Here is a 57,671-nt window from a genome sequence, read left to right on the forward strand (position 1 = left end):
CGTCACGCATCACGGCCGCCTGGTCACCCGGACAAAAAGAGCGGGCGCCAGGCTGAACCCAGGCTCACAAAACGACGCTGAACCCAGGCTCACAAAACGGCTGTCGGCCGCATTGCGATCGGTCACGATGAGGCCGCTACGCAGTATGAAGTATGGACACCGCGACGCCAGCGTGTATTTGAAAGAAGGCGGGTGCCGGCGATTGACAACTCTCATTGGATCTCGGGAACACAGCCCGGACTCCTGCTCTTGTGTGCGGATACACCAAACCAGCTGTCGCCTCGCCCTGCATCGGTCCCCTTCCCTACCTTCCGGGCCGATTCCAGCACATCACGTCCGAAACCTGCTCGGGCAGCGGCTTCAGGTCGCATTCGGGACAGAGAGCGCTCAGAATGAAGCCGGGGTGCGTCCGCCGCTGTCTCGATCCGGAGAGCGGGCGGGCGACCGCCCTGTTACTGTCGCCTCGACGACAACCGGCGCAGCCGGAAGGGGATCCGGTGACACCTGGGCCTCGGCAACCAGGCGCAGCACCGACCTGAGTACCCCCTCCTTCGTCAAAGCCCGGGGCAACGCGCACCCCCCAGCCCCGCCCCACGGCGACCTCGACCGGCCTGCTGCCGGTCACCGGCCTGCTGCCGGTCGCTGCCCCCGCCGGCAAGGCGAGCGCTGTGCGCTGCACACGCGCCGGGCGGACCGCCTGCCCTGGCCCCGGGCACGTAATCGTCCTGGTGTGCAGGTCAATCTCGAAGTCGCGCTTGCTGAACAAGTCGGGGCTGCGAGCCCGTTGGCCTCAAGGCTTCGAGAACACCTCGCCCTTCGCGCGGATCACGTCGTCAACGACGGGACTGTTCACGCAGGCGCGATCAATGTGGAGTTCGGCGATGCGTGCCGCTGACGCTCGGCGAGAACGCGGGGGTTACCGCACCCGAGGCCGCCGGGCGCCTTTGCCACCTCCGCGTGGCGCTGCGTGGCCTTCGCCGTCGACCTCGAGCCGGGAGGCGTGGCGCGCAAGATGTATGATGAGGTGGCTGTCGTCGGTGGACATCGACCGGGCCTCGGCGGACATCGGCGAAGGGCTTGCTGGCCGTCTGACCGAGCAGAGCGTCCTTGCCGCCGGTCAACCCAGGAGCCCCCGCTCGGCCAGCCACAGCGTCGCGCCGGCGCGGCTGTAGACGCCGAGCTTGTCGTAGGCGTGGGCGACGTGATGCTGCACGGTCTTCGCCGAGATGCGAAGGACGGTGGCGATCTCGCGGTTGGTCTTGCCGGTCCCGACGAGCCGCAGCACCTCCAGCTCGCGCGCCGTGAGCGCCTTTCGCGGCCGAAGAAGCCGATCGTGCCGGGCACCGGAGCGATCGCTGCTCGGCGGGGCGCGTGGGACAGGATCGGTGGTGAGCAGATAGCCGTACGTCGTCCCACGTGCCCCCGTAAGCCGATGCGCCCAGACCGGGTTGGCGCAATAGATCTCCAGCATCTCCTTTGTGTACCCGACCACAAAATGCTCGAAATACGGGTGCCAGACGGGGAGGTCACGCACTCGAAATTCGATGCCGGAATCCTTCAGGGTCGCCTCGGAGCGGCTGTCCGTCTCGGCGAAGTACCGGTGCCAGATGTTCTGAGTGGTCGCGACCAGCGAGGAGATCTCGGGATCCTGGACGAAGCGCTGCAGCGGACCGTCGACGAGCGCCCAGCGGGCCGATTCGGCCCCGAGCTCGAAGAGCGCGTCCGTGCCATCGGAATAAAACCGCCGAACGAGCTCGTCGTGGAACGCGAGGAACTCGGGCAGCGGAACCAGGCTGCTGGCGGTGATCGGCTGCCTGAACCATGGGTTGGCCAGCGCCACGTCACGAAAGAAGCCGCGCCACGCATCCGAGCCGAATCTCCGGCTCACCAACGTCTTCCGCGTCAAGATTGTGGTTCCGCTGACCTTCATGGACCAGCCAATCGGCTCCTGCCACCGAACGACGAGGTCGCGCAGGCAGCAGCAAGGCAAAGGAGCACTTGCCAGTATGGCCGATCGGGGTGTCAGCGGTCAACGCGCGAGCTCGCTCATCATGTGGCGGCGCGCTCAAGATGCGACCTTGTATCAGGAGTAGATTATTTCAACAGCGCTAAAATCAGACGCTTCGCGCGTCGGGCGACGCGCCGTCATGCGAGTCGAAGCTCTTCTGCTGGATGTCCCAGCCGGTGCCGCAGAGGGGCACAGAGATGAGTGAAGCTCGTGGGCGCCCTTCCCGGAGAACGACAGACGTGAGCTATGGCATTGTGTATCGTTTCAGCACGGGCCAGCCGACCGCGGCGTTACCGGGGTCGTGGCCACCTCCCTGCTTCGTGCAGAGGGCCACTTCGACGCCGTCCCGGCAATTCGAATAAGTGGAGCAGCCCTGGCCATCTTCGGCCGAGGGCGAGCCGGTGCAGCCATTGATGTCGGCCCATTTCTGGAGGGTCGACTTCGCGCCGAGGAACGTGATGGGCATACCCCGCACCACCGCGGAGTGTCCACCGGCGTAGGGCACGACGGGATCCGACGTGCCTCGGAACGAGATCACGCTGATGGGACGCGCTGGCTCGCAACCGCCGATGTTCTCCTCCAGGAGATCGAAGGCGGCGGGCGCGACGGCCGCGAACACATCGGCCGCGTGGCAAGCGAGGTAGTGGGACATCCCGCCCCCCATGGAGAAGCCAACGGCGTAGATGCGCTTGGGGTCGATGCAGGCGGTCTCCTGGATCTGCGCCACCAGCGCCTTGGCGAACGCCACGTCGTCGGTGTTGGCCACGCAGCAGGGCCCCACGTTCCAGGCGCCGCCCGAGGGTCCGGACATCCCGCTCGGGAAGGCCATGATCACGCCTTCCGGGTCGGTCTGCGCCGGATAGGGCGAGCCCGATCGCTCCGACGGGCCAGAGCCGCCCAGTGGGTGGAAGTCCACCACGAGAGGCACCGGCTTGCTGCCGTCGTACGTGGCCGGCACGTGCAAGACGTAGCTCCGATTCTGGGAACCTACCGTCACCGTCTGGTTCGTGTCGCCAGCCCTCAACGCGGAGGACGGGCAGGTGATGCTCCCGGCTTCGCCGCCCGCGCCGCTGCCCCCCGTGCCAGCGCCACCGGTGCCAGCGCCACCGGTGCCAGCGCTGCCGGCGCCGCTCCCACCGGTGCCGTTGCCGCCGGTCGAGCTCGTCGTGCCACCGGCCCCGGTCGTCGTATCCGCAGACGCGGTGCTGCCACCGCTGCCCGAGGGACCCGCGCTTGTATTGCCGCTGGAGCCACCGCCGTCACCGCCGGCGGTGGTGCTCCCCTCGCCGTCGCTGCCGCAGCCCAAGAGGGCGATGCCTAGCGCGCCTGACAGCAGGATCTGCTTTGGCAAATTCGTTCGTCGGTTCATCATGAGTCAGCACCTTTGTTTGCCGGAGGCCGCGGACGCGATGACCTCTGGAGGGGTCGTGTCGAGGTTGCGAAACGTTGCCAAGCGGCCGCGCCTCCCTGCTCCCAGATCGCCATCTGTCCTCGCGTCACCCGATGCAGGTGACAGCAACGAGCTCATAGCCGAGACCGCTGGAGCGAGGCATAGGCTTACTGGCCTATACCTCGTGGTGCAGGCCCTGCTGCGCCCGCTCGAAGAAGCCGGGGGTCGCGCACCCTTGACGCCCTCGATCACTCTAGCATGCCCGGCGGCCGAGGCGTCGAGCGTCACTCGCCTCCGCGTCGTCTTGGCTGGCTCAGCGGACGCGGCGCCCGCTGCAGGATCTTGCGACAGATCTCCTCGGTTGCACGGGGAAACACGGCCAGCGCGGCGCAGGGCGGGGCAACGCCTGCCGGCGCTCGGCGGTCCCGGAGGTTGAAAGGACCCCTCGCTTGCACTACGCCAAGGCGAAACCACGGGGCGGTCTCCTCCGTGGACCTCCCTCGAGCCCGGCAGAATGGACGCATGATCGACGTACGCAAGCTCGGCGGGATCCTCGCAGCCGCCCTCCTCGTCGGCGCGTGCCGCGCCGCGCCCGACGCGCCGCCGCCGCCCCCGCCCGAGGTCAGCGTCATCGAGGTGAAGATGGAGCCCGTCACCCTCCGCGACGAGCTCCCCGGCCGCGTCGCTCCCCTCCGCCTGGCGCAGGTCCGCGCGCGCGTCGCGGGCATCGTCCTGAAGCGCAGCTTCACCGAAGGGAGCGAGGTCAAGGAGGGACAGACCCTCTTCGTGATCGACCCAGCGCCCTTCAAGGCCGCCGTCGACAGCGCCCTCGCCGCCCTCGTCAAAGGGCAGGCCAACCTCGGCCAGGCCGAGGCGCGAGCGAAGCGCTCGAGCGCGCTCGTGCGAGAGGGGCTGGTCAGCGGCGAGGCGCATGACGACGCGATGGCGGCGCAGGCCGTGGCCCACGCCGAGATCGCCCAGGCGCGCTCGGCGCTCGCGCTGGCCCGCCTGAACCTCGGTTACGCGACCGTAACCGCCCCGATCAGCGGCAGGATCGGCGGGGCGCTCGTCACCGAAGGCGCGCTCGTCGGCCAGGCCGAGGCGACGCCGCTCGCCGTCATCCAGCAGATCGACGCGGTGCATGTCGACATCAAGCAGCCCGCCGCGCAGCTCACGCGCCTGCGCCGCGCCGCGCTGGACGGCGCGCCCCAGGGCGAGGCGGGCAAGCATGCCGCGATCCTCGTGCTCGATGACGGGGGCGAGTACCCCGAGGAGGGCGAGCTGCTCTTCTCTGACATCAGCGTCGATCCCGGCACCGGCGAGGTGACGCTGCGCGCGCGCTTCCCGAACCCGAGCCGCCTGCTCTTGCCCGGCATGTTCGTGCGCGTGAAGCTCGCCAAGCACGTCGATCAGGCGGCCCTCGCGGTGCCGCAGCAAGCGGTCGGGCGCGACGGCGGTGGCAACGCGACGGTCCTCGTCGTCCAGCCCGACGGCAAGACGTCCGTGCGCCACATCCAGACGGGCGGCGTCGATCGCGATCGCTACATCGTCACCTCCGGCCTCGACGCCGGCGACAAGGTCGTGGTCGAAGGCCACCAGAAGGTCGCCCCGGGCGCCGCGGTCCGCGCCGTCCCCTTCACGCCCGCGCCCGCGGCCTCGGCGAACGCGCCCCCGCCCGCGGCCTCGGCGGCGCGCTGACGCCGACGGAGCAGATCGAGGCCAGCATGTCGCGCTTCTTCATCGACAGGCCCATCTTCGCGGTGGTCATCGCGATGTTCATCGCGCTCCTCGGGGCGATCGCGCTGCCGCGGCTCCCCGTGACGCAGTATCCATCGGTCGCGCCGCCGACCGTCTCCATCTATGCGAGCTACCCTGGCGCGACGCCGCAGACGCTCGACCAGAGCGTCGTCAGCCTGATCGAGCGCGAGCTGAGCAGCGCCAAGCGCCTGCTCTACTTCCAGTCGTCGAGCGACACCTCCGGGACGGCCCAGATCACCGCGACCTTCCTGCCCGGCACCGACCCCGATCTCGCGCAGATCGACGTCCAGAACCGGCTCAAGGCGGTCGAGCCCCGCCTGCCGGCAGCCGTGAGGCAATACGGCCTCTTCGTCGAGGCCTCGACGTCGAGCTTCCTGATGATCGTCAGCCTGTCGTCGCGCGACGGCAGCCTGAGCCCCACCGCGCTCGGCGACCTCCTCGCCCGCTCCATCATCGACGAGATCAAGCGGGTCCCGGGCGTCGGGCGCGTGCAGCTCTGGACCAGCGAGCGCGCGATGCGGATCTGGATCGATCCGACCAAGCTCGCGGCGCTCGCGCTCTCGCCCGCCGACGTGTCGGCCGCCATCGCCGCGCAGAACGTCCAGTTCGCGTCGGGCCGCATCGGCGACCTGCCGAGCCCGCCGGCGCAGCAGATCAGCGCCACGCTGATCGCCGAGGGGCAGCTCGCGACGCCCGAGGATTTCGGGGCGATCGTCCTCCGCGCGAAGCCCGACGGGTCGCGCGTGCTCCTCCGCGACGTCGCGACGATCGAGATCGGCGCGCAGAACATGGCGTCGTCGTCGCGGAGCAACGGCAAGCCCGACGCCGCGATCGGCATCCAGCTCGCGAACGGCGCGAACGCGATGAAGACCTCCGACCTCGTGCGCGCCCGCATGGCGGAGCTCGCGCGGGGCCTGCCGCCCAACGTGACCTACAGCGTGCCGTACGACACGGCGCCCTTCGTCAGGATCTCGGTCCACAAGGTGATCGAGACCCTGGTCGAGGCCATGGTGCTCGTGTTCGTGGTGATGTTCCTGTTCCTGCAGAACATCCGCTACACGCTCATCCCGGCGATCGTGGTGCCGCTCGCGCTGCTCGGCACGTGCGCGGTGATGCTCCTCGCCGGCGCGTCGATCAACATGCTGAGCCTGTTCGGGATGGTGCTCGCGATCGGCATCATCGTCGACGACGCGATCGTCGTGGTCGAGAACGTCGAGCGGCTGATGACCGAGGAGGGGCTGTCCCCGCGCGAGGCGACGCGGAAGGCGATGGCGGAGATCTCGGGCGCCGTCGTCGGCATCACGCTCGTGCTCTCGGCGGTGTTCGTGCCGATGGCGTTCGCGTCGGGCTCGGTGGGCGCGATCTACCGGCAGTTCTCGATGTCGATGGCGGTCTCGATCCTGTTCTCGGCGTTCCTGGCGCTGACGCTGACGCCGGCGCTCTGCGTGGTCCTGCTCAAGCCCGTCCCCGCCGGCCACGCGAGGCGCCGCGGCGCGCTCGGCTGGTTCAACGCCGGCTTCGAGCGGCTCACCTCCGGATACCGGCGGTGGGTCGCGGGCGCGCTCGACAGGCGCGCTCGGATGCTCCTCGGGTTCGCGATCCTCGTCGCGACGCTCGGCCTGCTCTACGCCCGGCTGCCGACCGCCTTCTTGCCGGAGGAGGATCAGGGGCTCGTGATCGTCGACGTGCAGCTCCCGCCCGAGGCCACGCAGCACCGCACGCTGAAGGCGGTCGAGCAGGTGGAGGCGCACTACCTCGGCCGCCCCGCGATCGGCGGCGTGGCGTCCTTCCCGGGTTTCGGCTTCTCGGGGTCGGGACAGAACGTGGCGATGATCTTCCTGACGATGAAGGACTGGGGCGAGCGCCCGGACGGCGCGACGGCCCAGTCGGAGGTCGCGCTGGCGAACGAGAAGCTCAGCCAGATCCGCGACGGCATGGTGTTCAGCCTGGTGCCGCCGCCGATCATGGAGCTCAGCAGCACCTCGGGCTTCAGCCTGAAGCTGCAGGACCGGGGCGGGCGCGGGAACGCGGCGCTCGTGGCGGCGCAGCAGCGGCTCATCGAGCTCGCCGCGGGGAGCCCGGTCGTCGCGCAGGTGCGCGCCGAGGCGCAGGCCGACGCCGCGCAGATCCGGCTGCGGATCGACCGCCAGAAGGCGAGCGCGCTCGGCGTGAGCTTCGAGCGCGCGGCCGCGGTGCTGTCGACGGCGCTGAGCCCGACCTACGTGAACGATTTCCCCAACCAGGGGCGGCTCCAGCAGGTGATCGTGCAGGCCCACGCGCCGAGCCGGATGCAGATCGAGGACGTGCTGAGGCTGTCCGTGCCCAACGACGCCGGTCAGATGGTGCCGCTCTCCGCGTTCACGACGGCGGCGTGGGAGCGCGGCCCGCTCCAGCTCGCGCGCTTCAACGGGTTTCCGGCCACCGGGATCAGCGGCGCGCCGGCGCCCGGCCGGAGCAGCGGCGAGGCGATGGCCGAGATCGAGCGCCTGGCCGCGCAGCTGCCGCCCGGGTTCGGGGTGGAGTGGACAGGGCAGTCGTACCAGGAGCGGCTGTCGGGGGCCGAGGCGCCGGCGCTGCTCGCGCTGTCGCTGGTCGTGGTGTTCCTGGTGCTGGCGGCGCTCTACGAGAGCTTTGCGATCCCGCTCTCGGTGATGCTCGTGGTGCCGCTCGGGGTGGTGGGCGCGGTGCTCGCCATGACGGTGCGCGGGCTGCCGAACGACGTGTTCTTCAAGGTCGGGCTGATCACCATCCTGGGGCTGTCGGCGAAGAACGCGATCCTGATCATCGAGTTCGCGAAGAGCCTGCGCGAGCAGGGCAAGAGCGTGCGGGAGGCGGCGATCGAGGCGGCGCGGCTGCGCTTCCGGCCGATCCTGATGACCTCGCTGGCGTTCATCCTGGGCGTGATGCCCCTTGTGTTCGCGAGGAACGCGGGCTCGGCCACGCAGCACGCCATCGGGACGGGGGTGTTCGGCGGCATGCTCACCGCGACGATCTTCAGCGTCTTCTTCGCGCCGCTGTTCTTCGCGCTGGTCAGCCGCCCGCGGCGCGGGAGGGCAGCGCTCAGCGGCTCCGCAACGCCTCCTTCAGGTGGTCCGCCATCGTGAGCACGAACGATCGCCGTGGCAGGCTGGCGTGGTGAGGAGCGGCGAATCCTCGTCGAGGAGCTGCCCCAGCACGGAGTTCCGCTTGGCGAAGGCCAGCATGCGCCGCTCCATCCAGCCGGCGATCCCCGAGATCTCCTGGCCCAGCCTCGCCCGCTCCGCACGCTGGGAGGCCAGACGCACGAACATCTCGTCCATCGCGTGGGGGGCGAAGCCACCCCAGATCTCGATGAAGCTCCGCACCTTCCGGTACAACAGGCGGAGAGCGCCGTGGCCATAGGCCACGCCGCCCGCGCCGTGCACGCAGAAGAACGGCGGGTCGCTGCCCGCCTTCTGCACCGGCACGAGCGCCGCGCTCGCCTCCCCCGAGGGCACAAGCGGAGCCTTCTCTCGCACGAACCGGGCGAGCGCGGCCACCGTCGGCGTGGTGAAGAAGACGATCAGCGGGAAGGAGCGGCCGAACGCGTCCTGGACCTCACGGGTCAGGGCAGAGAGGGAGTTGCCGCCCAGATCGAAGCAATTGTCCTCCGTGCCCACCGGGCGGACGCTGAGCTGGGCCTCCATCATCTGGCAGATCTTCCGCTCCATCTCGTCGCGCGGGGCCTTGTACGGCACCGAGAGCTCTGGCCGCTCCGCCTCGGGCGGGGGCAGCGATGACAAGCCGGATACCGGCATCTTTCTGGATATACCGCAGGTGCTCCACCGGGTAGTCCGGATCCATCGGCACGTAGGAGCCACCCGAGAGCATGACGCCGAGCGTGGCCGCGACCATCTCGTTGGAGCGGCTGAGCAGGATGCCCACGGGCATCTCCCGGGTGACGCCGCGCGCCCGGAAACTGCACCCGTCTCCAGAATACCACACCTGACTGTCGTATCACGCCAAAGACTTGTCAGGTCGGGATCAGCGCGCGCGTCAGCTGCTCGGTGACTTCGTCCAGCAGCTCGGTGCGCGCGCCGTGGAGGAAGAAATGGTCGCCCGGGAACATCCGGAGCGAGAAGTCGCCGCGGGTCTGCCGGCACCATGCGGCGATCTCGGCTTCGGTCGCCGTCTCGTCGTCTCGCCCGCCGAAGGCGGAAACTCGGCAATCGAGCGGCTCCTCCGGCTCGTAGGTCGCTGTCTCCAGCACCGAAAAATCGGCCCGCAAGGTGGGCAGATAGAGCTTCAGCAGCTCAGGCTCCCGGCGAATGGTCTCCGGGACGCCCTGGTAGCGGCGCGCGAGAAGATCCAGGAATTCGTCGTCGGACAATGCGTGAAGAGGCTCATGGCGAGGCGGCAGCTGGGGCGCCGGGCGCGCCGAGACGAACAGATGCGCCGGCCCCGCCCGGCGCTCCCTGCGCAGCTGGCGCGCCAGCTCAAAGGCGATGAGCGCGCCCATGCTGTGCCCGAAGAACGCGAACGGCTCCGTCAAGCGCGGCGACAGCGCGGGCGAGAGCGCTCGCACCAGCGAGCGCAGCGTCGTGAGCGGAGGCTCCCGCAGGCGCGTCTCCCTGCCCGGCAGGCGAACGATGCTGCCCTCCACCCAGGGCGGCAGCGCCTCCGCCCAACCGTGATAGACCGAAGTACCAGCCCCGGCATAGGGGAAAAACAGGAGCTGTACCAGCGCCTCGGGCGCCGGCCTCGGCGAGACGAGCCACCGGTCCGCGGATTCGAGGGGCCTCACCGGTCAAGCCCGCGCCGAGGCCCTGCCCAAGGAGCGGCACCCCTCCGGGCCTGGTACGAAGAGAGCCACAGGAAGGCGAGAAGAGAGGAAGAGCAGACGAATGAACATCTGAAATTTTCCACCTTCCTGTTCAACCTCTCGCGTCAAATGAGGATGAGCCCCGCGTCAGCTAGGGCGCAGGGTCGCCCTTGCACTCCAGCTCGCTGCTGAGGATCCTTATCGGATTGCACTGGCTCGTGGCCATATCACAGACGAACGACTGGCACTCGATATGGCTCCCGCAGGCTTCTCCGCCCGCCTTCGGGGCCGTGCAGAGCCCGGCCGTCGGATCGCAATAGCTATCGAGCCCGCACACGAGGGGGTTGCTGCTGCAATCTTCCCCCACGGCCGCCGCCTTCTCGCAGGTGCCCTCCGTCGTCTCCGCGTCGGCGTCGCAGTAGAGGCCGCCGGTGCAGTAGCTGTCCAGCGAGGTGGTCGAGCACGCCGCGCCTTCCGCCAGGAAGCGCACGACGGAACATATGCCCTCATTGCAGCCGATCGCCTCGTCCTCCACCGCCGAAGTGGCGCACTGCGATCGCCTCTCGCAGGTCTCCCCCAGCGCGCGCTGGTCGGTGAAGATGCGGCAGATCTTGAACTCCTCCAGGAACGTGTACAGGTCGCTCAGCGTGAGGAAGCACTGCTCGCCGTACGGCTTGAGCATGGCGAAGCACGGGGCGATGTTCTCCGGGTGGAACGTCATCGTACCCGCCTTGACCTCGGCCACGTTCGCCTCGCACTCCGTCCGCTCGCGCGCCTCGCAGCCTGCCTGATCGAAGCCGCTCCCCTTCTCGCAGCACTCCTTCCTCTCTTCGCACGTCGCGACAGGCAGCTTGGCACATACGTTATCGAGCGTATAGCCGTCCTCGCCCACCGTGGAGCCGCCGCTGCCGCCGCTGCCACCGCCATCATCATCTCCACAGCCAACTCCGAAGACAGAGGCCGCCGAGACGGCCAGGATCGAGACCAACCAGAAGGAGCGTGCACGATTGAGCATGAATTCACCTTGCGTAAACATGATTGAAATACAGCGATATCCTTGCGGTCGCCGGCCTCCGAGGGGCGGCGCCTTCCCGGCGCGCCCCCTCCTCAGTCAGCGAGCATAGTACCAGCTCATGGGGCCAGCCGTGGACGGCGCGGGCTCCGCGGAGAACGCCGCGCGCAGCGCGTCGAGCCTCGGCAGGGCGCCGAGCACGACGTCGAAGCTCAGGCCGAAATCGACGAGGCATGCAACCTCGTCGACGCCGATCCCCTTCAGGCTGCGTACGACCTCGATGCATTTGGGGAGCGTCCCCAGCAGCGACCGGCGCTCGTACATATCCTCGAACGCGAGCCGCGACAAGAGCTCTCTCTCCGATTCGCTGACTTCCTTGGAGGCACCTTGGAGGTTCGCATCCGTCTTCCTCTGTGTCAAGAACGTGCTCAAGTATTGCTTGACCGGCTCGGCGACGAGGCGGCGCACCTGCACGTCGTCGTCACCGACATAGGTATGCATCGCGACGGTGACAGTCCCCGAGGCGGGATCGAACCCGTGGGCCGCGAGCGATTCGCGATAGCTGGCGATGTTCGCCTTGAGCCGGTCGAAATTGTCGAGGAGCGAGAGGACGTTGGCGCCGAGCTCCCCCGCCTTGATCCAGATCTCCGGGTTGGTGCTGTGCACCAGCCAGATGGGCAGCTCGGGCTGGCAGGGCCTCGGATAGGTCTTGATCTTCAGCGGCTGGCCGTCGACGCCCGGGAGCTCGACCGCCTCCCCGCGCCACAGGGCGCGGATCGTCTCGACGCTCGCGAACGTGAGCTCCCTGCGGTTGCCGTAGTTCCCGGGGTAGAAGACGAAATCGCCGCGGTGCCACCCGGTCGCGACGCACAGCCCGACCCGGCCCTGCGAGAGCTGATCGACGAGCGCCCACTCCTCCACGATCCGCACCGGATGATGGTGCGGCACCACGACGCTGCCCGCGCGCAGCTCGAGGTTCGAGGTGACCGCGGCGAGCGCGGCGCTCAGGACCGAGGGGTTCGGGAAGCTGCCGCCGAACTCCTGGAAGTGCCGCTCCGGCGTCCAGATGGCGCGAAAGCCGTGCTCATCGATGTACCTGGCCACCTCGAGGATGAAGCGATACCGCTCCCCGAAGCTGGCGTTGTCGTTCGCGGCGAAGAAATAGACGCTGAAATCCATGTTGATCCACCTCAGCCGTGAGCGGGTCTCGGCAGGATCCGCGGGACGGCGGAGCCGAACCGCGTCCGCCCGGGCCGCGCCGGGCCGCCGCGCCTGCCTTCGCTCACGAGCACCTTCGCCCGCTGCGCCACCCCCAGGATGAACTCCTCGCGGCAGATGGTGTAATGGTCTGCCGGCACATCAATGCTCTGCAGCCCGTCGGGGATGAACTGATCGAAGCCGTTGCTGCGGTCGTGGATCAAGATCTTGACCTCCGGCAGATTGTTCGGGTTGTTGGGCCCGATGAACCCCAGCGTGGCGTGGAAGAGCAGCGTGGTCACGGGCCCAGGGAGGCGAGACGGCACATAGCTGTTCAACGCCTTGTTGTTCGCGGTGATGGTCTCGTGGTTCCGACGCACGAGGAGCTCGATCTCGTCGAGCGGCCTCCCGGCCCTGGCGTGCGTGTGGAGGTGCCGGGCGACGTGGTCGATCTGCCAGTCCCGGCTCCTGCCGGAGATGTCCTCGATCTGGACGTACCGCTCGGCATGCCACCGGGTGCAGAACGTATTGCCGATGAGGAGCAGCGCCATGATCTCGAAGTCGTCCGTCACGATGGCCGACGTGTCGATGGCGTTGAACACCTTCGTCCCCGGCATGAGCGAGTCGATCAGGACGAGGCTCGAGACCTGCTCGCCGGCCTCCATGAGCTGCCGAGCCATTTCGAAGGCGACCACCCCGCCGAACGAGTATCCTCCGAGGTGGTAGGGCCCCTTCGGCTGCGCCTCGTGCATCGCGTCGATATAGAGCGCGGCCATCTTCTCGATGGTGGGGAGCAGCCGGATATCGCCGTTCACATCGAACTGCTCGAGCCCGTAGACAGGGCAGCTCACGCCGAGGTGGTGCGACAGGCTCAACCCATAGCTCACGTCGCCGAGCAGGGTATGGACCCAGAACGACGGCGACATGGATCCGTTCTTGTTGATGGGCACGAGGAACGGGCTACCTCCATGCGACCCGAGCGGCGCGCCGGCCGTCTCGCCGGTCACCCCGGGCGTCTGCGCGGCCGAGCCCGGCCGCGAGGATCCGCGCTCGCCGCGCCACGGATCCAGGACCCTGCCGGAGGCGTCCTCCGGGCGGCGGGCGAGCCGCTCCGCCAGGCGCACCATCGACCCGGCCGACGTGATCGACAAGCCATCTCCCTCGAGCTCGATCACCTCCGGAGGCGGCGCGAGCATCGAGCGCCAGCCGGCCGCGCGCTCCGCGCTCCGCGGCGCGAGCTCCGGTAGACCATAGGCGTTGCCCGGCGCGAGCGGGTCGGTGGACGGCTGCACCAGGAGGGCGGGGACCTCGCCGGGGATCGGGCTGGGGCGGTAACGGACCAGCGCTCGCGCGTGCGCCCCGAGGTGCAGCGCGGACCGGTCGAGCCAGCGCACCAGCCTGTCGTGGGCCATGGGGGCGGCGGCGCAGCCCGAGAGCCAGCGCGCGGCGAGCGCGAGGCAAGCCTCACGGTCCTTCGGCAGGGTGTCATGGCGGAGCAGGCCCTCCGCGCCCCAGACGCGGCCAAGCACGTTGCTGATGAGGCTCAGCGCGAACACCGGCTCTTCCGCGCGCGCTGCCGCGCGCTCCGCCCAGGCGTCGCCGTGCTCGGGGGGGTCGACGAGGACGAGCTGCTCGACCCGCTGTCCGAGGCCGACGAGCTCGCGCGCCACCTCGAACGCGATGGCGGCGCCGATCCCGCAGCCGGCCAGCCGGTAGGGCCCTGCAGCGGAGGCGCGGACCAAGGCCCGCGTGCAGGCGGCGGCCATCTCCTCGACCGTGGTTGCGGCAGGAGAGCCGCTCTCGAACCTGGGGGCCTCCAGGCCGAATACGGGGTTTTCGTGGCCGAGATGCTCGGCCAGGTGGATAGCCCAGCTCAGATCGCCCGTATCGCCGTGGATACAGAACATCGGCGCGAGCTTCCCCTCGGCGCGGAAGGGGATGATCCGCGCCTCGACGGGGGCTGCGGGTGCGGGCGCGGCTGCGGGCGTGACCGCGGCTGCGGGCGTGACCGCGGCTGCGGGCGCGACCTCGATCGGCGGGGGGGACGGATCGCCCCGACCGTTCTGCGCCGGCTCCAGGAGCTGGCCTTCACGGACGTGGTTCTCAACGAGATACCCGACCAGCTGACGGAGCGACGGATGCTCGATGATCGCCAGCATCGGCACGTCGTCGCCCAGGAGCTGCTGGACCCGCTGCATGATGCGCAGCCCTGCGATCGAGTCGACTCCATAGGTCGTGAAGGCGCGATCTTCATCCATGGAATCTGCATCGAGCTCGAGGAAGTCCGCGAAGATGCGCCGGAGGCTCGCGGTCACCGCCTGCGCGTCGGGGGCGGGTCGACGCGCCAGCTCGTGCTCCGCGTGGGGCGAGGCCCCGTTGGCCCCTCGGGCGGCCACGTCGTTCCCCTGCAGCGGGGCGGCCGACGCCGCCGGCGACAACGGAGGCCGGGGCGCCGGCACGGCCGTGGAGGCGCTCGGAGCGGGTGCCGGGTGGCTGACCGCGCGCGGCGGCGTGACGGGCGCCGGGGCCCTGAGGTCCGCGGGCGCTCGATCCGCCGGCTCCGCTTCGCCCCGTCGCACCGGCAACCAGCAGCGCTCCCTGGCAAAGGGATAGGAGGGCGCGCTCGTCCGCCTCCTCCCCGTGTGCTCCAGGACGGCGTCCCAGTCGATGTCGAACCCCTTCGCCCACAGCGCCGCCAGCTTGCGCAGGTTGCCTTTGCGCGCGATCTCGCGGAGGGTTGTTTGAACGTCCGCCTCCTCGCGAAGGAGCCCGACGAGCTCACGGTGCGGCTCGGCGCTCCCCTGGAAGACCTCCGCCGAGCCGGGCTGGCCCGCCGCGAACCCGCGAAGCTTCTGCAGCAGATCGTGCAGGCCGCTCGCGACCACCGAAAGGCGGGTATCCATCGGCTCCCGGCCGACCTGCAGGGTATATGCGATGTCCGCGAGGCGGGCGGTCCTCCGCCGGGCTGCCCGTTCCCCGGCCTGGTCAAGGCGCTCGAGGAACGCGACGAACGCCTGCACATAAGCGTTCAGCCGCTCCGCATTCCTGGCGCTGAAGACGAAGATCTCCGGGTGCTCGTCCGACCCCGCCGACGTCGATGATGGGTCTTCCGGGAGCTCCTCCAGCACGACGTGGACATTGACGCCTCCGAAGCCGAACGAGCTGACGCCGGCTCGCCTCGGAAGCTCGCGCCCTTCCCTGTCTCGCGGCGCCTGCCATGCCGTCGCCTTGTCCACGATGTAGAACGGCGTTTCGTCGAGATCGATATAGCCGTTGAGCTTCTCGAAATGGACGAGCGGCGGCAGCGTCCTGTGCTGCATCGCCAGCACGATCTTGACGAGCCCGGCGACCCCGGCGGCCGTCTCGAGGTGGCCGATGTTCGCCTTGACGCTGCCCAGACCGCACGTGGGCGCTCGGGGGGTCGTGGTCGCCTCCGGGCTACCGAGCACCTGGAACGCCTTCTTCAGGCCGTTCACCTCGATCGGGTCCCCGAGCGAGGTGCCCGTCCCGTGCGCCTCGATGTACCCGACCGTCGCCGGATCGACCCCCGCTCTGCGGTAGGCGCGGACCAAGAGATCCGCATGGGCGTTGGGGTTCGGCGCGGTGAGAGAGGTCGCGCGCCCTCCGTGGTTGATCGCCGTGCCACGGATCACGGCGACCACGCGATCCCCATCGGCCAGCGCCCTGCTGAGCGGCTTCAGGAAGACGGCTCCGGCGCCCTCGCCGCGCACGTAGCCGTCCGCGCGCTCATCGAACACCTTGCACTTGCCGTCGCTCGCCAGCATCCCCGACCTGCCGAATGCGAGGAACCCGGCAGGCGTCAGCAGGACGTTCACGCCGCCGACGATGGCCATATCGCAGTCGCCGTCGCGGATCGACTGGATGGCGCGGTGCACGGCGACCAGCGAGCTCGAGCACGCGGTGTCGACCGGCTCGCTGGGGCCGTGGAGGTCGAGCAGGAACGAGATGCGGTTCACGAGGATGCTGTGCGCGGTGCCCGTCGCGGCCTGGCCGTCGATCTCCAGACCGCTCTGCGCGAGCAGCTGCGCATACTCGGTCCCCGCGACCCCCACGAACAGCCCGGTGCGGGTGCCCGCCAGCTGGGAGGGCCTGTAGCCGGCGTCCTCGATGGTCTTCCAGGCGATCTCCAGGAAGAGCCGCTGCTGGGGATCCATCAGGCGGGCCTCCCTCGGCGAGATGTTGAAGAAGGCCGGGTCGAACTTGTCGATATCGTCGATGATGCCCGCCCATCGGGAGCTTATCCTGCTCGGATCGACGCGCGGGTCCCCGTAGAACGCTGTCCAGTCGAAGCGGTCCTTCGGGATCTCGGAGACGAGATCCCTGCCCTGGATGAGGTTGTCCCAGAACGCGTCCGCGTCGGGGGAGCCGGGGAGCCTGACGCTCATGCCGATGATCGCGATCGGCTCGTCCACGGCGCGCTCGGTCGACGTCACGACCGCGGGTCGGCTCTGCTCCCTCGGGGCCGGCGGCGGGCTCGCAGCGGGAACACCGCCGCTCCCCCTGGCGTCCTTCACCTCGATCGGCCGAAGGACCCGGGCGAACGCGTCGCGGTGCTCGGCGGCGAGGGACGCGGCGAAGGCGCCGATGCTCGGGTGCCCATACAGCGCTGCCGGGCTCTGCGCGATGCCGTACTCCCGGTTGAGCCGCGTCGTGAACTCGATGAGCGACAGGGAATCGAACCCGAAGTCGCTCATGGGATCGCTCGGCCCGATCTCGGCCGGATCGACCTTCAGGATCTCTGCCGCGATCGCGATGACGGCGGCCTCCACGGCATCGTTGAGAGCCCCGCGGGACACCTCACCCGAGGCGCGCGCGGCCTCCGGCGCGCTCGCTTTCCCATCCATCATGTGCATCGCTCGACCTTCCGGGGCAGCGCCCCCTCCATTCACGCTCGCCGGAGCCCGGAGCGGTTCGCCTGGCGGCACCGTCGTCACGTCCACGCCGCTCGGCGAGGGCGACGGAGGCTGCGCCGTCTCCCTCGGAAGCAGATCGAACCAGCATTTCTCCCGCGCGAACGGGTACGTCGGCAGGGGGACGCGCCGCCTCGCGCGGCCGGCATGCAGGAGCTCCCAGTCGATCTCGGCGCCGTCGACCCAGGCCGCCGCTGCGCGGCGGAGCCCACCTTCGTCGAGCGCGACCGCGATGGACGCCCTCGCAGGGCCGCCCTCCTCGCCTCTCGGAGCCTTGCCGGTGTACACGTCGGGGCGCGCCCTCCGCTCGAGAAAGTCGCCCAGCGCCTCGACGACCGCGCCAACGTCAGACGCCACCACGGCGAGACGCAAGGCCAAGGGCCGCCGCCCCACCTGGAGCGTATAGGCCATGTCCGAGAGCGCCCCGCCACGGAGCGGGCCCCCGGCGCGCGACCTCACAAGGAAATCCCGGAGCCGCCGGGCGTACGTTTCAAGCTGTGCCGCCTTCCTCGCGGAGAGGACCACGATCTGGGGAGCGCCGTCTCCGGCCGCGCGAGCGCCCTCGGCCGCGCCCTCGACGTGCTCGCCGACGACGAGGTGCGCGTTCGCCCCTCCGGCCCCGAACGAACTGATCGCCGCCCGCCGAAGCGCCTCGGGCCCCGCGGCCTGCCACGCGCCGAGGCGCCGCTGAACGTAGAACGGCGAGGCGCCGAAATCGATCTTCGGGCTCACCGCCTCGCAGTCGAGCGACGGGGCGAGCTGTCGATGCTTGAGCTGCAGCAGCACCTTCGTGAGCTGCGCCATCCCGGAGGCCGACTCGAGATGGCCGATGTTCGGCTTGAGCGAGCCTATCGCGCAGAACCCGAGATCGGTCGTGAACCGCGCGAACGCCGTCGTGAGCCCCTCGACCTCGATCGAGTCGGCCAGCTCCGAGCCGACCGCCTGCGCCTCCAGGTAGGTGATCGACCGCGGATCGATCTGCGCGGAGCGCAGCGCGGCCTCGATGACGTCCGCCTGGGCAGCGGCGCTCGGGACCATGTACCCGGAGGTCTTCCCGCTCGCGTTCACCGAGGAACCGAGGATCACGGCGTAGACGTGATCGCCGTCCTGGACCGCGTCCGCGAGCGGCTTGAGCACCACCGCGCCGACCCCCTCGCCGGGGACGAACCCGTCGGCTCCTTGCCCGAACGCACGGCAGCGGCCCTCTCTCGAGAGCATCTGAGCCCGGCTGAGCCCGACGTGGTGGCCGGGGTGAAGGATGAGGTTGACGCCGCCCGCGACGGCCGCGCGGCATGCGCCGCTCCGGATGCTCTCGCACGCCAGGTGGACGGCGGTCAGCGCAGAAGAGCACGCGGTGTCCACAGCCATGCTCGGGCCGTGGAAATCGAAGACGTACGAGGCCCGGTTCGCGATCGACCAGTAGGCCGAGTGGGCCTCGACCCGGTTGCCCCTCGCCCAGGCGTCCGCCGCCAGCAGCTGATACGGACCGTACATGACGCCCACGAACACGCCGACGCCGGAGCCGCCGCCCCGTCGCGCAGCGGCGTTCAGCGTCGAGCCCGTGTGGCCGGCGTCCTCCAGGGCGGTCCATACAGCCTCGAGGAATAGCCTCTCTTGAGGGTCCATCCGCTCCGCTTCTCGCGGAGAAATCCCGAAGAGGAGCGGATCGAACCTGTCGACATCGTCGAGGAACGCGCCCCATCGATGGTAGTACGTCCCGGGGCGGGCGCCGCTCGGATCGTAGTAGTCGCGGTCGTCCCAGCGCTCCGGCGGGATCTCGGAGAACGCCCGCGCGCCGGCCTTGAGGTTCTCCCAGAAGGCGTCGGGATCCGGGGCCCCTGGATACCGGCCGCTGAGGCCGACGATCGCGATGGGCCCATGGCCCGGGGCAGGCGTGCCTCCTCGCGGGCGACGCTCTTCGAGCCGCTCCGGGCCCGGCGGCGGGCTGGGCAGCTCGCGGGCGCCCGCGCTCGCCGCCAGGCCCTCCGCGGACACCGCGTGGACGGCGACGCCCAGCCTGGCCGCCAGCGGCTCTCCGTAGCTGTCCAGCAGGTGCTCGGCGAGCCGCTCGACCGTCGGTTGCTCGAAGAGCAGCGTCCTCGGCAAGGCGCCGAGGTCCCCCTCGAGCTTGGCAATGACATCCATCGCCACGAGGGAATCCACGCCGTACTTGTCGAGCGCCGCCCTCGGCTCCAGATCCGCGGGATCCATCTTCAAGGTCCCCGCGATGACGCCGCGGAGATAGTCCACCGCGCGTCCGCGCGCGCCGCCGTCGATGGGAGGCGCCGGCTGCCGGGGGAGCGATCCGGCGGCGTGGGCGCCTGCCGCCTCCTCGGGCCGGGTCGCGTGGGCGACGGGGATGACGCGGGGGACAGCCGGCGCAAAGCGCGCCGGGCCCCGCGCCAGCTCGGCCGCGTCGAGCCAGCCGTCGCTCTCGGAGATCATCACGTGTTGCCCTCCCCCTGCCTCGTCCGCGCCGTGGAGACCAAAGCTCCGCATCTCGCGGAGGCCGACGTCCTCCATCGCGGCACGCCATTGCGCCACGCTCAGCAACGGCGCGTGCGGGAGCCGGTGCGCGCCGTCGTCGAAGAGCCACCAGCCGCTCGTCAGGCCGAAGGTGAGCGTCACGAAGTCCCTGACCTCGGTGACCTCGTTGACGACGAGGAGCCCGTTCGCCTTGAGCAGCCTCTTCGCGCGACGCAACGTGGCGCGGATATCCTTCGTCGCGTGGAGCACGTTCGTCGCCAGGACCAGGTCGTGAGCTCCCACCGCGAACCCCTGTGGCTCGATGTCCAACCCGATATCGAGCGTCTTGAACGACGCGAACGGATACCGGGCGCCGTAGACCCGCTCCCCGTGTCGAATGAACCCGACCGAGATATCGGTGTAGTCATACGTCACGCGGCCTGATCCCCGCTGGAGCGCCTCGAGGACGGAGGCGCTCGTCCCGCCGGTCCCGGCGCCGATCTCCAGGATGGCGATCGTCCCGTCGTCGCCCGCGTCGCGCCTCGCGGAGGCCATGGCGCTCACGGCCGCGGCGACGAGCGCGTTGAAGTGATCCGAGCGCCGGTTTCCCTTGTAGATGCGCTCGACTTGCGCCATCGAGCCGCCGGGGAACAGGACGTCGACCCCGGACCTCTTCCCCGTGAGGACGGCCGGAAGCGCGGCGGTGCACGCCTCGAGGAGCGCGACGTAGGCCTCGCTGTCCGGGTAGCGCGCGATCACGTCCTGCCGATGCGCCTCGAGCGCCGCCGGGGCCGCCTGCGCCCCCGCGACCCGGATGGCGTCGGTCACGAGGAACGCGTCCCCCTCGAGGCGAATGAGCCCGCTCTTCCTGTGGATGTCCAGCAGCGCGTCGTAGAGCCGCGCCTGCTCCGGAACGACGCCGAGTCGGTCTCTCGATCCGGCCAGCGTCTCGCGCTCTCCGGGGCGACTCAGCGCGCCCATGCGCTGGAAAGCGTCGAGGAGCGCGAGGCGCCCGAACCGCTCCATCGCGTCCAGCGCGTCGACGCCTGGCCCAGAGGAGGAGGCGTCGGGCTGCGCGCCGCGCACCCGGGCGCTCACCGGCTCGATGAGCGAGGGAGACAGCGCCCGCTGGCATGCGTACGTGGCCGTCATGTCGATGCCGAGCGCCGCGGCCGCATCGGGCCTCATCTTCATGGGCATGATCTGGGTGGCGCGCGCGCCCATGACCTGCCGGAACGCCTCGATCCCCTCGCCCTCCCGGAGCTCCGCGACACCCTGCCTGGCGAGCCGCTTCCTGTATTCCTCCGTGGCGACCACGCCCGTGTCGCCCCAGAAACCCCAGTTGAACAGCTTCACGGGCCGCTTCATCCGATGGGCCAGGAAGAGCGCGAAGCAGTCCTCGAAGGTGGACGCCGCGGCATAGTTGCCCTGCCCGGGAGCGCCGGTGACGGAGATGGCGGACGAGAAGAACGCCATGAAGTCGAGCGGCTCGGGCTCGAGCGCGCTGTGCAGCACCACCGCGCCCTTGACCTTGGGGGCCAGGACGGCGCGGAACGTCTCTTCATCCATGCGGCTGACGGTGCCGTCCCGGAGGACGATCGCCGAGTGGATGACGCCGTCGATCGCGCCGAACGTCTGCCGGGCCAGGGCGACGACCCCGCGCATGTCGGCGAGGTCGCTGATGTCCCCTTGAAGGTACAGCGCCTGTCCGCCGAGCGCCTCGATCTCCTCCTGAGCACGGGCCATGGCGTCGGTGCGCCGGCGCCGGCCCACGAGGACGAGACGTGCCTCGTGCTCGCGGGCGAGATAGCGGCTGACGGCCATCCCGATCCCGCCGGCTCCCCCCACGATCAGGTACACCCCTCCGCGCTTGAAGGGGAGCGCATCCCGCTCCGCTTCAGGCAGCACGGCAGGCTCGACGACCCGAACGAAGCGGCGCCCGCCTCGCAGCGCGACCTCGGCTTCGGGCGCGCTCGCGTGCTCCGCGTCGAGGGCCTGCAGCAATCGCCGCCACGCGGCGTCGTCCTGCGGCGAAGCGACGTCCGCCCCCGCGATGTCCACGTAGCTGACGCCCCCGAGCGGGAGCTCCCGCGCGAGCACCTTGGTCAGCCCGACGAGCGACCCGGCGAACGGATGATGCGCCCGGTCGCCATCGCCTACGCGGTACACGTCGTTGGTGACGACCTTGAGCCGGGCGCGCCGCGCCGGTGCGGCGGCCATCGCCTTGGCCAGGCGGAACAGGGAAAGGACCCCGAGCTCCTGGGAGCGCTCGAGGAAATCGAGGTCGTTCGCGCTGTAATAGCGATCCTCGAGGCCTCCGAGGAAAAACACCCTGGAGAGCGCAGGAGCCTGCTGGAGCGCGTGCTCGAAGTCCTCCGCGCGCCTGAGGTCGATGCAGATACGGCCAGGCCCCCGGGTCGCGCGGGCCTCGCCGAGCTCCACCAGGATCGTCCGGCGCTCTCCGTAGAAATCGACCAGCCGCTGGCCGAGCCCGAAGTCGGCCTGATGGGTGAAGATCACCACCGTGCCCTCTCGGTCGGATGCCTCATCGGCGCGCGCGGGGAGCGGCTGCGGCGTCCAGCGCAGCCGGTAGAACAGGCCCGCATCCTCGATCGCTGGAGGGACCGCTGGAGGGGCGTCGCGCTCGACCGGGCGCAGGCGGCGCGCGCAGAGCTCGCTCAAGCGGAGCACGCTCCGCCCCGCGTCGTCGAGGACCGTCACGTCGAACAGCGCCATCCCCTGCTCGGGCAGGCGGCGAAGCAGCCTGGCGTACACGGTGCAGCGCGCCGTGAGGGGCGCCAGGATCTCGACCTCTCCCACCGAGAACGGCACCAGGGTCATGCTCTCCGAGGGGAGCGAGGTCTCCAGGGCGAGCCCACGGAGCACGTGGAGCGCGCTGTCCGTGAGCGCGGGATGCAGGGCAAAGGCGTCGAGCTCCCCGGCGATCTCCGGGCTCGCCAGCAGCTCGCCCAGCGCCTCGCCGTCGCCGTACCAGAGCTCTTCGAGGCACTGAAACGAAGGCCCGTAGTCGAGCCCGACAGCCCGGGCCTCGGCGTAGAGGCTCTCCTTGTCCAGGCGCTGCCGGCACCGCGCCCGCACCGCACCGAGATCGATGGCCGGCGGCGCGTCCCGCCGCGCGTCCGGGGCTTCGAGGACGACCTGACCCCTCGAGTGCACCTCGGCGCCGGCGGCGCCCTCGCTCTTCACGTCGAAATGGAGACCGCTCTCGCGCTCCTCGAGCGTGACCTGGACGACCAGCGTCTCCCCGGCGACGACGATGGGCGCGAGCCACGCGACGTTCCGCAGCCGGCGCGCCGTGCCCCGGCCGAGCATGTCCGCCGCAGCACGGACCATTTCGAGGTGGGCGACGCCCGGACAGACAAGGTTGCCCCTGACCCGATGATCCCGGAGCAGGCGATCCTGCCTGTTCAGCACCTTCTCGAACGTCGCCGCATGGAGGCTCGGTATCACGCGATCGACGAGCGGGTGCGGCGCCCTGGGCGTGACCTCGGCGGCCGGCTGGCCGGTCGTGTGCACCCAGAACCGCTTCTGCTCGAAGGGGTACGTCGGCAGCGCGACCCGCCGCCATCGATGCCCGCGGCGCGCGGCCTCCCAGGGGATGGCACGCCCGATGACCCAGAGGGCGGCGACCTCCGCCCATCGACCGTCACGGAGGAGCGCCGCGACGTCGCGCTCTCCGTGCCCGTCCCCGCCCGCATCCGCGGCCACGGTCTCGTCCGCGACCCTCGCCGCCCAGATCGCCGGGTGCGCGCGGCCTGCGAGGTAGTCGCTCAGCCTGCCGAGCAGATCCTCCAGCGACCCTGCGACGACGGCGAGCCTCGACTCGAGCCCCTCTCTGCCCGCCTGCAACGTGAAGGCGACGTCCAGCAGAGCCGGCGCCGGAGAGCCGCTGGCCAGGGCCGAAGACAGCGCCCCTTGGAGCTTCGCGGCATAGGCGCGGAGCCGCTCCTCGGTCTTCGCCGACAGGACGACGAGCTGCGCGCCGGCGGTGACGACCTCGGCGAGCGGCTCGTGCGGCGGCAGGTACTCTTCGACGATCGCGTGGGCGTTCGATCCCCCCGCGCCGAAGGAGCTGATCGCGGCGCGCCTCGGGGTCGGCCTCCGCTCGCCGCCCTCCTGCGCCACTGGCTCGGGCCAGGGCGCCGCCTGCCGCTGGACATGAAACGCCGTCGCCGGAAAGTCGATGTTCTCGTTCAACACCTCCGCGTGGAGCGAGGGCGCGAGCTGCCGGTGCTTGAGCTGCAGGATCACCTTGGTCAGCGAGGCGATCCCAGCGGCGGACTCCAGGTGACCGAGGTTGGACTTGATGGAGCCTATCGCGCAGAACTGGCGCTCGGAGGTGTAGGCCTCGAACGCCCTCTGAAGCCCGGTGATCTCGACAGGATCTCCCAGCGCGGTGCCGGTGCCGTGGGCCTCGACGTAACCGATGGTCCGTGGATCGATCTTCGCGCGGCGGAGGGCGCGGTGGATGAGGCGGGCGTGCGCGGTCGGGTTCGGGACCGTGTAGCCGTTCGTCTTTCCCCCGTGGTTGATCGTGGTCGCCTTGATGACGGCATGGATGGAATCCCCGTCGTCGACGGCCCGCCGGAGCGGCTTGAGGACGACCGCGCCGACCCCCTCCCCTGGCACATATCCGTCGCCGCCCTCGCCGAAGCTGCGGCACCGGCCGTCGGACGACAGGAACTTGAGCTGGCTCAGCGCTACGTACTTCGACGGGTGGATGTTCAGGTTCACCCCGCCCACGATGGCGGCCTGGCACTCTCCGCGCCTCAGGCTCTCGCAGGCGAGGTGCAGCGCCGTCAGGGAGGCCGAGCAGGCCGTATCGACCGGCATGCTGGGGCCGTGGAGGTTCAGCGTGTAGGAGACGCGGTTCGCGACGCTCCAGAACGAAGAGCTCGGCGTGATGCGGTTTCCCTTGCCCCACTCCTCCGCGCCGATGAGCTGATACTGTCCCGACGTCACGCCGACGAACACGCCGACGGCGCCCTGCTCGCCGTCGACGCTCATGGCGGCCAGCTCGCGGCGTGAGTACCCGGCGTCCTCCACCGCCGACCAGGCGACCTGCAGGAACAGCCGCTCCTGCGGATCCATGGTCTCCGCCTCGCGCGGCGCGATGTTGAAGAACAGCGGATCGAACGCGTCGACGTCCGCCAGAAAGCCTCCCCACCTTCCGTAGGACGTGCCCTGGCTGCGCTTGTCAGGGTGATAGTACAGCGCATGATCCCAGCGGTCCTCTGGAACCGTGGTCACGCAGTCCCGCCCGGCTCTCAGGTTGTCCCAGAGCTCGTCGAGATCTGCCGCCCCGGGGTATCGGCCGCTCACGCCGATGATCGCGATGTCGTCCTCGTCGCCCGAGGTCGGCGCCGCTCGCCCCGGCAGCGGCCGCCCTTCCCGCGCAGCGCCTTGCTCCGGCGCCCGGGGATCGGCCGCGGGCGCGCGCTCGCCCGGATCCTGGGCGGCATCGGCCTGCGTCGCCGCCTCTCTGGCCGTGCCGCGCATGTCGCCCGCGTCACGCGTGACGGAGGCGAGGCGCTCCGGGTGGTGTTCCGCGAAATAGCGCCCGAGCTCGCGGACGGTCTGGTGCTCGAAGAAGAGCGTCTTGGAGAGCGGGCCGAAATGGTCTTCGAGCACCAGGTTCAGTCTCTTGATGAGCATCGAATCGATCCCGAGCGCATCGAGGCCCTGCTGGGGGTGGATTCTGCTCCTGGCGACCTTTGTCTCATGGGAGATGACGTCGAGAAGGAGCCCCTCGGCCCGATCCTCCAGCGACGCCCTGTCGATCGGAGGGTTCTCGCCGTCATCGCTCCGACGCGCCGTGCGCTCCGCGATGCGCGCCTCGATCGCCGCCGCGATCCTGGCGGGCTCCCCGTGCACGACGAACAGGTGCGATCGCCTCGAGTGCAGCGCCGTCTCCAGGGCGGCGAGCCCCTCTCGCGGCCCGAGCGGGGACATGCCGGCGCGCTTCCAGAGCTCCGCCTTGTCGACCTCGGAGATATCCATGCCTCCACCCGCCCAGAGCGGCCAGCTGATCGCCTGGGTGAGCCCCGCACGCCGGCCCGCGGCGACCCAGCCGCTGCGCTCCACGGCGAGCTCCTCGAGGAAGCGGTTGGCGGCGGCGTAATCGCACTGACCCGCCTCGCCCAGCATCGTTGCGAGCGAGGAGAACAGCAGGAACACGTCGAGATCGTGCCGCTGCGTCGCCTCGTCGAGGTGGAGCGCCCCGAGGATCTTCGGCGTCAGCACACGCTGGAACGACGAGAGCGGCTTCTTCGCGACGAACGCGTCCTCGATGACGCCGGCCGCATGAATGACCCCGTTCAGGCCCCCGAAGCGCTCCTCGGCGCGCCGGACCGCGCGGCGAACGTCCTCCAGCGAGCCGACGTCCCCCTGCTCATACAAGACCTCGGCGCCATTCGCTGCGATGCGCCCGAGCGCTCGCTCGATGGGGCCCGAGAGCCGAGAGCGGCCCATGAGCACGAGCCTGGCGCCCGCCGTCCGGGCGAGGTGCTCGGCCAGGATGAGTCCGAGGCCGCCCGCGCCGCCGGTGATGAGGTAGACGCCGCCGCGACGGAACCACGTCGAGCCGGACGCCTTGAGGCCTTCAACCTTCCGGATCCGCCGGATCCAGCGCTCTCGACCCACGTATTTGATCTCGCCCCGCTCCGGCCCGGGGAGGGCGAGCTCCCGCAGGGCGATCGCCAGCGGGCTCTGCGTACCTCCGTCGCTCTGGACCGCCCGGAACCCGAGGCGCGGGCTCTCATGGGCGGCGACCTGCAGGAAGCCGGCGGCCGTAGCGCGGGAGAGCGCAGCCCGGCTGGACGACGCCACCGAGACGACCGCGAGTTTCGCCGTCGCCGTCAACCCACGTTGCAGGAGCTGCTTGATCAGCAGAAAGAGCGGGTCGAGACCCGCCGAGAGCCCGGCCCACAGCTCGCCGGCGGAGCCGGCGGGACGCTCTGGCCAGAGGTGCGCGATGTGGCGCGGCACAAGGCCGTCCCGCTCCAGCTCGAGCAGCAACCGCTCCACGCTGCTCTCGACGGTGAGGTCGACCTCGTAGGCGCGCTGCCCCCGGCGGGAGAACCCCTCGCCGGGCTGCACCAGCACGACGACAGCGCCTCCGAGCTCCGTCTCCGGAGGCGGCGCGCGGCCTGACACCTCGCCCAGGACGAGAACGCACGAGGTGGGCGACAGCGGCGGTGCCGCGCCCCCGTCCAGCAGCTCCCAGAACGGCTCGTAATAGACCGTCTCCGCCCCGCCCCCGGCGGAGTCGAGCCCCTGGCGCACGCCGCCTGTCCCCTCTCCCTCATGGGCGAGCCCGGAGAGGAGCGCGACGGCCTGCTCCACCTCGATTTCACCCCGCTCCACGCGCCGCAGAATCGATCTCTTGTCCAGGCTCATGAAATCTCCCCAGCGCCGATTGGCAGGCCCGTCACGCTGGGCTCCTCGTCTCACAGGCCCCCTCGAAGCCGAGCAGGCGATCCACGTCATCGACCGATCGCCTGCCTTCCTTCAGATCCAGCAGCAGCTCGCGCCACCCCTCGAGGCGCGCGCCGTTCGACCGACGCGGGCCGTTCGTCACGCCCGGATCCGGCGCCGGCGCGCTGTCCTCGGGCTCGATCGCCCAGCAGCGCTCCCGCGCGAACGGATAGGTGACCATCGGCACGCGCCTCCGCGTACCCGGCGGGTAGAGCGAGCCCCAGGGGACGGCGCCCCCGGCGACCCAGCGCCTCGCCAGGCGAACGCACGCTTCCTCGTCCCGAGGGGGAGCTTCAGCTTCAGGGGACGCCTCCCCCTCGTGGGCGTCCAGCGCCCCACCGCCGCCGCGCAGGAGGCTGAGCTCTCCCGTCGCGACATGGGCGCCGGCGGGCTCGCCGCTCAGGTACCCTCTGCACCTGCGGAGGAGCTCGGGCCTGCTGCGAGCCACGATGGCCACGCGGAAGGGCATCGGCTCCCTCCCGACCTGGAAGGTGTAGGCGATGTCCGCCAGCGAGGGGCCACCGCCGGCCGCCTCCTCGCGGGAGAGCTGCTCAAGGAGCTCCTCCACATAGGCGCGCAGCCGGTCACCGCTCTTCGCAGACAGCGGGATCACCTCATGGCGGGACGCGATCGCCTCGCCCTCGCGCGGCTCACCCGCGGCGAGGGGCGAGCCTCCGCGTATCTCCGGCTCGATGTGCTCCTCCAGGAGCACGTGCGCGTTCGCTCCGCCGAAGCCGAACGAGCTGACCCCCGCCCTCCGAGGGACCACGGCGCCGCTCGGATCGATCCTCCGGTCCCAGGGCACCGTCCGGTCCACGATGTAGAACGGCGTCTCGTCCAGCTGGAGGAACGGGTTCAACCTCTCCAGGTGGATGCTCGGCGGCAACGCGCGGTGACGCATGGCGAGCACCACCTTGATGAGCCCGGCGATGCCGGCCGCGGCCTCGAGGTGCCCGATGTTCGACTTCACCGATCCGACACCGCAGGTCGCGGTCGTCTCGACAGGACGGCTCCGCGCCTTGCCCAGCTGCGCGAAGGCCGCCTTCAAGCCGTTGATCTCGATGGGATCGCCGAGGCTCGTCCCCGTCCCGTGCGCCTCGACGTAGCTCACCGTCTCCGGCTCGACGCCCGCCCTGGCGAGCACGGAGGCGATGAGATCCGCCTGGGCGTTCGGGTTGGGGACGGTCATCGACTGCACCCTGCCGCCGTGGTTCACGCCGACCCCCCGGATGACCGCGTGGATGCAGTCGCGGTCGTCGAGCGCCCTGGCCAGCGGCTTCAGGAGCACGGCGCCCGCCCCCTCGCCGCGCACGTAGCCGTCGGCCCGATGGTCGAAGGCCATGCACCGGCCCACGGAGGACATGAACCCGCTCTGACCGAAGGCGACGAACAGCTCCGGCGTGAGCAGCAGGTTGACGCCGCCCGCGATCGCCAGGTCGCAGTCCCCGGCCTGCAGCGACCGGACCGCGCGATGCAGCGCGACCAGCGAGCTCGAGCACGCCGTATCGACCGGCTCGCTCGGGCCGCGGAGATCGAGCAGGTACGAGATCCGATTGGCGAGGACGGCGTGCGAAAGGCCGCTCGGAGAGTAGGGCTCGTGGGTCCGCCGCGCGCGCTGGATGATCTCGTGGTAGTCGAAGGACGACACCCCGACGAAGACGCCCGTGCGGCTCCCCCGGAGCTCCGACGCGCGGTAGCCGGCGTCTTCGAGGGTCTTCCAGACGATCTGCAGAAAGACGCGCTGCTGCGGATCCATCAGCTCGGCTTCCGCCGGCGAGATGTTGAAGAACAGCGGATCGAACCGGTCCACGCCGTCGATGAACCCGCCCCAGCGCGTGTTGGTCTTGCCCGGATCGCGGCCGGGGTCGCCGAAGATCGCGCGCCAGTCGAACCGGTCCTCCGGGACGGTGGTGATGAGATCGTTGCCGTCGCGGAGGTTGCGCCACAGGGCCTCCGGATCAGGGGATCCGGGGAAGACCCCGCCGAGGCCGATGATGGCGATCGCGCCGGCGAGGGCCTCCGGCGGCCTCGCCCCGGTGACGGCGATCGCGCCGGCAGGGGCCTCCTGCCGCCTCGCCGGCAGGGCCTCGCCGGAGGACGCGCGCGGGATCGAGGCGCCCCCGTCGGCCTGCTGGAACAGGGCCGCGCACTCGCGCGGGCGGCCGTCGAGCAGGTGCCGGGCGAGCGACTCGATGGTGATGCACTCGAAGAGCAGCGTCTTCGAGAGCGCGCCGAAGTGGCTCTCCAGCCGCTTGACGAGCTCCACCGAGCTCATCGAGTCGACCCCGTACCGCTCGAAGGTCGACGCCACGTCGATCTCGTCGCGGGGGATCCTGAGCATCTCCGCGAAGAGGTCGATCAAGTAGGCCTGGAGGCGCGCGCCCGGGTGCGCGTGCCCGGGCGCGTCCGGCGCCGGCGCCGGGACAGGCGCGGCGGCCGCGGCGAGGAGGCCGGCAGCAGCGCCGTTCTGCGCCGCAGCGAGGACCGGCGCGGCGCGCACGAGCCCCTTCGGATCAGCCGCGCCGCGCTCGCAGAGCAGCACGCTCTGCTCCAGCTGCTCCTCGGACACGCGCGGCGCCCCGAAGCCGCGTACGAGCGGGAAACCGGCTTCCCGGAGCGCCGTCCGCCATTGCGTGAAGCGGAGGAGCGGCGAGTGGGGGAGGCGCCGCGCGCCGTCCTCGAACAACCACCACCCTTTCGTCAGGCCGAAGGTCAATGTCGTGAAATCCTGCTCGCGCGTCAGCTCGTTGATGACCAGGACCCCCCGCGGCCCGAGCAGCGTGTGCAGCGCGCGCAGCGTGCTCAGGACGTCCTTTGTGGCGTGAAGGACGTTCGTCGCGAGGACGACGTCGAACGCCTCCTCTCCGAAGCCTTGAGCGGCGGGATCCCGCTCGACGTCGAGCGTTCGAAAGACGATGTCCGGGAGCGCGCCCTGGAAGCTCCGCTCCCCGTAGCGCGTGAAGGCGGCAGAGACGTCGGTGTAATGGTAAGAGACGCGCTGCCCCTCCGGGCGCAGGCGATCGAGCACGAAGCGGGTCGTGCCCCCGGTCCCGGCCCCGACCTCGAGGACCTTCACGATCGCGCCCGGCGCGCCTGCCAGCCGCTGCTCCACGAGCACGCTGACGGCATGACCGACAAGGTCGTTGTAGTAATCGGAGATGAGGTTCCCTGTGTAGACCCGCTCCACGAGGGTCTTGTCGCCGCCTGGGAACAGCACATCCATCGCCTGCTTGCGGCCGGTCAAGACGTCCGGCAGCGCCGGGACACAGGCCGTGAGCAGATCGACGATGGGTCCCACCTCCGGGCGCTCCCGGCGCAATCGTTCCTGGGATTCAGCCGAGCTCGCCAGCGAGGAGCCCGCGGGCGTCATCGCGAGCCGACCTCCCCGATCCTCGATGAGCCCCTCCCGCTCCAGCATCGCGATCGCCGCGTCGAAGAGCCGGCGGTGCGCGGGGAGGATGCCCAGCTCACGCTGGAGCGAGCCGCGCGGCGGAGGCTCGCGCCCCTCCGCCCACAGGCCCATGGCGCCGAGCGCGCGCAGGAGCAGGCGATGGCCGACGGCGTTGACGCGCCCGAGGGCCGCGCTCACCTCGCGGGCGTCGTACGGCTTCGACGCGACGTACTGCGCCATGCGTGGCGTCACGGGATCGAGCGGTGACGCGCCCTCCGCGCTGCCTTGGCCCGCCAGCGCGGCGCCTCCCCGGCTCGACGGGAGAGGGTCTGCCCAGCACCGCATGCGGGTGAACGGATACGCCGGGAGCGAGATGCGCCGCCGGCCGCCGGGGCGCTGGAGCGCGCTCCAGGGGACGGCGATGCCCTCGACCCAGAGCCGGGCCACGTCGAGGGCGCGACCTTTCTCCAGCAACGCCTGGACGAGACCGCTGCCCTCCTCGCTCTCGCCGAGGACGCGCGCGGCGTGGCTCGGCTGACCCGCCGCGCCGGCCACGACGCGACCGTTCTTCGATCCGGCAAGGAAATCCCGGAGCCCGGACCGCAGCTCCTCGATGGAGCTCGCCACCACGGCGAGCCGGTGCTCCATCTCGCTGCGCCCGACCTGCAGCGTGTACGCGATATCTCGCAGGCACGGCGCGCGGCCGGCTGCGCTTCGAGGCGCGGCGGCTCCCCCGCTGCGCCGCGCCTCGCTCTCGTCAAGGTAGCTCGACAGGCGCCTCGCGACCTCCTGGAGCCGCTCGCCGCTGCGGGCCGACAGCACGACGATCTCGCGCAGGTCGGCGCCGCGCGGCTCGGCGGCGGGCTCTTCCCGGTCCGGAAACTCTTCCAGCACGGCATGGGCGTTGACGCCGCCGAACCCGAACGAGCTCACGCCGGCCCGCCTCGGGAGGGGCGCGCCGTGCTCGCCCGCCAGCGGCTCCCAGGGCTGCGTGCGATGGACGATGTAGAAGGGCGTGTCCTCCAGCTCGATGTGCGGATTCAGCTGGTCGAAATGGAGATTCCCCGGCAGCTTCGCGTGCTTCAGCGCAAGGACGACCTTGAGCAGGCCGGCGATGCCCGCGGCCGACTCGAGGTGACCGATGCTGGTCTTGACCGTGCCCAGGCCGCAACGCGCGCCGCCGCTCCGCGCCCCTGCCCCCTCGGCGCGCTCGAACGCCTTCTTGAGGCCGTTCACCTCGATGGGATCTCCGAGCGGGGTGCCCGTGCCGTGGGCCTCGATGTACCCGAGGGTGGAGGGATCCACCTGCGCCCGGCGATAGACGGAGCTCAGCAGCTCGGCCTGCGCGGAGGGGTTCGGGACGGTGAGCCCCTGGGCGCGGCCGCCGTGGTTGACGCCTGTCCCCCGTAGAATAGCATGGATGGGATCGCCGTCCGCCAGGGCGCTGGAGAGCGGCTTCATCAGGATCGCGCCCGCGCCCTCGCCTCGAACGTAGCCGTTCGCGGCGCGATCGAACGTCTTGCATCGGCCGTCGGCCGACAGCATGCCTGCCTTGCCGCAGGCGATGAACGGCCTCGCGCTGAGGAGCAGGTTCACGCCGGCGACGATCGCGGCATCGCAGTCGCCGACCTGGATGGCCGTGGCCGCGCGGTGAAGGGCCACGAGCGAGCTGGAGCAGCCGGTGTCGACCGATTCGCTCGGCCCGGTGAGCCCGAGGACGTAGGAGATCCGGTTGGCCACCATCGCCGTGGAGAGCCCCGTGGTCACGTGGGCCTCGGCCTGCTTGCCGGCCGCCGCCAGCACGTCCGCATAGTCCACGTTCGATACGCCGACGAACACGCCGACCTGCGCCCGCGAGAGATCCCGGGGCGAACGACCGGCGTCCTCGATGGCGTGCCATACGACCTCGAGGAGCACCCGCTGCTGGGGATCCATGAGGTCGGCCTCGCTGGGAGAGAGGTTGAAGAACAGCGGATCGAAGCGCTCCACGTCGGCGATGAAGCCGCCGCTCGGACAGGCGATCCCCTCGGTGGAGAAGCGCTGTTCGGGGACCCCGGTCACGAGATCCCTCTCCGCTTCGAGGTTCTCCCAGAAGCTCCGCAGATCCGGGGAGCCGGGGAAGACGCCGGCGATCCCGACGATCGCGATCTCCCTGGATCCGCCCGGGGACGCAGGTCGAGCCACGGAGCGAGGCGGGGGCGATGCGAGCGCCCCCGAAGGCTCTCCCGCCCTCCCGGACGCCGTCCCGTTCAGCTCCGGTCCAGGGAGGGGCGTTGTGGTCCCGGCGCCGGCCTCGCCCGCGCCGCAGCGCCGGCGGACCTGCTCCGGGTAGCGGGAGAGCAGGTGGCGCGCGTAGCTCTCGAGGGTCGGATGCTCGTAGAACACCGCCGGCGAGACCGCGACGCCGTACCGCGAGCTCACCGCCTCCGCGAACTCGGAGATGGTGATCGACTCGAAGCCGAGCTTCCCCAGATCGGCCCCCGGCTCCACGGCCTTCTTGAGCTTCAGCGTGGAGACCGCGAGCTCGGACAGGTCCGATGCGAGCTGCCCCTCGATCTCCCGGTCCCACCCTCCACGCGCAGGCGCGGGCGTCGCGCTGGGCGCGCCCTCGGCCACCCCCAGGGTCCTCTTGATCCTGGCTGCGTCCCCGAACGCGACGAGGACCTGCGCCGACCCGCGGGAGCGAGCAAGGCGCAACCCGACCTCGAGGGCCTCGAGGCCTTCCACCGTGGGGAGCGGGGACATGCCCGTGGCGCCGGCGATGAGCGCCTCTGTCTCGGCGGACATGCGCATGCCGCCTTCCTTCCAGTAAGGATAGTTGATCGCGAGCGTCTGCCCGCGCCGGAGCCCGCGGGTCCGGAGCGACTCGCGGAAGCGCGCGAACCCGTCGAGGAAGCGGTTCGCAGCGGCGTAGTCCGGGAGCGTGGCTGTCCCGAGCAGCGAGGAGAGCGAGGAGAGCAGGACGAAGAGCTCCAGCGGCTCGTCCCTCGTCGCCTCGTCGAGGACGAGCGTGCCGCGCACCTTGGGGCTCAAGATCCGATCGATCTCTGCTTTCCCCTTCTGAAGGATGGATCCTTCGCTCAGCGAGCCGGCCGCGTGGATGAGGCCGTCGAGGCGCGAAAATCGGGCTTTGGCGTAGGCCACGCACCGATTCACGTCTCCCGGGCTGGTCACGTCGGCCTGGAGGTAGACGGCATCCGCGCCGAGCGCCCCGAGCCGGTCGAGGCGAGCCTCCGTTGCGGCACCGAGCGGCGATCGCCCGAGGAGCACGAGCCTCGCGCGGCAGCGCGCCGCGAGGTGCTCTGCGAGGAGGCCGCCGACGCCGCCGACGCCCCCGGTGATGAGGTAGACGCCTCCCTGCTGGAACGCCGCCGCCTGCCCGTCGCCCGCGCCGAGAGGCGTTACCTCGGCGATGCGCTGCGTCCACCGCTCTCCAGCGGCGTCGTAGCGGACCTCGACCGGCGGGAGGGGGTCGGCGACGCGGAGCTCGGTCAACGCCCGCTCGACAAGCCGCTCAGCGCCGTCGCCGGCGTCGGCGACGCGGACGAGCTGGAACGTGAAGCGACGGTCAAGGCTCATGAACGAGCGCCCGAAACCGGCGACCGCCTCGCGGTGGGCGAGCGCTGCCTCGGGCTCCTCGGCGCACACGTACAGAACGCGCGCGCGCTCGACGTGCGGCGAGGCGATCAGGGCCTTCGCCAGCTCGAAGAGCGCCGGCAGCTCGGCGCCGAGCGCCTCGTCGAGCGCGCCTTTCGCCGGCGCTCGATCCCGTGACCCCGCGGCTCGCAGGACGACGACGCTGTCGATCTGGAGGCCCTGCGCCGCGACCGCCGAGAGGAGCGCTTCGTAATCGGCCGCGCGCCCGGGGAGGACCTCGAAGACCCCGCCCCCCATCGCGCGAAAACCCGCCCCGGGCTGCGCGACAACGGCCGGGGGCAGCGCACCCGAGGCGGCGCGCAGCGCCGAGAGGAGGTGCCCGCCGTCGAGCCCGTGATCCGGAATGAGGAGGACGCCGCGCCTCGAAAGCGGCGCGCTGGCCGGCGCGACGCCGGGTGAGCGCCCCCAGACCGGCTCGAAGTAGCTCAACGTCGGCGGTGGCTCGACCTCTCCGGCGTCGGGTCGCAGAGCCGGCGCGGGGGGCGGTTCGGCGGCGTCCTCGGGCAGCCAGTAACGCTCCTTGTCGAACGGGTAGGTCGGCAGGGATACCGTGGTTCGCTGCCCTGTGGCCGTCGCGCGGGGCCAGGCGACCTGCTCGCCGCGAACCCAGCGCCTCGCGACCGCGGCCGGACCGTCTCCCTCCGACGCCAGCGCGCCCGCGGCTTCCCCCGGCGCGCTGGCGCTGCCGGTGAAGAGGTTGGGGGCATCGCCCCGAGCCGCGAGGAAGGCCTCCAGGGCGCGCGCGAGCTCGTCGCGCGACGCGGCGGTGATGGCCAGACGAGCATCCATCTCCTCGCGCCCTACCTGCAGCGTGTGCGCGATGTCCGGCAGGCTCGCGGACTGGTCGCGCGCCACGAAATGCAGCATCCGCCGGGCGACCTCCCGCAGGCGCCCCTCGTCCCGCGCAGAGAACGGGAAGACGAGCGCGCCATGGGTCTCCCCGGTCGCCCCCTCACGCACGCGCTCCTCGATCACGACGTGCGCGCCGGCGCCGCCGAACCCGAACGAGCTGACGCCGGCCCTGCGCGGCGCTCCGGCGGATCGCGGCCAGGGTATCGGCCCCTCGTTGATGTACAGCGGGCTCGCGTCGAGCCGGATGGCCGGGCTCAGCCGCTGGAAGGTCGGCATGGCCGGGATCATGCCGTGCTTCATCGACAGGATGACCTTGATGACGCCGGTGATCCCGGCCGCCGCTTCGGTGTGGCCGAGATGCGCCTTGCTCGACCCCAGGGCGCAGGAGCGCGCTGGAGGCGCGTGCGGTCGAAAGGCCATCTTGAGGCCCTCTACCTCGATGGGATCGCCGAGCCGGGTGCCCGTCCCGTGCGCCTCGAGGTAGGTGATCGTCGCGGGATCGATCCGCGCATCTCGCCACGCGCGCGCGATGAGCTCGGCCTGCGTCGCCGCGCTGGGCGCCGTCACGGACGCGGTCCGGCCGCTGTGACCCGTCGCGGAGCCCTTGATCACGGCGTGGATCGGGTCGCCGTCCGCGACAGCCTTCGCGAGCGGCTTGAGGAGCACGGCCGCCACCGCTTCGCCAGGCACATACCCGTCCGCCGCGGCGTCGAACGAGCGAGATCGACCGGTCGGAGAGAGCGCCTTCATGGCGGAGAAGTGCAGGTAGTGCCTCGGGCTGAGGATGAGGTTGACGCCGCCGACGAAGGCCATCTCGCACTCGTCGCTCCTCAGCGCCCTGCAGGCCGTGTGCAGGGCCACCAGCGAGGAGGAGCACGCCGTATCGACAGCCATGCTCGGGCCCTTCAGATCGAACATGAACGACGGGCGATTGGCCATCATGGTGGCGGCGTTCCCGGTGCCGTCGTGCGGGCCGACGGCGCACCCGCGCCGCACCATCTCCGTGTCGTAGTCGCGGAAGCACACCCCGACGAACACGCCTGTCCGGGAGCCGCGGAGGGTCCGGATGCGCCCCGCGTCCTCCGCCGCGGCGTAGAGGACCTGAAGCAGCAGGCGGAGCTGCGGGTCCATCCGCTCCGCCTCGCGCGGCGAGACGTTGAAGAACGGGGCGTCGAACGCGTCGACGTCGTCGAGGAAGCTCCCCCACTTGCAGGAGGTCTTGTTGGGCCTCGATGGATCGGCGTCGTACCAGAGCGCGGGCTCCCAACGGCTGCTGGGCACCTCCCGGACGAGCTGCCGCGTCTCCAGCAGGTTCATCCAGAACGTCTCCAGATCCGGCGACCCTGCGAACAGGCCTGCCATGCCGATGACGGCGATATCGTCCTGCTCGCCGGCCGCCGGAGCGGGCGCGGGGGCGCTCGGGGCGGCGCCCGGGCGTTCGCCGCCGGGTCGCGCCGCGCCCGCGAGCCGCCCCGGGAACTCGCGCTCGAGGTAGGCCGAGAGCCGCTCGAGGGTGGGGTGATCGAACAGGATCGCGGGGCTCAGCGCCGCGCCGAGCTGGGCTTCCAGGCGCGCGTTCAGCGCGACGAGCCAGCTCGACGACGCCCCGAGCTCCAGGAAGCTCCTGTCGCGCGGCGGCGGGCTCTCCAGCGATAGCAGCGACGACACCAGGGCATCGAGCGCGAAGGCGTCGCCGCCTTCGGGCGGGGCCGCGCCTGCGCTCTGCCGCGTCGGCGCGTCCTCCTGGGGAGCGGCCTCCGTCGGGACGTCCTGGAGCAGCGCGCCCGGCATCTCGAGCCATAGCCGCTTCCGCTCGAGCCGGGTCGGCCGCAGCGGGCGCCTCGCGAACGCATCACGGTCCTCGTCGCGCCCGGCCTCGCCGACGATCATATGGCAGTTCGTGCCGCCGAAGCCGAAGGCGGAGACCGCCGCGAGGCGCCTGTCCCCGAGCGGCTCCCACGCCCGCTCCCGCGTGACCGGGTAGAACGGCGTCGCCTCGAACTGGAAGCGGGCGTGCGGCTCGTCGCAGTGGAGGGTCGCCGGGAGGCGCTTCCGTTGCAGCGCCAGCATCACCTTGACGAACGATGCGACGCCGCCCGCGTGCAGCAGGGCGCCGAGGTTGGATTTCACCGAGCCGACGCCGCAGTACTGGCGGCGATCCGTGGCTCTCCGGTAGACCTCGGAGGCGGCGTGGATCTCGATCGGATCCCCGAAGGTGTTCCCGGCCCCGTGGGTCTCGAGGTAGCCGATGTCCGCCGCGGACACGCCGCTTTCGCGGAGCGCCTGCTCGATGACGTCGACCTGCGCCTCCTTGCTCGGCATGACCGCGCCCATCGTGCGACCATCGTTGTTCACGGCGGAGCCGAGGATGTGCCCGACGATGAGGTCGCCGTCGCGGAGGGCCCGCTCGTGCTCCTTCAAGAGCACCATCCCGACGCCCTCCCCGAGCGTGAAGCCGCTCGCGTTCCGGTCGAACACCCGCGTGGCGCCGTCGTCCGAGAGCAGGCGCGCCTGGCTCAAGGCGATGTGGGTGAACGGATCGAGCAGGAGCCAGACGCCCCCCGCGATGGCCAGCTCGCACTCCCCACCGAGCAGCGCGCGGCACGCCTGGTGAATGGCCACGAGCGAGGAGGAGCACGCCGAATCGACGACGATCGAAGGCCCCTTCAGGTTGTAGAGCTTGGAGATCCGCGCAGCCACCATGTTCTGCAGGGTGCTGGCCAGCAGGTGGGGCGTCGACGAGCGCTGGTGCGCGTAGCGCCCCTTGACGTACTCGTTCGCGGTGGCGCCCAGGAAGACGCCGGTGCGGGTGCCGTCGACCTCGTCTCGACGATAGCCCGCGCGGTCGAGGAGATCCTGGGCCGCCTCGAGGGCGATCCGCTGCTGCGGATCCATCCACACCGCGTCCTGCTCCGGGATACCGAAGAAGCCCGCGTCGAACCGATCGACCCCGTCGATGAAGCCACCCCACCGCGAGTAGGTCTTGTTGGGAGCGTCCTTGTCGCTGCTGTAATGCTTCGCGACATCCCAGCGGTCCGCGGGGACGGGCGAAGTCAGGTGTCTGCTGGAGATGAGGTTGTCCCAGAACGCCTCGACGGTGGGGGACCCCGGGAACCGGCACGCCATCGCGACGACGGCGACGCGCCGCGGGCCTGCGCCGGAGTCGACCGCGTGGACGACGCCTCGCGGCGCACGCTCCGGGGAAGAGCGAGTGGAGGAGCGAGGCTCCGGCGCGCCGGAGCCGGCGGCGCGCGGGCCGGCCGGGCGCTCCTCGGCCACCGGTGAGCGCGGCGCAGGCCCCCCGCCCACGCGAACCGTGCCCATCGAGACGGCGAACCTCGCCAGCGCCCGGACATTCGGGTGCTCCGCGACGACGCTCGGATCCACGCTCGATTCGCACAGCTCTTCGAGCTGATTGACCAGCTTGATCGCCATGAGCGAGTCCAGGCCGTAATCGCTGAAGTCCGTATCGGGATCGATCTCTCCCTCGGGAACCTTGAGCAGGCCGGAACAGAAGGCCGTCAAGCGCTGCTCCGTCCACGCCTGCGCCGCGCGCAGGTCATCGCGGCTCTCCTCCGAGGCAGCGCGAGCGGGGGCGACAGCGCGAGCGGCCTCGACCGGCGCAGGCGGATGCACCGGGACAAAGCGGCCGAGGTGGATCCGGCGCTCGACCGCCGCCGGGTCGCCGTCCAGGATCATGATCTGGGCCGCTCCGGAGGACTCGGCCGCCGCGAAGCCGAGCAGGCCCCTGTCCGTGTCGAGCACCCGCAGCCCGGAGTCCCGCAGGATCAGGTCCTCGACGCCGGCAGGGATCTTCATGCCGCCCTCTCGCCAGAGGGGCCAGTTGATCGAGAGCGTCCGCCCGCTCCTCTTCCCGCGCGCGCAAAGCTCCTCGCGGAGGGCAGCGAACGAGTCCATGAACCGGTTGCCCGCCGCGTAGTCGGTCTGGCCGACGTTGCCCAGCACGGCCGACGCCGACGAGAACAAGATCATGAAGTCGAGCGGCAGCTCCTTCGTGGCCTCATCGAGGTTGAGCGTTCCGCGCACCTTCGGCGCAAGCACCCGCGCGAACGACGCGATCGGCTTGTTGATCGCGATGGCGTCCGCAAGCACGCCCGCGGCGTGGATGACCCCATTCAGCTTTCCGTGGCGCTCGAGGGCGGACGCGACCGCGCGCCGGACATCTCCGGCCGTGGTGACGTCGCCCTGGACGTAGAGCACGCCCGCGCCGATCGCCTCGATCTCTGCGAGCGCGGCGCGCCGGGCGTCGTCGAGCGGCGATCGGCCGAGCAGGACGAAGTCGACCTTCGCCTGCTGGGCCAGGTGCCTCGCGAAGAGCAACGCGAGCGCGCCAGCGCCGCCCGAGAGCAAGTAGACGCCCCCGTCGCGGACGAACGGGGGCCCGCCGGAAGACGCCTCCCGCGCGACCCGTGCAAACGTCCTCACGCGGCGCCCCTCGGCGCCATGGCGGACCTCGGCCGACTCCGGCAGAGCGACCTCCCGGAGGAGCAGATCCCACGTCGCCTGCGAGGAGAGCGGCGCGCCCTCGAGCTGCACCGTCTTGACGGCGAGCTTCGGGGCCTCGAGAACGATGCTCTTCGCCAGACCCCCGAGCGCCGCGTCGTGCGGCCGTTCGTCGGACCCCGGGTAGGCATACACCACCGAGAGGCGCTCTCGACCCTTGAGCGTCGCAAGGACACGGCAGAGGGCAAAGACGGTATGGAGCCCTCTCTCCAGCTGCTCCTCCACAAGGGGAAGCGCGCCGCCGGCGTCAGCGTAGTCCGGCGACGGCGCGGCAGCGTTCCACAGGTGAAGGACGCCTCGGATCCGGAGGCCTTGATCGTTCAACGTCGAGACCAGCGACCGGATATCCTCGTCCCGAGCCGGCCGGATCCGGGCTCGATTCCTCGCGATGACGTGGTAGCCGTCTCCCGGCTCGACCAGGACGACCTCGCGGCCGTCACCCACGCTCGCCTGGGCGTGGCGGAGCGCCGTATCGGCCTGCGTCCCGCCCGCGTGCAGCAGGAGCAAGCACTCGCCGCGCGCGCCCTCCGCCGCTTGCGCCGACGCCGGCAGCGGCGCGCGCTCCCATGCGGGCTCATAGAAGATCAGCCCATCGCGAGCTCCTTTGAGCGCATCCGGCGCGGCCTGTGCCCTGCCCTTCTGCGTTCCGAGCGCGAACCCACGGAGGACGGCGAAAGGCCGCCCTGCCTCGTCCAGCAGATCGAGATCGAACCGGTGGCGCCGTCCAGACGCGCCTCCCGGATCCGCGGCACGGACCGCATGGACATGGCAGCGCCGGGTCGCGACGCCGAGGATCCTCACCTCATCGACGGTGTGCGGGAGCAGGAGATCGCCGCTGTCGCCCTCTCCCTCGCCGCCGATGAGCCCGACGACGGTCTGCAGGGCGCCGTCGAGGAGGGCGGGGTGCAGGACATAGGCGTCATCGCCGGGTGACAGGGGCTCGGGGAGCTCCAGCGCCGCGAGCACCTCGGAGGGGCCGGTGAACAGCGCGCGGATCGGGCGCATGCGGGGGCCGTAGCGGAGCCCCCGCGCAGCGAGCGTCGCGTAGACGTCCTCGGCGCCCTTCGAGGACGGACAGCGCCGCTGGATCGCCTCGATGTCGATCGGCGACGCCTCGCGGGCCTCGGCCGACGCCGACGCCGACGCCCGGCGGCTCGGCACGAGCTTGCCACGCGCATGGAGGGTCGCCTGATCCCCGGCGCCGCTGTGGATCTCGAACGCAAGGCGATCCCCCTGCGGCTCGATCCGGACGGTCGTGTCGACGGGGCTCCCCTCGACCCAGAGCGGGCTCGCCCAGACGACCTGCTCGATCGCGTCGATCGCGGCCTCCCCGACCAGCGCGCCGGCCGCCCGCGCCATCTCCAGATAGACCGCGGCGGGCAGGACGGGCCGGCTGCGGACGAGGTGATCGGCGAGGAAGGAGTCGTCGGGCCTGAACCGCCTGGTGAGCTGGGACGCGCGCAGCGTGGACGCGTTCGCGTCGAGCAGGGGGTGCAGGCGCGCGGGGCGCTCGGGCGCCCTCGCGCCGTCCGCCAGAGGGGCCCGAGACGCCGGAGGAGGGGGCGCGCTCGCCGATGGCTGGATCCAGCAGCGCTTCCGGGCGAACGGATACGTGGGCAGCGAGATGCGCCTCGCGCGGCGGCTCCCCGCGATCTCGTCCCAGGAAACGGCCGCCCCCTCGACCCACAGGGCGGCGAGCCTCGGGAGATCGCCGCGCGGTCCGGGCACGCGCCCCGTGCCCGGGGAGCCTCGTTTGACGTGACCGGTGAACGTGGGAATGTCGCTCTCCCTGTGATCCAGGTAGTCGTCGAGCGCGCGGCAGAGCCCGCTCGTGTCGCGGGCGACCACCGCGAGGCGCGCCTCCATCGCCTCCCTGCCCACCAGCAGCGTATGCGCGATGTCCTGCAGGCCGGCCTCGCCGCCGCCCTCCCGGAGGAAGTCCCGGAGCTGCCCCGCCTGCGCTCGGAGCCGCTCCTCGTTTCTGGCCGAGAGCACGATGATCTCCGCTGCGCCCTCCGGAGCGCCCGCGTCGGGCGCGGCGGCGCCGTCGTACTCCTCCAGGATCACGTGCGCATTGGCGCCTCCGGCCCCGAAGGAGCTGATCGCAGCGCGCCGCCGGCTCTCGGCGCCCGAGCCGGCCGGCCGCTCCCAGGGCGCGGCCTCCTGGGGAACGAAGAACGGGGTGCTCGCGAAATCGATGCTCGGGTTGAGCTCCTTCGCATGGAGCGACGGCACCAGGGTCTTGTGCTTCATGCACAGGAGGACCTTGGAGATCCCCGCCATGCCGGCCGCTGCCTCGAGGTGGCCGATGTTCGACTTGATGGCCCCGACGGCGCAGAACCCGCGCTTCGATGTCGTGCGCCGGAACGCGCTCGTCAGGCCGGCGATCTCGATGGGATCGCCGAGCGACGTCCCCGTCCCGTGCGCCTCGATGTAACCCAGCGTCTCGGGGCTCACTCGAGCCTTCTCCAGCGCGGCGACGATGAGACGGGCCTGCGCATCCGGGCTGGGGACGGAGAATCCGCTGGTCCTCCCGCCGTGATTGACGGCGGTCGCCTTGATGACCGCATGGATGGGATCTCCGGCTGCGATCGCCGCCCCGAGCGGCTTCAGCAGGACCGCGCCGACCCCTTCCCCCGGCACGTAGCCGTCGCCGCCCTTGCCGAACGCCCTGCACCTGCCGTCGCTCGACAGCATCTGCAGCTCGCTCAGCTTGATGTATTTCGACGGATGCAGCGACAGGTTCACGCCGCCGGCCAGGGCGGCGCTGCACTCGCCGCGCTTGAGGCTCTCGCAGGCGAGGTGGATCGCGTACAGCGACGACGAGCACGCGGTGTCGATCGGGAGGCTCGGGCCCTGGAAGTTGAAGAAATAGGAGACGCGGTTGGCTATCGACGAGAACCAGGAGCCGGCCACGACCGGGTTGTCGTGGAGGATCTCCTCCAGACCGAAGAGCTGATAATCGCTCCACATCACGCCGGCGAACACGCCGACGTCATTGCCTTTGCCGGCGGCGAGGCGCTCGCGCGTGTACCCGGCGTCCTCCAGCGCCTCCCAGGCGATCTCCAGGAACAGCCGCTCCTGGGGATCCATCATTTCGGCCTCGCGCGGCGAGATGTTGAAGAACAGGGGGTCGAACTCGTCGGCGCCCTCGATGAACCCGCCCCACTTGCTGTAGGTCCTGCCCGGCTTCCCCCGCTCCGGGTCGAAATACCTGCGGTGATCCCACCGGGAGAGGGGGACCTCGGTGATGCAATCGCGCCCCGCCCGGAGGTTCTCCCAGAGCTCGCTCAAGGTCCGCGCCATCGGAAAACGCCCGGCGACGCCGATGATCGCGATCTCGTCGTCGACGCCGCCGGACGGCGGTCGCCGCCCTGCCCCGCTCCCCGGGCTCGCGGGCGGCTCGGCGTCGCGCGCCTCCGTCACGACCTCCGCCACGAGGAGCGACGGAGGCGCAGGTCGCGAGACCGAAGAGGGCAGCGAGAGCGAGCGCCGCTCCATCTCCTCGAGGATGTACCCGGCGAGCTCGGTGACGGTCGCGTGCTCGAACAAGAGGGTCGGGTACATCTCCCAGCCGAACCTCGACTCCAGGTCACGCACGATCTGCAGCAGATCCGCCGACGTGAGGCCCTGCTCGTAGAAGCCCTTGCCAGCGTCGATGGCCTCGGGAGAGAGCTGGAGCGGCCCGGCGAGGATGCCCTTCAGCGCCTCCTCCACAAGCTCCCTCGCCGAGCCCGTCGGGGCCGCCGGCCCCTCGGGCGGCTTCGAAGCCCGAGCGCCGCCCTCGGGCCGCTCGCTCTCGGCGCGGGGAGCCCTCAGCCCGGTGATGAGGTCCCGCGACCGTATCCGCTTGGCGCTGAATTTCCGGACGGTGACGAGGCAGCTCCCCTCCTCGTCGAGCAGGTGGATATCGCTGCTCAGGATGTCGGCGGAGGCCCCCTGCGTCGTCTTCTTCTCGACGAGCACATGGCACCTCTCACCGAGCGGCGCGAAGGCCCGGAAGGCGTCGATATAGATGGGAATGAACGGGGTCTTGGCCCCGGGCGCGCCGTAGAAGTCGAGGAGGCAGAACGGCGTCAGCGTGGCGAAATCGAGGTAGACCGGGTGAACGTGAAAATCGCCCAGGTACGACCGTGCCAGGGGCCCGAGGTGAATGTCCGCCAGCAGGAACCCATCGCCCCGGTAGATCCGGCCGGCGGCCTTCATGAACTCGCGGTGCTCGATGTCGACGCTCCTGGCGAAGGCGTACAGCTCGTCAGCGTCGGTCTCCCGCGTCGAGGCCGCCTTCAGCCGATCGAGCGCCACCCTCGCAGGCGGCGGCGCGTCGGTCAGGTGGAGCTCGCAGGTGAAGTTGTGATCCCAGCGCTCGTCCAGCGCGGCAGAGCCGCGCATCCTGCGACTCTCGACCGACACGACGCCCCCGCCCTGGCGCGGCTCGAAGGAGACCTGGACCTGCCTGTCGTCCTCGTCCGTGACGGCGATCGCCTCCGTGAAGAGGCACCTCCGCAGCTCGATCGAGGCCGGCGGCACGCCGATCCTCGCCGCCATGCGATAGACCATGTCCAGGAAGAAGACGCCGGGCAGGATCTCGACCCCGTGGACGAGGTGATCCCGGACCATGTAGTCTTCTTTGCTGACCCGTGTCTTGAAGCGGCTCGTCTGCAACGTCATGAAGGGTCCTCGATGAGCTGCGCTGTCCCGCGGGACTCCGGCCTTCGCGATGTCATCACGCTCATGCGCTCTCCAGCACGAGCAGACCGCGCTTGACCTCGCCGTCCGGGCGCGCCGGCGGCTCGCGTCGGGTCTCGACCCGCGCGGGGTTGTCGATCCAGCACCGCACCTTGCGATAGGGCACCGGCGGGAGCGGGCGGCGCCGGGCCTCGTAGCCCGACGCCTCGGCGGGCTCGAAATCCCGGAGCAGGACATGGGCGTTGGTGCCGCCGAAGCCGAACGCGCTGACGCCGGCGCGCCGCACCCCGTGCCGCGGCGCCCAGGGGCGCAGCTCCGTGCTCGGGAAGAACGGGGATGTCTTGAACGAGAACCTCGGATTCGGCTCGTCGCAATGTCGGGTCGGAGGGATGCTCCGGTGCGACAGCGACAGAACGGTCTTGATGAGCCCTGCGATCCCCGAGGCGAGCAGCAGGTGACCGATGTTCGTCTTCACGCTGCCGACGGCGCAGAACTGCACCTCGTCCGTGCTGCGTCGGAAGACGCTCGTCAGCCCCTTCAGCTCGATGGGATCGCCGATCATGGTCGCTGTCCCATGGGCCTCGATGTAGGAGACCGTCTTCGCCTCGACGCCCGCCTTGTCCAGGGCCTCCTGCACGACGAGCTCCTGCGCCTGCATGTTGGGGGTCGTCAATCCCATGGTGTGGCCATCGTTGTTGACCGCGGTCGCCTCCAGGATCGCGTAGATGCGATCGCCGTCGGCCAGGGCGCGCGCCAGCGGCTTGAGGAGGACCGCGCCGGCGCCCTCTCCGGGTACGAAGCCGTTGGCCTTGACGTCGAAGGTACGGCACCTGCCGTCCGGGGAGAGCGCCTTGGCCGCGCTCAGCTTGAGGTACGGGATCTCATCGAGGAGGAGATCGACGCCCCCCGCGAGCGCCGCCTCGCACTCCCCCGAGAGCAGGCTCTGGCAGGCCAGGTGGACGCTGGTCAGCGAGGAGGAGCACGCCGTGTCGACGACCAGGTTCGGCCCCCGGAGGTTGAAGAAATGCGCGACATGCGCCGCGATGAAGTTTTGATTGACGCTCGCGGCGGTGCTCCTCGTGGGTTCCTGGATTCGAGAGGCGTAGTTGCTCGTCCCGGATCCGACGAAGACCCCCACCCTCCTGCCCCAGAGATCCGCGCGCTCGTGGCCGGCGTCGCGCAGCGCCTGCTCGCTGCACTCCAGGAATACGCGGGTCAGCGGGTCGATCTCTCTGGCGTCCTCGGCCGGGATCTCGAAGTGGACCGGATCGAAGAGCTCGATGCCCTCGACGAAGCCGCCCCATTTGCTGATGCTCTTGCCCTGCTCGTAGGCAGGCCGGTAGAGCGCCTCCGCATCCCACCGCGCGCGCGGCACCTCGGTGATGCTGGACCGGCCGAGGCGCAGGTTGTCCCAGAACGCCTCCTTGCTCTCGGCGCCGGGGAAGCGACAAGCGACGCCGACGACGGCGATCGCGCGCACGTCGAGGCTCGCCGCCGTCGCTTCGCGACCGGCCCCCGTCCCACGAGCCGCCGTCTCTCCAGCGCCCTGCGAGGCCTCCGGGCCGTGGGGATGCGCCGCGCCGTTCGAGAGGCTCGAGCGCGGCGGGGCCGCCGGCGGCTCTCCCGGGGCGCCGGCTCCGGACGCGCCGCGCGGAGCGCTCGCGACGCCGTTGGTCAATGATGTGCCCTGGCGAGCGAGATAGGCCCTGATCCCGTCACCGTAGGTCTCACCGAGAAAGCGGCTCAAGGAATCCAGCGTGGGGTTCTCGAGGATGACGGACGGCTCGACGGCCTCGCCCGTCAAGACCTCCATCTTCGTCACGAGGCCCGCGATGACGATCGAGTCGACGCCATAGTCGCCGAAGTTCACCTCTCCGCGGATGGTCGCCGCGTCGATCATCAGCTCGCGCGAGAAGAGCGCCAGCAAGAGGGCCCTTGTCGCGGCGTGCTCGCCCGGGCCCCCGGCCGGCGTCGCCGCGGCAGACTTCGCCGTGACCTCCCTCGCGGGCGCGCCGTCGGGCCTGACGAGCAGCAGGCGGCTGGGATCGAACCGGCTCCGGTCGATCACGCCGGCGAACACGCTCGTCGCGCCGCGGTGGTGAAGCGCCGCCTCGAGCAGCGCGAGGCCGTCCTCCGTCCCGTGCGCGGTGAAGCCCAGCCCCGTGTACCTCGGGTGGTTCACCGCGCCCATCCCCGTGTCCCGCCAGCTCGGCCAGTCCACCGCGAGGTAGCGCGTCCGCCCGCGCGGCTCGTGGTAGGCGGCGAACGCGTCGAGGAACGCGTTTGCGCTCGCGTAATCGCTCAACCCCACGCCGAGCGCCGGGACGAGCGCCGACACGGACCCGTACAGGACGAAGAACTCCGGCTCGTCGTGGCGCACGAGATCGTGCAGCACCATGAGCCCTTCGATCTTGGGCTCCCAGACACGCCGCATGGACGCGATGTCCTTATCGACGAACGACGGCGTGCGGTGGGAGACCACGCCTGCGCAGTGGAGGACGCCCGCGATGGGCCCCAGGCGCCGCCGGAGCACGTCGAAGAAGCCTGCGAGGCGCTCCCGCTCGACAAGGGCGCCCTGAAACAGCGCCACCTCCGCCCCGAGCGCCTCGAGCTCGCTCACGCGGCGCACCCGCTGCACGAGCGCGGGCTCGACGTCCGGCGACGCGAGGAGCCCGGGCCAGCGCTCGCGCTCGGGCAGCGGCGTCGCGCCGAGCAGCGCGAGCCGGCGGGCCCCCTTGTGGACGAGCGCCTTTGCGGCCTCGAAGCCCAGCCCCCCGGTGCCGCCCGTGATCACGTAGACGCGCTCGGCGTCCACGCGGAAGGGCCCGAGCGTGTTCGCGCCGAGCCGGCTCGGCGCCACGGCCCCGGCAGGGATCTCGTGGAGCCGCGGGAGATGGCGTGTCCCTCTCCGATAGCAGATCTCACCCACCGCCGCGTCGGTCGAGGCCTCGCGGATCGCGATGTCGAGCAACGCCTCGGCGGCCTCGATCCCGAGGTCCACGTCGATCGTCGCCGCACGGGCTCGCGTGTGCTCGGCGCCCAGCATCCGGACGAGGCCGGCCATGCGGGCGCCCGCCAGGGTGGGTCGATCGTTCTCGAAGGGCACGAGCCCGCGGGTGACGTGGAGGATCCGCAACGGGGCGCGGCTGTCGTGCCGGAGCAGGCCCTGCAGGATCGCGATACGGGCCCCGTCCCCGGACGGAGCCTCCTTCGGCTCCGCATGGATATCGGCGAGATCGAGCAGCCCGTCGATGGGCGCGTGCTCGGCGAGGATCTCGGAGATCCGGCGGGCCCCGTCGGTGGGATCGTCGAGATCGATCTCGTATTCCCATCTCGTGATCTTCGGCAGGGCGCTGTGCCCCCTGATCACGATCCACCGGACGTGGGGCTGGGATCCGAGCTCCTTGAGGACCTCGATCGCGCCCTCGGTACCGAGGACCAGAAGCCAGGTCTGAGGCGCGGCGCCCGGCGACGGCAGCGCCAGCGGCGCGGGGCTCCAGCGCTTCTCGATGAGGACGCGGTCTACGCCCGTGGAGGGGGCCCCGCCCGTCGAAGGGGCCGGCAGCTTCGCGCGCGGGACCGGCGCGCGCGCAGCGTCGGTGGGCTCGGCCGACGTCGCGCGAACGGTCGGCTCCGGCAGCGGCGGCGACACCTCCGCAGCGAACCAGTGCCGCTGGCGGGCGAACGGATACGTCGGGATCGGGACCCGTCTCCTGGGCTTGCCGCGATGGAGCGCAGTCCAGTCGACCTCTGCGCCCCTCGCCCAGAGCGCCGCCAGCTTCGCGAGCCTTCCGCCCTCGATCAGGACGGCCAGGTAGGCCTGGTCGTCGTCGTCCTGCCCGAAGGAGAGCGCTGCTGCGCGGCGGTCGGCCGCGCGCCCGGTCACCACCGCCTCCGGGGCGGCCCCGTCCAGGTAGGCGCCCAGCAGCGCGCTCGCCTCTGCGCAGGATCGCGCCACGAACGAGAGCCTCGCTTCCATGGCGTCCCTGCCGACCTGCAGCACATGCGCCACCTCGGACAGCGTCGGTGGCGCCCCCGCGTGTCCGCCTCGCCCGGAGCCCAGGAAATCCCTGAGCGCACCTGCGTACTCCCGCAATCGCTCCTCGTCCCTGGCCGACAGCACGACGATCTCGGGCGTGTCCTCCGCCCTGCCGGGCAGCGGCGTCACGTGCTCTTCGAGGATCACGTGCGCGTTGGCTCCGCCGAAACCGAAGGAGCTGATCCCTGCCCTCCGCGGAGCAGGAGCGCCGTCGCTGTCCACCGTGGGCTCCCACGGCTGTGCCTCGGTGACGATATAGAACGGGCTGCCGCTCAGATCGATGTACGGGTTGAGGGCCTGGAAGTGGAGCGTCGGCGGCAGGATCCGGTGCTTCATCGCCAGCAGCACCTTGATGAGGCCTGCCATCCCCGCCGCGGACTCGAGGTGGCCGATGTTGGTCTTGACCGTGCCCAGCCCGCAGGTGCCTCCTGGCGCCGGGCGCGCTCCCCGCTGCTCGAACAGCCGGGAGAACCCCTGCTTCAGCGCCTCGATCTCGATCGGATCGCCGAGCGCCGTCCCGGTCCCGTGCGCCTCGATGTACGAGACCGTCTCCGGCGGGACGCCCGCGCGCTCATAGGCCGTCACGAGCAGGTCCGCCTGGGCTCTCGGGTTCGGCGCGGTCAGCGAGTTCGCTCGACCGCCATGGTTGACGGCGGATCCCTTGATCACCGAGTAGACGAAATCGCCGTCTTCGAGCGCCTTGCGCAGCGGCTTCACGACGATCGCGCCGGCGCCCTCGCCGCGCACGTACCCATCGGCGCTGCGATCGAACGTCTTGCAGCGCCCGTCTGCCGCCAGCATGCCCGCCTTGTCGAAGGAGGCGAACATCGTCGGAGAGAGCAGGACGTTGACCCCGCCGACGATCGCCATGTCGCAGTCGCCGCTCCGGATGGCGCTCACGGCGCGATGGACCGCGACGAGCGCGCTGGAACAGGCGGTGTCGATCGGCTCGCTCGGCCCGTGGAGGTCGAGCAGGTAGGACAGCCTGTTCGGGACGACGCTGTGCACGTTGCCGGTCGAGGTGTGGGGGACGACCTCGGCGCCGCTCCGCAGGATGAGCTCGAGGTAGTCGTGCAGGGTAACCCCCACGAACACGCCCGTCCGTGAGCCGGCCAGGGAGCTGGGCGCATAACCGGCGTCCTCGATGGCGTGCCAGGCGACCTCCAGGAAGAGCCGCTGCTGCGGATCCATCAGGCTCGCTTCCCGGGGAGATATCTTGAAGAACAGGGCGTCGAACGCGTCCACGTCGTCGATGAACCCGCCCCGTGTGCCGGGCGCCGCGCCGGCCTCTTCGCGAAAGCCATGCCGGCTCCGCCGCTCTGCCGGCATCTCCCGGACGAGATCCCGACCCGACACGAGGTGCTCCCAGAAACGCTCGAGGGTCGCTGCCCCAGGGAAGCGGCCCGCGACGCCGACGATGGCGATCGGCTCCAGGGCGGAGGGGGCTGGGGCTGCGGCGGGCCTGTCGATGGCCGCTGGCACCGGCGGCGGCGCCGGCGCCGCCGGTCGAGCCTCCGGCCCGACAGAAGCGTCCGTCGCAGCGACAGGGGCGCGCGGAGGGCCGCTCGGCGCGCTCCCGGTCTCCCCGACGTCCCCGGGCTCCACGCGGTGCGGCGCGGGCCGGGCCGTGCCGCCCTTGGTCGCAGGAGCTGCCGGATCGCCCTCGGCCGCCGCGTCCCTGTCGCGCTCGAAGCGCGCCGCGAAGGCGTCACGGTGCCTGGAGAGCAGCGACCGGACCAGGCCGCCGATGCTGGGGTTCTCGAAGAAGACGACCGGCGTCAAAGAGAGCTCGAACGTCCCATTGATGGCGTTCGCCAGCTCGGTCAGCGCGATCGAGTCGAAGCCGTAGTCGCTCATGTCGTCTTCGATATCGAAGTCCTCCGCTCGGACCTTGAGCAGCGCGGAGGCCTTCGCCACCACGAAGGCGCTCAGTCTGGCGGAGAGCTCCTGGGTCTCCAGGCCCGGCCTCCCGGCCGCCCGCGGGGGCCTTGGCGCGGCCGGCGGCGGCGCATCGCCCCGCTCGGCGTGTCCGGCGTCCAGCGCGCGCTCGAACGCCCGCGGATCCCCGGTCATCACGGCGACCTGAGGCACGCCCGCGCACAGGGCGTCCTCGAAGGCCAGGAGCCCCGCGGCGGTCGGCAGCGGCTGCATCCCCGTGGTCTTCGCGGTGAGCTCGACGAGCTCGCGCCCCACGCGCATCCCCCCCTCGGCCCAGTAGGGCCAGTTCACCGAGAGCGTCCTGCCGTTGCGCCGGCCGCCTTCGACGAGCGCCGCGCGCCGCTCCGCGAAGGCGTCGAGGAAGCGGTTGGCGGCGGCGTAGTCGGCCTGCCCGGCGCTGCCCAGGAGCGAGGCTGTCGACGAGCACAGCAGGAAGAAATCGAGCGGCTCGCCCGCGGTGACCTGGTCGAGCACCCAGGTGCCGAGGACCTTGGGGGCGAGCACGCGCTCGAACGACGCCATCGATTTGTGGATGAGGGTCGCGTCCTCGACGACACCGGCGGCGTGAATCACGCCGTGCAGCCCTCCGAGCTGCGCCCGGACCTGCGCGACGACCCGCTCCATGTCCGCCGTGCGGGTGACATCGCCCTGCAGGTAGACGCATCTTGCGCCGAGCGCCTCGATCTCGCCGATCGCTCCCCGCTGCGCCTCCCCGAGCTCCGAGCGCCCTGTCAGGACCACGGTTGCCGCGACCCGCGCAGCGAGGTGCCTCGCGAAGATCAGCCCGAGGCCCCCCGCGCCGCCCGTGATGAGGTAGACGCCGTGACGCCTGAGCGCCACGTCACTCCCTCGCGGCCTCTGCGGCGGCGCCGGGACGACCCGGCGCACCCAGCGCTCCTCGCCGTCGTAACGCACCTCGACGAGCCGCTCTCGGTCGATCTCCCGGAGCAGGGTCGCCGGTCCGGGCGGGGCCGCTCCGGCGAGGTGGAGGGTCTTGAACCGGATGCGGGTCGTCTCGTGCGACATCGCCCGCGCGAAGCCGGCGACCGCGGCGCCGAACGGGTCCTCCTGCGCATCGCCGCACAAGGACAGGACCTGGACGTCCTCCGCGCGCCCGGAGCGCAGGAGTGCCCGGACGACCTGAGCGACCGAGGAGAGCCGCATCTCCACGGCCCGCGCGATCTCGGCCTCGATCGCGCCGGAACCGTCGCTCGGGACGGGCGACCGCCTCCCCCAGCCGTGCAGCACCACCAGAGGGCCCCTGGCGCCGATGGCTTCCAGCAGCTCGACGTAATCGCGCTCCACGTCCGGGCGGACGCGGTATCGGCGGTCGGACTCCGCCGCAAAGGAGGTGCCGGGCAGCGCAAGGAACGAGCGGCTCGGGTCGATCGACCGCTCTTCCAGCAGAGCGCGCCCGAAGGCCGTGAAGCACGCGTCGTCGCTGTCGAGCACGAGCAGCGTCGTCCCCTGCGGGACGCGCTCCGCCGCGGGCAGCGCCGCGCGGTCCCAGCGCGGGTGGTAGGTGTGGACGACCGGCTCGGAGACGGGCGCCCTCGAACGCTGGACGCGCAGCGTCAGCTCCCTCAGCTCGACCGCGATCTGGCCCGCCTCGTCGAGGAGCCGGAGATGGCAGACGACCATCTGGTCGTCCACGCGGTCGAAACGGACGTGGACGTAGCACTGCCTCCCGGGCGCGCTGAAGAGGGCGAGCTCTCCGAGCGTGAACGGCAGGTACGTCGCGCCGGAGTCCAGGCTGGCGATGGCGGTCTGAAGGGCGCCGTCCAGGAGCGAGGGGTGGAGGCCAAAGGCGTCGGCGTTCCCCTCGACGTCCGCTGTCATGGCGAGGCGCGACAGGGCCTCGCCCTGCCCGCTCAGGTGCTCCTGGATCACCTGGAATGCAGGTCCGTAATGGAAGGCCTGAGAGGCGAGGCGCTCGTAGATCTCCTCGCGGCGCATGAGCCGATCGCATCGCGCCCGGATCGCGGCCACGTCCTCCGGCGCGGAGCGCACGAGGGTCGCCTGATCCTCGTAGGCCAGCCGCATCTGCGCGTGCACGACCTCCGGAGCGCCGGCCGGGCTCGTCGTGACGACCGCGTCCACCCCGCCCCCGGCCGGACGCAGCGTGATGACGACCTCGATCGGCGCTTCCTCGACCGCGATCGGCCGCGTCCAGACGGCGCTCCGGATCGCGCGGACGGCGACCCCGGGACGCGCCGCCGCCGCAGCCGCCCGCGCCATCTCCAGGTACACGACGCCGGGCAGGATCTTCCGGCGCCCGACGACGTGGTCGCGCAAGTAGAAGCTCGCGCCGTCGAGCCGCTTCGCGAAGCGCACGTCCCCGAGCATCGTGACCGTCCGATCGAGGAGCGGGTGCGCGTGCTGGCGAGCGTCGCTGACCTCGGCCGCCGCGGACGTCTCGACGACCTGCGTGGCCTCGGGGAGCCAGTGGCGGATCTCCGCGAAGGGGTAGGTCGGCAGCGATACCCTCCTCCGTGCGCGCCCCGCATGCAGCGGCGCCCAGGGGAGCTCGACCCCTTGCACCCAGAACCTGGCGAGCTTGACCAGGTGGCCGCCCTTCACCAGCGCGCGAAGAAACCCGAGCGCCTCCTCCCCCTCGGCGAGCAGGTCCGAGAGCCCGCCGGTCGCCTTCGTATTGCCCGTGAACACGTCCGCGACATCGAGCTCGCCCTCGAGCACCCGGCGCAGCTTGTCGCGCAGATCTCCCTTGTCCTGCGCGATGACCGCGATGCGTTCGTCCATCGCCTCGCGCCCGATCTGGAGCGTATAGGCGATATCGCCGAGCGCCGGCGACAGCGAAGGGCCGGCCTCGCGATCCCGCCCGAGGAAGCTGTGGAGCCGCTCCACGTAGGCCCGCAGACGCTCCTTGTTCCGGGCGGAGAGGACGATCAGCTCGGGGCCCGCGCCAGACGCCTCTGCGGGCGTGTCCTGGCCGCGGTACTCCTCCAGCACCAGGTGGGCGTTGACCCCTCCGGCGCCGAACGAGCTGAGCCCCGCCCTGCGCGGCGCCTCCACGGTCGCCTCGCCCTCCGCGACCCGGGGCCGCTTCCACTCGCCCAGCGCTCGCTGCACATAGAAAGGAGAACCCTCGAAATCGATGTACGGGTTCAGCGACCCGGCGTTCAGCGAGGGGGCGATCTGGCCGTGCCGGAGCTGAGCCAGGATCTTTGTCAGGCCCGCGATGGCAGCCGCCGGCTCCAGGTGCCCGATGTTCGGCTTCAGGCTTCCGACAGCGCAGAACTGCTTGTCTCCGGTGCTGGCCCGGAATGCGGTCGTGAGCCCGCGGATCTCGATCGGATCTCCGAGCGGCGTCCCGGTCCCATGGGCCTCGATGTAGCTCACCGAGCGAGGATCGATGGCTGCCATCTCGAGCGCCTTGCGCACCAGCGCGGCCTGGGCGCCCGGGCTGGGTACGGTGAACGCGCTGGTCCTGCCGCCGGAGTTGACCCAGCTCCCCTTGATGACGGCATGGATGGTGTCGCCGTCGCGCTCGGCCTGCTCCAGCGGCTTGAGGAGCGCGGCCCCTGCGCCCTCTCCCATGACGAAGCCCTGCGCGTCCTGCCCGAACGCGCGACACAGGGCGTCGCGCGACAGCATGTTCATCTGCGAATACTGGACATGGCGGTAGGGGTGCAGGATGAGGTTGACGCCGCCGGCGATCGCCGCGCTGCAGGCCCCCGTCCGGATCGCCTCGCAGGCGAGGTGGAGGGCCACCCCCGAGGCAGAACAGGCGGTGTCGACGGAGAGGCTCGGCCCGTTGAGGTCGAAGAAGTACGAGACGCGGTTGGCGACCTGGTAGTTCTCGGCGTAGGCATGGGGGCTCTGGCCGGTGAGCGCCGCCGCGGCGCTGAAGAGCTGGTAGTTGTTGGCCATCACGCCCACGTAGACGCCGACGTCGCGCCCGAGGGTCGAGCGCGTGTAGCCCGCGTCCTCGACGGCCTCGTACGCGACCTCCAGGAAGATCCGCTGTTGCGGATCCATGAGCTCCGCGTCTCTCGGGGAGATGCTGAAGAAGAGAGAGTCGAAACGATCGACGCCTTCGACGAACCCTCCCCATTTCGTGTAGCTCTTGTCGCGCCGCTGCCCGCTCGGGTCGTAGTGGCGGCGATGATCCCAGCGGTCCCGGGGGATCTCGGAGACACAGCTCTTGCCGTCGCGGAGGTTCTCCCAGAGCTCCTGCGGGCTGCGGGCGCCGGGGTACCGGCCGGCGATCCCCACGACGGCGATGTCGCGCGGGCGGCGCGGGAGCGCGAGGCTCGGCGCGACGCGCGCGGCGGGCTCCGCCCGCGGCCCGACCGGGCGAGCGGGCGCCGGAAGCTCTGCCGGGACGGCCCGGGGCGACGCGCGCCCCAGCTTGCGCTCGAGCTCGGCCCGGTGCTCGGCCAGGAGGTAGCGAGCGAGGCTGCCCAGGGTCTTGTGCTCGAAGAGCAAGGTCTTCGGCACGGCGCCGAGCTCCTCCTCGAGGCTCACCGTGATCTCGATGATGGCGAAGGACGTCAGCCCGAGGGAGTCGAACGGCGCGTCGGGGGTCAGGCGACGACGCGGCAGCGCGAGGTGCCGAGCGAACACGTCCACGAGCAGCGCGACGGCCGCGCGCAAGAGCGCGTCCTCATCGGCCGGCGTACCCGCCTCGGGCGGCGTCACCGGAGCCGCGGGAGCGGCGTCCGCCGCCCCGGCGCGCTCGGCGCCGGCTTCCTGATCGGCCTCGACCGCGGAGCGCGTCGCCCGAGCGCGGATCCGATCGTGGATGGCCTGAGCCTCGCTGAGCTCGCTAGCGATACGCGCGAGCCGCGCTCGCGGGACCGCTCCTGCCGGCGCCTTGCTGGCCTTCTCCCGGGTGCCGCCCTCGTCGTGGTCGGCGACGCGGCCGTCGTCCGCGGCCCGCGGCGCGAAGACGATCGAGGCGGCATACGAGGAGGGCAGTCGGAACACGACACGTTCCCCCTCGGTGTACCTGCAGGCCGCGCCGACAGCCTCGAGGAAGCCCAGGGCAGGCTGGTTCTTGGCCGTGGCGAGGTAGATCGCGTCGACCAGCGGCAATCCCTCGGCCTGGGCGAGCCCGCCGAGGTGGGCGAGCATGGCGTGCTCCACGCCGCGGCCGAGGACACGGCAGCTCAGCAGGAAGGTATCGACGACGAGCCGATCGGCCTCACGGTGCGCGATCGTCACCCCGACGAGCCCGTGCTCCCCGAACCGGTCGCTGACGTGCGTGACCCAGCACCGGTGCGTGCCCGCCTCGAGCAGAGCTCGGAGCTCCGCCTCCGACCGGCGGATCGTCGAGAAATTGAACTGATTGGTTCGTTGGGTCAGCTGCGCGGCCCGCGGCAGCTCGGCCGGACCCACCTCGGCGATACGGACATCCAGGTTGAGCCGCTCGATGAACTCGTGGAAGCTGCTCGACGACCGCTCGAGCGCCTGCCGCTCCCTGTTCTGCCGGTAGAGGAGCGTCCGCGTCCGGTCCTCTTCCGTCACGAGGAGCCGATCGAACGCCCAGACGTGCTCCAGGAAGGCCGGGATCCTGGCCGGCTCCTTCGGAAGGCAAAGGGCGAGCACCTCCGGGCACGCAGCCTCGACCTCCGCGACCTCGACCGGGTTGTCGTCGATGAAGACGAAGCTGTCGAGCCCGAGGTTGAGCTCCCTGGCGAGAGACCGCAGGTTCTCGGACTTGGGCTGCCAGTTGATCCGGTGCGCCGTGATGTGATCGAGCGTGAGCGGCATGTCGCGCCGCTCGGCGAAGACCTTGATGACGTCCTCTTCGACGTTCTTGCTGCAGAGGCAGAGCAGCATGCCCTGCGACTGCTGCTGGATCGCCGCCTCCTGCAGCGCGCGGAACGCCGGGCCGATCTCGACGCCGCCCGGGCCATCTTCGCCGCAAACGCCCTTCCACAGGGTGTTGTCGCAGTCGAGCACGAGCACCTTGGACGGGGGCGCGACGAGGCTGTGCAGCATGCGGGCGACGAGGGTGCCGAGCACGCTGAAATAGCGGGGAGTATAGGGGATATGCCCCATCTCGTCCCGCGTCTCGTCGTGGTAGTTGGCGAGCGGATAGGCGTGGGCGTAGCTCGACGCGCGGACGAGGTGGACACCGGCGATGCCCTGGACGCCGCGCTCCAGCAAAGCCTCCATCTCGCGCAGGAGGGCGGCGTGGCCGTCGCGGATCAGCAGCGCGGGCGACGGGGGGCAGAGGAGGACGAGCAGCGGCGGCGCGCCCCGCGACGTGTGATCCCGGAGCGCAGCGATCAGCTCCTCGACCGTCTGCCCGAGCTTCTCCTCGAGCTCCGCGAGCGGGCGATCGAGCGCGCGGCGAGCGCCCTCGTCCTCGTGATCGCCGTACCGGAGCCAGTCCTCGACGCGGATCAGCGCGAGGTTGACGCCGCCCGCGTTGCCGTGGAACAGGCTCGATGGAGCGAGCAGCTCCTGGAAGAGCTGGTTGTAGGGGCCGAACTGCACGGCGAGCTCGAGGCCGAGCTCCTCGCTCCAGAACTCGAGGCTTTGCCGCAGCGGCTCTGCGGTGAAGGTCGCAGCGATCGCCAGCGTCCGCGCGCGGCCAGGAGAAGGAGGAGGGCGGCCTCGCCCCGACGCCTCGGCCTCGCCCCGGCCCTCGACGTCGACGGGCGCTGCTGCGGCCGGCGCGCCGGCCGGAGCGAACTCCTCCAGGACGACCATCTCGCCGCGGGGGCGCTCGCCGAAGAGACGCCGCACGATGCTCGCCGCCACCACCTCGGGCTCCAGCGGCTCCTCCCTGGCCAGCGTGGTCTGGGTGAGATCGGTCCGCAGCCGCGGCGGGCGCGCGACGAGGAAGCCGACATCAGGGTACTGGAGCGCGGCGGTCCGGGTGAGCCCCTCGACAGCGCACTTGGCGCTCACGTAATGTGGCCACTCGGCGAGCGGGCTCCGCACCGCCGCCGACGACAGCACCACCGCCCAGCCGCCGTGTCGGCCCACGAGCGCGAGGAAGCACGACAGCGGTGCTTCCACCAGGGCGAGGCTCTGCTCGACGTACCCGGCGACCCGAGCGCCCGGCCCGGGCTCGAGCCAGAGCGGCTGAATCGGCAAGCAAGCGCTGCAGATCAGGAAGTCGAGGCGGCCGTGACGTTCGAGGATCTCGGCGCGCGTCCGGTGACACCACGCCGGGTCTCCACCGTCGCCCTGGATCGGACGAACGCCGGCAGACTCACCGCCGAGCGAGGCCGCGACCGCCTCGGCCTCGTTGCGGCTCTGCAGATAGCCGAAGTACACCGTGCACCCCTGGCGCGAGAGCGCGTGAACCAGCGCCGCACCGAGGCCTCGGCTGCCGCCGATCACCAGCGCCACCTTGCCCGTGAGCGCCCGGGAGTCGGGGAGCAGGCGGGCCATCGCCGCGACCGACACGGGCGGCGCCTCGGGGCGTACGAAGGCGCTCAGGCTCATCCGGGCCATGACCCCGGCGCTCGTCGAGACGGCGGCACGCAGCTGGACGAGGCCGAACTGCGGCTCGACGGACTTGACCTCGGCGCGGTAGCGCAAAGCCGCATCGCCGGTGAC

At 71.0% G+C, this 57,671-nt stretch carries 12 protein-coding genes and 1 pseudogene (1 of these 13 only partly in view); 3 read left to right on the forward strand and 10 right to left on the reverse strand.

Annotated elements, in window-relative coordinates:
- Nucleotides 1-730 precede the first annotated feature (730 nt).
- Entirely contained in the window at nt 731-895 is a 165-nt protein-coding gene (locus WMF17_RS21395) for a hypothetical protein (protein WP_437650977.1), read from the forward strand.
- Between the two features lie 222 nt (nt 896-1,117).
- On the opposite strand, the gene WMF17_RS21400 is transcribed toward WMF17_RS21395, so the two are convergent.
- Both WMF17_RS21400 and WMF17_RS21405 read right to left on the reverse strand, forming a co-directional pair.
- Nucleotides 1,118-1,840 carry a response regulator transcription factor gene (locus tag WMF17_RS21400; protein WP_437603938.1) on the reverse strand — a complete coding sequence of 241 codons (723 nt, stop codon included), beginning with the start codon at nt 1,838-1,840 and terminating at the stop codon, nt 1,118-1,120.
- A 412-nt stretch (nt 1,841-2,252) separates the two neighbouring features.
- Nucleotides 2,253-3,380: an alpha/beta hydrolase family esterase gene (locus tag WMF17_RS21405; protein WP_437650979.1), complete on the reverse strand. Its 1,128-nt coding sequence runs from the start codon at nt 3,378-3,380 to the stop codon at nt 2,253-2,255.
- A 540-nt stretch (nt 3,381-3,920) separates the two neighbouring features.
- Here WMF17_RS21405 and WMF17_RS21410 point away from each other — a divergent pair.
- Together WMF17_RS21410 and WMF17_RS21415 are read left to right on the forward strand one after the other, a co-directional pair.
- Nucleotides 3,921-5,096, forward strand: a complete 1,176-nt coding sequence (locus tag WMF17_RS21410; protein ID WP_437650981.1) for an efflux RND transporter periplasmic adaptor subunit — start codon at nt 3,921-3,923, stop codon at nt 5,094-5,096.
- 26 nt (nt 5,097-5,122) lie between these two features.
- The gene (locus WMF17_RS21415; protein WP_437650983.1) at nt 5,123-8,260 is read left to right on the forward strand and encodes a multidrug efflux RND transporter permease subunit; all 3,138 of its coding nucleotides are present in this window, start codon (nt 5,123-5,125) and stop codon (nt 8,258-8,260) included.
- On the opposite strand, the gene WMF17_RS21420 is transcribed toward WMF17_RS21415, so the two are convergent.
- The 8 genes and pseudogenes from WMF17_RS21420 to WMF17_RS21455 form a co-directional block, all read right to left on the reverse strand.
- A complete protein-coding gene (locus tag WMF17_RS21420) occupies nt 8,240-8,932 on the reverse strand; it encodes a phosphopantetheine-binding protein (protein ID WP_437650985.1) in 693 nt (230 codons plus the stop codon). The genes WMF17_RS21415 and WMF17_RS21420 overlap by 21 nt on opposite strands.
- Before the next feature lie 19 nt (nt 8,933-8,951).
- Nucleotides 8,952-9,065, reverse strand: a pseudogene (locus WMF17_RS21425) (hypothetical protein); the annotation flags it as partial.
- Between the two features lie 82 nt (nt 9,066-9,147).
- On the reverse strand, nt 9,148-9,918 hold the full coding sequence (locus tag WMF17_RS21430) for a thioesterase II family protein (RefSeq protein ID WP_437650986.1): 771 nt from the start codon (nt 9,916-9,918) through the stop codon (nt 9,148-9,150).
- A gap of 169 nt (nt 9,919-10,087) precedes the next feature.
- On the reverse strand, nt 10,088-10,951 hold the full coding sequence (locus WMF17_RS21435) for a hypothetical protein (RefSeq protein ID WP_437603944.1): 864 nt from the start codon (nt 10,949-10,951) through the stop codon (nt 10,088-10,090).
- Between the two features lie 96 nt (nt 10,952-11,047).
- Nucleotides 11,048-12,127: a MupA/Atu3671 family FMN-dependent luciferase-like monooxygenase gene (locus WMF17_RS21440; protein ID WP_437603945.1), complete on the reverse strand. Its 1,080-nt coding sequence runs from the start codon at nt 12,125-12,127 to the stop codon at nt 11,048-11,050.
- Nucleotides 12,128-12,138: 11 nt separating this feature from the next.
- Nucleotides 12,139-26,961 carry an SDR family NAD(P)-dependent oxidoreductase gene (locus tag WMF17_RS21445; RefSeq protein ID WP_437650988.1) on the reverse strand — a complete coding sequence of 4,941 codons (14,823 nt, stop codon included), beginning with the start codon at nt 26,959-26,961 and terminating at the stop codon, nt 12,139-12,141.
- Nucleotides 26,962-26,992: 31 nt separating this feature from the next.
- Nucleotides 26,993-44,134: an SDR family NAD(P)-dependent oxidoreductase gene (locus tag WMF17_RS21450; protein ID WP_437650990.1), complete on the reverse strand. Its 17,142-nt coding sequence runs from the start codon at nt 44,132-44,134 to the stop codon at nt 26,993-26,995.
- A 61-nt stretch (nt 44,135-44,195) separates the two neighbouring features.
- Nucleotides 44,196-57,671, reverse strand: the 3' portion of a protein-coding gene (locus WMF17_RS21455; protein ID WP_437650992.1) for an SDR family NAD(P)-dependent oxidoreductase. It continues 636 nt past the right edge of the window; 13,476 of the gene's 14,112 nt are visible here — the last part of the coding sequence; its start codon lies beyond the right edge, outside the window; it ends in the stop codon at nt 44,196-44,198.

It is taken from the genome of Sorangium sp. So ce362 (assembly GCF_051519845.1).
Taxonomy (GTDB): Bacteria; Myxococcota_A; Polyangia; order Polyangiales; family Polyangiaceae; genus Sorangium.

Coding starts and splice junctions, on each gene's coding strand:
- WMF17_RS21415 (WP_437650983.1), top strand. CDS start 5,123: ATGTCGCGCTTCTTCATCGACAGGCCCATCTTCGCGGTGGTCATCGCG.
- WMF17_RS21445 (WP_437650988.1), bottom strand. CDS start 26,961: ATGAGCCTGGACAAGAGATCGATTCTGCGGCGCGTGGAGCGGGGTGAA.
- WMF17_RS21420 (WP_437650985.1), bottom strand. CDS start 8,932: ATGCCGGTATCCGGCTTGTCATCGCTGCCCCCGCCCGAGGCGGAGCGG.
- WMF17_RS21410 (WP_437650981.1), top strand. CDS start 3,921: ATGATCGACGTACGCAAGCTCGGCGGGATCCTCGCAGCCGCCCTCCTC.
- WMF17_RS21435 (WP_437603944.1), bottom strand. CDS start 10,951: ATGCTCAATCGTGCACGCTCCTTCTGGTTGGTCTCGATCCTGGCCGTC.
- WMF17_RS21450 (WP_437650990.1), bottom strand. CDS start 44,134: ATGACGTTGCAGACGAGCCGCTTCAAGACACGGGTCAGCAAAGAAGAC.
- WMF17_RS21440 (WP_437603945.1), bottom strand. CDS start 12,127: ATGGATTTCAGCGTCTATTTCTTCGCCGCGAACGACAACGCCAGCTTC.
- WMF17_RS21405 (WP_437650979.1), bottom strand. CDS start 3,380: ATGATGAACCGACGAACGAATTTGCCAAAGCAGATCCTGCTGTCAGGC.